This window comes from Lysinibacillus sp. VIII_CA (assembly GCF_049943995.1).
In the GTDB taxonomy this organism is placed as follows: domain Bacteria; phylum Bacillota; class Bacilli; order Bacillales_A; family Planococcaceae; genus Lysinibacillus; species Lysinibacillus pinottii.
This window is the reverse complement of sequence record NZ_JBNFXM010000027.1, coordinates 1-45,124: the sequence shown is the minus strand read 5'-3', so window position 1 is coordinate 45,124 and position 45,124 is coordinate 1. Positions and strand designations below refer to the sequence as shown.

Annotated in this window: 40 protein-coding genes, 10 tRNA genes and 3 riboswitches; of the genes, 39 read left to right on the top strand and 11 right to left on the bottom strand. The window is 37.3% G+C overall.

Annotated features, from left to right (window positions below; translation table 11 throughout):
• The first annotated feature begins 84 nt into the window (after positions 1–84).
• From ACP3VS_RS22355 to ACP3VS_RS22300, 12 genes are all read left to right on the top strand, one after another.
• Positions 85–157 (top strand) — tRNA-Lys (locus ACP3VS_RS22355).
• A gap of 18 nt (positions 158–175) precedes the next feature.
• Positions 176–252, top strand: a tRNA-Arg gene (locus ACP3VS_RS22350).
• A gap of 9 nt (positions 253–261) precedes the next feature.
• Positions 262–338 (top strand) — tRNA-Pro (locus ACP3VS_RS22345).
• A 17-nt stretch (positions 339–355) separates the two neighbouring features.
• A tRNA-Ala gene (locus ACP3VS_RS22340) sits at positions 356–431 on the top strand.
• Between the two features lie 13 nt (positions 432–444).
• A tRNA-Ser gene (locus ACP3VS_RS22335) sits at positions 445–537 on the top strand.
• A gap of 4 nt (positions 538–541) precedes the next feature.
• A tRNA-Phe gene (locus ACP3VS_RS22330) sits at positions 542–617 on the top strand.
• Between the two features lie 5 nt (positions 618–622).
• Positions 623–696 (top strand) — tRNA-Gly (locus tag ACP3VS_RS22325).
• A 4-nt stretch (positions 697–700) separates the two neighbouring features.
• A tRNA-Ile gene (locus ACP3VS_RS22320) sits at positions 701–774 on the top strand.
• A 7-nt stretch (positions 775–781) separates the two neighbouring features.
• Positions 782–858 (top strand) — tRNA-Asn (locus tag ACP3VS_RS22315).
• Position 859: 1 nt separating this feature from the next.
• A tRNA-Glu gene (locus ACP3VS_RS22310) sits at positions 860–931 on the top strand.
• A 302-nt stretch (positions 932–1,233) separates the two neighbouring features.
• Entirely contained in the window at positions 1,234–2,280 is a 1,047-nt protein-coding gene (locus ACP3VS_RS22305; protein WP_031417689.1) for a nitric oxide synthase oxygenase, read from the top strand.
• A gap of 65 nt (positions 2,281–2,345) precedes the next feature.
• Complete coding sequence (locus tag ACP3VS_RS22300; protein WP_036166605.1) at positions 2,346–2,867, top strand: hypothetical protein; 522 nt, start codon at positions 2,346–2,348, stop codon at positions 2,865–2,867.
• Between the two features lie 58 nt (positions 2,868–2,925).
• On the opposite strand, the gene ACP3VS_RS22295 is transcribed toward ACP3VS_RS22300, so the two are convergent.
• Positions 2,926–4,158: a CynX/NimT family MFS transporter gene (locus ACP3VS_RS22295; protein ID WP_012292498.1), complete on the bottom strand. Its 1,233-nt coding sequence runs from the start codon at positions 4,156–4,158 to the stop codon at positions 2,926–2,928.
• 151 nt (positions 4,159–4,309) lie between these two features.
• Positions 4,310–4,486, top strand: a riboswitch (Lysine riboswitch).
• Between the two features lie 82 nt (positions 4,487–4,568).
• On the opposite strand from ACP3VS_RS22295, the gene ACP3VS_RS22290 reads away from it, so the two are divergent.
• The 5 genes from ACP3VS_RS22290 to ACP3VS_RS22270 all read left to right on the top strand — a co-directional run bounded on the left by ACP3VS_RS22290 (position 4,569) and on the right by ACP3VS_RS22270 (position 9,570).
• Positions 4,569–6,032 (top strand): amino acid permease, encoded by a 1,464-nt coding sequence (locus ACP3VS_RS22290; RefSeq protein ID WP_031417683.1) that lies wholly within the window; start codon positions 4,569–4,571, stop codon positions 6,030–6,032.
• A gap of 161 nt (positions 6,033–6,193) precedes the next feature.
• Entirely contained in the window at positions 6,194–6,886 is a 693-nt protein-coding gene (locus ACP3VS_RS22285) for a response regulator transcription factor (protein ID WP_036218055.1), read from the top strand.
• Positions 6,887–6,891: 5 nt separating this feature from the next.
• Entirely contained in the window at positions 6,892–7,827 is a 936-nt protein-coding gene (locus tag ACP3VS_RS22280; protein WP_012292501.1) for a sensor histidine kinase, read from the top strand.
• A gap of 137 nt (positions 7,828–7,964) precedes the next feature.
• On the top strand, positions 7,965–8,888 hold the full coding sequence (locus ACP3VS_RS22275) for an ABC transporter ATP-binding protein (protein WP_031417680.1): 924 nt from the start codon (positions 7,965–7,967) through the stop codon (positions 8,886–8,888).
• The gene (locus ACP3VS_RS22270) at positions 8,881–9,570 is read left to right on the top strand and encodes an ABC transporter permease (RefSeq protein WP_031417679.1); all 690 of its coding nucleotides are present in this window, start codon (positions 8,881–8,883) and stop codon (positions 9,568–9,570) included. Before ACP3VS_RS22275 ends, ACP3VS_RS22270 begins: the two co-directional genes overlap by 8 nt.
• Before the next feature lie 628 nt (positions 9,571–10,198).
• Here ACP3VS_RS22270 and ACP3VS_RS22265 read toward each other — a convergent pair.
• Positions 10,199–11,464 (bottom strand): Nramp family divalent metal transporter, encoded by a 1,266-nt coding sequence (locus ACP3VS_RS22265; protein ID WP_012292505.1) that lies wholly within the window; start codon positions 11,462–11,464, stop codon positions 10,199–10,201.
• A gap of 212 nt (positions 11,465–11,676) precedes the next feature.
• Here ACP3VS_RS22265 and ACP3VS_RS22260 point away from each other — a divergent pair, with 212 nt between their 5' ends.
• From ACP3VS_RS22260 to ACP3VS_RS22225, 8 genes are all read left to right on the top strand, one after another.
• Positions 11,677–12,366 (top strand): response regulator transcription factor, encoded by a 690-nt coding sequence (locus ACP3VS_RS22260; protein WP_289450006.1) that lies wholly within the window; start codon positions 11,677–11,679, stop codon positions 12,364–12,366.
• A complete protein-coding gene (locus ACP3VS_RS22255) occupies positions 12,363–13,658 on the top strand; it encodes a sensor histidine kinase (RefSeq protein ID WP_426390025.1) in 1,296 nt (431 codons plus the stop codon). The genes ACP3VS_RS22260 and ACP3VS_RS22255 overlap by 4 nt, the downstream gene beginning before the upstream one ends.
• Positions 13,655–14,320, top strand: coding sequence for a PepSY domain-containing protein (locus ACP3VS_RS22250; RefSeq protein ID WP_197224076.1), 666 nt, complete (start codon positions 13,655–13,657; stop codon positions 14,318–14,320). The genes ACP3VS_RS22255 and ACP3VS_RS22250 overlap by 4 nt, the downstream gene beginning before the upstream one ends.
• 92 nt (positions 14,321–14,412) lie before the next feature.
• A complete protein-coding gene (locus tag ACP3VS_RS22245; RefSeq protein ID WP_036160619.1) occupies positions 14,413–14,931 on the top strand; it encodes a PepSY domain-containing protein in 519 nt (172 codons plus the stop codon).
• Positions 14,932–15,144: 213 nt separating this feature from the next.
• A riboswitch (cyclic di-AMP (ydaO/yuaA leader) is annotated at positions 15,145–15,294 on the top strand.
• Between the two features lie 119 nt (positions 15,295–15,413).
• Positions 15,414–17,237: an APC family permease gene (locus ACP3VS_RS22240; RefSeq protein WP_036166618.1), complete on the top strand. Its 1,824-nt coding sequence runs from the start codon at positions 15,414–15,416 to the stop codon at positions 17,235–17,237.
• Between the two features lie 164 nt (positions 17,238–17,401).
• Positions 17,402–17,503, top strand: a riboswitch (purine riboswitch).
• Positions 17,504–17,634: 131 nt separating this feature from the next.
• Positions 17,635–18,219 carry a xanthine phosphoribosyltransferase gene (locus tag ACP3VS_RS22235; RefSeq protein WP_036162548.1) on the top strand — a complete coding sequence of 195 codons (585 nt, stop codon included), beginning with the start codon at positions 17,635–17,637 and terminating at the stop codon, positions 18,217–18,219.
• Positions 18,219–19,517, top strand: coding sequence for a nucleobase:cation symporter-2 family protein (locus tag ACP3VS_RS22230; RefSeq protein WP_031417662.1), 1,299 nt, complete (start codon positions 18,219–18,221; stop codon positions 19,515–19,517). Before ACP3VS_RS22235 ends, ACP3VS_RS22230 begins: the two co-directional genes overlap by 1 nt.
• 518 nt (positions 19,518–20,035) lie before the next feature.
• Positions 20,036–20,557, top strand: a complete 522-nt coding sequence (locus ACP3VS_RS22225) for a DUF2179 domain-containing protein (protein ID WP_012292513.1) — start codon at positions 20,036–20,038, stop codon at positions 20,555–20,557.
• A 22-nt stretch (positions 20,558–20,579) separates the two neighbouring features.
• Here ACP3VS_RS22225 and ACP3VS_RS22220 read toward each other — a convergent pair whose 3' ends face one another.
• A complete protein-coding gene (locus ACP3VS_RS22220) occupies positions 20,580–21,896 on the bottom strand; it encodes a DUF2252 family protein (RefSeq protein ID WP_426390022.1) in 1,317 nt (438 codons plus the stop codon).
• 171 nt (positions 21,897–22,067) lie between these two features.
• Here ACP3VS_RS22220 and ACP3VS_RS22215 point away from each other — a divergent pair, with 171 nt between their 5' ends.
• Positions 22,068–22,640, top strand: a complete 573-nt coding sequence (locus ACP3VS_RS22215; RefSeq protein WP_012292515.1) for a YitT family protein — start codon at positions 22,068–22,070, stop codon at positions 22,638–22,640.
• A gap of 57 nt (positions 22,641–22,697) precedes the next feature.
• Here ACP3VS_RS22215 and ACP3VS_RS22210 read toward each other — a convergent pair whose 3' ends face one another.
• The 4 genes from ACP3VS_RS22210 to ACP3VS_RS22195 form a co-directional block, all read right to left on the bottom strand.
• The gene (locus ACP3VS_RS22210) at positions 22,698–23,594 is read right to left on the bottom strand and encodes a DMT family transporter (protein ID WP_031418289.1); all 897 of its coding nucleotides are present in this window, start codon (positions 23,592–23,594) and stop codon (positions 22,698–22,700) included.
• Between the two features lie 105 nt (positions 23,595–23,699).
• On the bottom strand, positions 23,700–24,860 hold the full coding sequence (locus ACP3VS_RS22205) for a PucR family transcriptional regulator (protein WP_031418291.1): 1,161 nt from the start codon (positions 24,858–24,860) through the stop codon (positions 23,700–23,702).
• Positions 24,861–25,004: 144 nt separating this feature from the next.
• Positions 25,005–26,423: an amidase gene (locus tag ACP3VS_RS22200; protein ID WP_031418293.1), complete on the bottom strand. Its 1,419-nt coding sequence runs from the start codon at positions 26,421–26,423 to the stop codon at positions 25,005–25,007.
• Positions 26,413–26,598: a hypothetical protein gene (locus ACP3VS_RS22195; RefSeq protein ID WP_031418294.1), complete on the bottom strand. Its 186-nt coding sequence runs from the start codon at positions 26,596–26,598 to the stop codon at positions 26,413–26,415. The genes ACP3VS_RS22200 and ACP3VS_RS22195 overlap by 11 nt, the downstream gene beginning before the upstream one ends.
• A gap of 327 nt (positions 26,599–26,925) precedes the next feature.
• Between ACP3VS_RS22195 and ACP3VS_RS22190 the strand changes: the two genes are divergently transcribed.
• The 3 genes from ACP3VS_RS22190 (at position 26,926) to ACP3VS_RS22180 (ending at position 30,421) form a co-directional block, all read left to right on the top strand.
• Entirely contained in the window at positions 26,926–27,807 is an 882-nt protein-coding gene (locus ACP3VS_RS22190; RefSeq protein WP_325882063.1) for an EAL domain-containing protein, read from the top strand.
• On the top strand, positions 27,785–28,735 hold the full coding sequence (locus ACP3VS_RS22185; RefSeq protein ID WP_036160631.1) for a GGDEF domain-containing protein: 951 nt from the start codon (positions 27,785–27,787) through the stop codon (positions 28,733–28,735). Before ACP3VS_RS22190 ends, ACP3VS_RS22185 begins: the two co-directional genes overlap by 23 nt.
• Positions 28,736–29,026: 291 nt before the next feature.
• Positions 29,027–30,421 (top strand): L-cystine transporter, encoded by a 1,395-nt coding sequence (locus tag ACP3VS_RS22180; RefSeq protein WP_031418298.1) that lies wholly within the window; start codon positions 29,027–29,029, stop codon positions 30,419–30,421.
• A gap of 45 nt (positions 30,422–30,466) precedes the next feature.
• Here the strand turns inward: ACP3VS_RS22180 and ACP3VS_RS22175 are convergent, their stop codons facing one another.
• The 3 genes from ACP3VS_RS22175 to ACP3VS_RS22165 form a co-directional block, all read right to left on the bottom strand.
• A complete protein-coding gene (locus ACP3VS_RS22175) occupies positions 30,467–30,781 on the bottom strand; it encodes a hypothetical protein (protein ID WP_012292521.1) in 315 nt (104 codons plus the stop codon).
• A 101-nt stretch (positions 30,782–30,882) separates the two neighbouring features.
• Positions 30,883–31,422, bottom strand: a complete 540-nt coding sequence (locus tag ACP3VS_RS22170; RefSeq protein ID WP_031418299.1) for a DUF1273 domain-containing protein — start codon at positions 31,420–31,422, stop codon at positions 30,883–30,885.
• A gap of 226 nt (positions 31,423–31,648) precedes the next feature.
• On the bottom strand, positions 31,649–32,788 hold the full coding sequence (locus ACP3VS_RS22165; protein WP_012292523.1) for a DUF418 domain-containing protein: 1,140 nt from the start codon (positions 32,786–32,788) through the stop codon (positions 31,649–31,651).
• Positions 32,789–32,891: 103 nt separating this feature from the next.
• On the opposite strand from ACP3VS_RS22165, the gene ACP3VS_RS22160 reads away from it, so the two are divergent.
• Both ACP3VS_RS22160 and ACP3VS_RS22155 read left to right on the top strand, forming a co-directional pair.
• Positions 32,892–33,593, top strand: coding sequence for a response regulator transcription factor (locus ACP3VS_RS22160; protein WP_012292524.1), 702 nt, complete (start codon positions 32,892–32,894; stop codon positions 33,591–33,593).
• Positions 33,590–35,233, top strand: coding sequence for a sensor histidine kinase (locus ACP3VS_RS22155; RefSeq protein WP_426390017.1), 1,644 nt, complete (start codon positions 33,590–33,592; stop codon positions 35,231–35,233). Before ACP3VS_RS22160 ends, ACP3VS_RS22155 begins: the two co-directional genes overlap by 4 nt.
• Positions 35,234–35,265: 32 nt before the next feature.
• Here ACP3VS_RS22155 and ACP3VS_RS22150 read toward each other — a convergent pair whose 3' ends face one another.
• Complete coding sequence (locus ACP3VS_RS22150; protein WP_012292526.1) at positions 35,266–36,183, bottom strand: TetR/AcrR family transcriptional regulator; 918 nt, start codon at positions 36,181–36,183, stop codon at positions 35,266–35,268.
• Positions 36,184–36,340: 157 nt separating this feature from the next.
• Between ACP3VS_RS22150 and ACP3VS_RS22145 the strand changes: the two genes are divergently transcribed.
• The 8 genes from ACP3VS_RS22145 to ACP3VS_RS22110 all read left to right on the top strand — a co-directional run bounded on the left by ACP3VS_RS22145 (position 36,341) and on the right by ACP3VS_RS22110 (position 45,032).
• Complete coding sequence (locus ACP3VS_RS22145; RefSeq protein ID WP_012292527.1) at positions 36,341–37,855, top strand: DHA2 family efflux MFS transporter permease subunit; 1,515 nt, start codon at positions 36,341–36,343, stop codon at positions 37,853–37,855.
• 146 nt (positions 37,856–38,001) lie between these two features.
• The gene (locus ACP3VS_RS22140; RefSeq protein ID WP_308741230.1) at positions 38,002–39,030 is read left to right on the top strand and encodes a serine hydrolase domain-containing protein; all 1,029 of its coding nucleotides are present in this window, start codon (positions 38,002–38,004) and stop codon (positions 39,028–39,030) included.
• A complete protein-coding gene (locus ACP3VS_RS22135; protein ID WP_012292529.1) occupies positions 39,027–40,340 on the top strand; it encodes an ABC transporter substrate-binding protein in 1,314 nt (437 codons plus the stop codon). The genes ACP3VS_RS22140 and ACP3VS_RS22135 overlap by 4 nt, the downstream gene beginning before the upstream one ends.
• Positions 40,341–40,396: 56 nt before the next feature.
• Complete coding sequence (locus tag ACP3VS_RS22130; RefSeq protein WP_051563172.1) at positions 40,397–41,341, top strand: carbohydrate ABC transporter permease; 945 nt, start codon at positions 40,397–40,399, stop codon at positions 41,339–41,341.
• Between the two features lie 11 nt (positions 41,342–41,352).
• A complete protein-coding gene (locus ACP3VS_RS22125; RefSeq protein ID WP_031418309.1) occupies positions 41,353–42,180 on the top strand; it encodes a carbohydrate ABC transporter permease in 828 nt (275 codons plus the stop codon).
• On the top strand, positions 42,167–43,174 hold the full coding sequence (locus ACP3VS_RS22120; protein WP_031418310.1) for an N-acetylglucosamine kinase: 1,008 nt from the start codon (positions 42,167–42,169) through the stop codon (positions 43,172–43,174). The genes ACP3VS_RS22125 and ACP3VS_RS22120 overlap by 14 nt, the downstream gene beginning before the upstream one ends.
• Positions 43,175–43,179: 5 nt before the next feature.
• Entirely contained in the window at positions 43,180–44,085 is a 906-nt protein-coding gene (gene murQ / locus ACP3VS_RS22115) for an N-acetylmuramic acid 6-phosphate etherase (RefSeq protein WP_031418311.1), read from the top strand.
• 71 nt (positions 44,086–44,156) lie between these two features.
• Positions 44,157–45,032, top strand: coding sequence for a MurR/RpiR family transcriptional regulator (locus ACP3VS_RS22110; protein ID WP_031418312.1), 876 nt, complete (start codon positions 44,157–44,159; stop codon positions 45,030–45,032).
• The last annotated feature ends 92 nt before the right edge of the window (positions 45,033–45,124 follow it).

The window sequence follows — 45,124 nt, the reverse complement described above, 5'->3', positions numbered from 1 at the left end:
GTATAGCCAAGCGGTAAGGCAACGGATTTTGATTCCGTCATGCCTAGGTTCGAATCCTAGTACCCCAGCCATTTTTTCTTTTACGAGCCATTAGCTCAGTTGGTAGAGCATCTGACTTTTAATCAGAGGGTCGAAGGTTCGAGTCCTTCATGGCTCATCAGTATTTATTATTTTTGCGCCCGTAGCTCAATTGGATAGAGCGTCTGACTACGGATCAGAAGGTTATGGGTTCGACTCCTGTCGGGCGCGCCATAAGAACAACGGGAAGTAGCTCAGCTTGGTAGAGCACTTGGTTTGGGACCAAGGGGTCGCAGGTTCGAATCCTGTCTTCCCGACCATTTCCAAAAAATATTATGGGGCCTTAGCTCAGCTGGGAGAGCGCCTGCCTTGCACGCAGGAGGTCAGCGGTTCGATCCCGCTAGGCTCCACCATTTTAATATTTTTGGAGGTATACCCAAGTCTGGCTGAAGGGATCGGTCTTGAAAACCGACAGGCGGGTAACACCGCGCGGGGGTTCGAATCCCTCTACCTCCTCCATTTCGGGTCAGTAGCTCAGTTGGTAGAGCATTAGATTGAAGCTCTAAGTGTCGGCGGTTCGATTCCGTCCTGACCCACCATTTATGCGGGTGTAGTTTAATGGTAAAACCTCAGCCTTCCAAGCTGATGTCGTGAGTTCGATTCTCATCACCCGCTCCAAAATGGGCCTATAGCTCAGCTGGTTAGAGCGCACGCCTGATAAGCGTGAGGTCGATGGTTCGAGTCCATTTAGGCCCATCATTATTCCGAAGTAGCTCAGTTGGTAGTAGCACCTGACTGTTAATCAGGTTGTCGCAGGTTCGAGTCCTGCCTTCGGAGCCACGGCCCGTTGGTCAAGTGGTTAAGACACCGCCCTTTCACGGCGGTAACACGGGTTCGAATCCCGTACGGGTCATCAAGCATGTAGCACAGTTGTGTGTTACATGCTTTTTTTATATTCTTCATAACAGACATCAAAGCTACGTTTAGTTGCTTTTTAATGTTAGGTCTAAATCCTTTCCTTCTAATAATCCCTCTCTTTCTATAGGCTTGCTATAGGAAGCGTTACAATTCCATTTCAATCACTACGGGAACATTGTTTCATGTTAAATTTGAACAAACTATTTCATATATGAAATATGTATGTTTTTTCACTAGCTATTTTCATGGTGCTTATTGCCTTGTTCCTCTAATATGGGGATAAGTGGAGGAATCAATATGAATATACAGGAGATACAATGTTTTTTAAATCAATACCAGCAAGAACAAAATGAATCCGAACTTTGGTTAGAACATAGATTACAACAGATTAAAAGAGCAGGGGAATATAAGCCTACAACAGAAGAGCTAGTTTTTGGTGCACGAGCTGCATGGCGTAATAGCAATAAATGTATTGGACGGTTGTTTTGGCAATCGTTGCATGTAGTAGATGCAAGAGAAGTTTTAGATGAACAGAGCATTTTTCAAAAGTTACTAGAGCATATAGAGTATGCCACAAATCAGGGGAAAATCCGTCCAACTATAACAGTGTTTGCAAATGATAGAGTACGGATTTGGAATCATCAGCTAATTCGTTACGCAGGCTATGAAACAGAAGAAGGCATCATTGGGGATGCACATTCTATCACTTTTACAAAAGTATGTGAATCTATGGGCTGGAAAGGCGAGCGTACACCCTTTGATGTGTTACCACTAGTCATACAGGTAGATGGACATGCTCCACAGCTATTTACAATTCCTACAGAGTATATTTTAGAGGTTCCAATACGTCATCCAGAATCGGAAGCTGTGGAGGAATTAGAGTTAAAATGGTATGCTGTTCCTATTATTTCGAGTATGCGTTTTCAAATGGCTGGCATTGATTTTCAAGCGGCTCCATTTAATGGCTGGTATATGGGAACTGAAATTGGTGCACGCAATTTAGCCGATCATGACCGCTATAATATGCTGCCAGCTATTGCGGACATATTTAATTTGGATACTACTAAACAAGCCTCTCTATGGCGTGATCGTGCATTAGTGGAGCTCAATATTGCTGTTCTTCATTCTTTTAAAGAGGACGGTGTGAGCATTGTAGATCATCATACTGCTGCTCAGCAGTTTAAATTATTTGAGGAAGCTGAGAAATCGGCAGGGCGAGAAATTACGGGTAACTGGACATGGTTAATCCCACCACTTTCCCCTGCGACCACTCATATATTCCATAAACCTTATATAAATACTTATCATACGCCCAATTATTTTTATCAAAAACCATGTTATTAACTTGAAAGGAGTTGTTTTAAAACCAACAGCTTCTAAGTACCGTTTTGGGGGAGGGGCAATTCAAGATGTTGAACCAAAATATTTCGAATATCCCTTGGCAACAATTGACGACACCTTATGGCAGAGGAACAGACATTCCTCGTTTAATTGAACAAGAACAATATCAAGAGCTGACAGAACTAATCGAACATCAAGGAACACTTTGGCAGGTGACGCCATGGGTTTTACTTATTCTTTTAAAAAAGCTCTCAAGTAAAAATGTAGAGGAAGTCTCCTTAGCAGAAATAAAGCTTTATTTAGCTGTGGCTCATGCAATAACTGAGGATTATCAAGATTCAACACATAACGTTTCAACGATGCAGGAGCTATTGGATACGAAATATTTATGGATAGAAAATGAAGATGATGATGAGCTGGAGTGGGAGGGAGATCCACCTAGAGGTTATGAGCCAGAAGCTTTTTTAGGCTATTATTATTTTAGTTTTTTACTCCTTCAAGAGGCGATCCCTGTTTTTACTACTATTAAGGCATATATCAAGAGCGCAACAGAGGAACTTTCGGAACTACTAGCCTTACTAAAACATTAGAAAAAAGGAATTGTTATAGACAAAAAGCAGATGGTTCAGCTTCCCCATCTGCTTAAATCTAATGGACATATTCATCTTTAGATGCTCGCATGGAGCATAAGAAGAGTGTCATAGCTACAACAACAAAGAGCCAACCTGCAATATTCCAACCACCAAACAGATCATGTAGGTATCCGAAAAGAATTGGACCAATGGCAGCGAATAAATAGCCTAATGATTGTGCAAATCCTGATAGATCAGCGGCTTCAAATGCTGTACGCGTACGGAGTGTGAAGAACATCATTGCTAATGCGAATGAAGCCCCACCTGCTAAACCTAGAAGAATCATCCATAATATCCCCATAGTTGTCCACTCCATCACAACGCCGACAAATCCTACTAAATAGAACGATGTAAACATGAGGACAAGTGGTCTCTGTGAAGTCATTTTACCGGCAATAATAGGGACAACCAATGCCATGGGAACTTGTGAAAATTGCATAATAGAAAACATCCAACCAGCTTTATCAGGAGCCAATCCCTGCGCAATATAAATTTCAGGAATCCAAGCTGCTGTTGTATAAAATAATAAAGATTGTAACCCCATTGCACCTGTTACTGCCCATGTAACAGGTGATTTCCAAAGAGGTTTACCTGTTTTTTTGGAGGTAGTAGCTGGTTTTGGCTTATTTAATTTCAATTGAGGTATCCAGATTAAAATGGTTAATACGACTAATATAAGCGCCACAGCCAATGCCCCTTGCCAACCTAGTGAAGAATTAGCTATTGGATAACTAATACCAGCTCCAAGCCCCGCTGTTAAGTTCATCGACATAGTGAAAAATGCCATCAATAATCCTACATGATAAGGAAATTTTAATTTTAATAATCCTGGAATCAACACATTTCCAAATGATATTGCTACGCCAATGAGCACTGTACCAAATACAAGTAACCCTGTTGTACCGAGGGAGCGTAGTACAATACCTAAGGCCAATAAAATAGTGGATAAAAATAAGGTTAGCTCAAGACCAAGTTTTCGTGCTACAACTGGTGCGAACGGTGATATGATGGCAAAAGCAAGCAATGGTATAGTTGTAAGAAACCCGGCTAGAACATTGGAAATACCAAGGTCGTCGCGTATAAAGGATACAATTGGACCCACAACAGTTAGTGGCATGCGTAATGTAGATGCTATAAATATTACGCCAAAAACTAATAATAAAGTTGTTCCCTTCCAGCTAATTTTTCTACTTGGGAAGCTGGAGGAATGATCATTTAAATTCAAAATAATTCCCCCTGTTATAACCATTCTAATTGAACTACTATAACACTTTATCACACTATTAAAAATAGTGGAAAATTCACAAAATACAGAACTTTTATAGTTATATTGAAATGTCTTAGGTCTTATGTTAATATAGTAAACATCATAAATTTAATAATTATATGCCTCATGTTTGTATTGAGGTAGAGGTCGCGATATTTATAAGTAAGCTAATTGAAATGACAAGCATTGAAGAGATTAGCTGAAAGGAAATATTGCCGAAGTGTGAGGGGACTTGAAAACCTCATGCTGGGGCTGTCTCCGAAAGGAACAGAACTGTCACGTTTGTACAACGTGTTGAGCTATCATTTAGGAAAAACTGAGGATTAACTTAGCCATCACATTGTTCATGTGATGGCATTTTTTTGCCTCATAAATAGGAAGGAAGCTATATCGTGAGTGAAATAAAAATCAATCAGCTCGGCCATAAAGCACCGAAGCTGAAAAAAGAATTAAAAAGCCGTCATATCACAATGATTTCTTTAGGCGGTACAATTGGTACGGGGCTATTTTTGGCCAGTGGTGGTGCTATTGCACAAGCCGGTCCGGGAGGCGCATTGCTTGCCTATGCCTTAATCGGTATTATGGTATATTTTTTAATGACAAGTTTAGGTGAAATGGCTGCCTATATGCCGTCCTCAGGATCTTTTAGTACGTATGCGACAAAATTTGTAGATCCCGCTTTAGGTTTTGCACTGGGCTGGAACTACTGGTATAACTGGGCAATTACGATTGCGGCAGAGATTGCGGCAGTATCATTAATTATGAAATATTGGTTCCCAAATAGCTCATCAGCACTTTGGACAGTATTATTTATTGTGATTGTACTGACATTTAATTTATTGTCTGTAAAGAGCTATGGGGAAAGTGAATATTGGTTTGCGATGATTAAAGTGGCTACGGTCATTGTATTTATTATTATTAGCTTATTAATGATTTTTGGTATTTTGGGTGGACAAGCACCTGTAGGTTTTACAAATTTCTTTATTAGTGATGGGCCATTCCATGGAGGCTTCCTTGCAACATTTGGTATTTTCCTTGCGGCAGGATTTTCATTCCAAGGAACAGAACTACTTGGGATTACTGCAGGTGAAACAGATGATCCAGGAAAAAATATACCGAAGGCAGTAAAATCTGTGTTTTGGCGAATTATTTTATTTTATATTTTAGCCATTGCTGCTATCGGGATGTTGATTCCATTTACAGATGAGCGCTTATTATCGGAAGATATCGCTGTATCCCCATTTACACTCGTTTTTGATCGCTTAGGTATTGCTTTTGCTGCTTCCTTAATGAATGCCATTATTTTAACGGCTATGCTATCAGCAGGTAATTCTGGATTGTATGCATCTTCACGTATGCTATGGCAATTAGCAGTGGATGGTCATGCTCCTAAATTCTTTGCAAAGTTAAGTCGTCGAGGCATTCCAATTTATGCACTAATCGCAACATTAGCTGTAGGCTGTGTAGCGTTTTTAGCGTCATTCTTTGGTGATGGGGTCGTTTATATTTGGCTTTTAAATGCCTCTGGGATGTCAGGTTTTATTGCTTGGCTAGGTATTGCATTTAGTCATTATCGTTTCCGTCGTGCCTTCGAAGCTCAGGGCTTAGATCCAAAGCTATTACCGTATAAAGCAAAGCTATACCCATTCGGTCCACTATTCGCCTTTACGATTTGTATGATTGTTGTAATTGGACAGAATTACACAGCGTTTATCGGTGATACAATCGATTGGTATGGTATCCTTGTTTCTTATATCGGTATTCCCCTGTTCCTATTGCTATGGCTGGGGTACAAAATTAAACATAAAACAAAAATGCTTCCTCTTAAAGATTGTGATTTAAAAGTAGAAAATTAAACGAAAAGCTGTTCTATAAACCGTTGTATGATGGTTGATGGGACAGCTTTTTTATATATAGACCTTTAAAATTATTACTAAACCAATATCATATATATGGTAATATACTATAGATATGGAAGTGTGATTTTTGACTTTCTGGTAGGGAGAGGTGCATGGAAATGCAAAAACATATTTTACTAGTGGAAGATGATGAGGCTATTCGCGATATGGTAGCGAATTTTTTATTATTGGAAGGCTTCGATGTCACCACTGCAAATAATGGAGAAGAGGCATTACAATATTGTTTAAATCAAACTTTTGATTTAGTTATACTAGATATTATGATTCCTAAGCTTAATGGATTAGAGGTTTTAAAAGTAATTCGAGAACAGGCAGCACTTCCAATCATCATTTTGTCTGCAAAGGATAGTGATGTAGATAAAGCGCTTGGGTTGGGATTAGGGGCAGATGATTATATTGCTAAGCCATTTTCTATGCTGGAATTCTCTGCTCGCGTAAAGGCCGTTATTAGACGAGCAACAAAATACGCTGGCCAAACAGATCACAAACAAGATGTAGTAGTCATAGGCCATTTAAAGATAGATATTGTTAATTTTTCTATAAATAAAAATGGACTGGAAGTAAAGCTAACATCAAAGGAATTTGCCATCTTAAAGCTATTTGTAACAAACCGAAACCGAGTTTTTACGAAGGAGCAAATTTATCAGCTAATATGGAAAGATGCATATTATGGTGATGAAAATATTATTAATGTACATATTCGAAGGCTACGCGAAAAAATTGAAGATGATCCATCCAACCCCCAGTACATTAAAACCCTGTGGGGAATTGGCTACAAATTTGAAGGATAGCAGATATGATCATCATTCTATTCATTATCATTTTGGTGCTTATAGGAATTGTTATTTTTCAATGGAAAACAAAAAAAGAACAAAATCAGACGGTCCAATATATGTATGAAAAACTTCAAATCATCGTTCAAGAACAAAGTAACGAAAAAATTTTGGTAACTACGAGCAATACACAAGTTCAACAGCTACTTATTTCAATAAATGCTTGGCTGGACTATCACCAAAAAGTTCAGGCGACCCATCGGAAAATGGAAGATTCCATGAAAAAAATGTTGGCCAACATTTCACATGATTTAAAAACGCCCTTAACGGTTGTGCTAGGCTATATTGAAATGCTTCAGCTCCAAGGCTCAGCTAGTGAGGAAGAACGCCAAAGACTATTAGCAGGCGTGCATGCTAAAACATTAGAAGTATTAAAAATCATTCATACATTTTTTGATCTTGCCAAATTAGAGGCTGGAGATACAGATTATCCAATCACTAAAATCAATGTTTGTGAAATTAGCCGAAAAAATATATTATCATTTTACGATATGGTGACGTCGATGGGATTAGATATCAATATTACAATTCCTGAAACGCCTATGTATGCCCTTGGCAATGAAGAAGCATTAAATAGGGTTCTCAACAATCTTTTATCCAATGCTCTTGCCTATGGAGCGGATGGCAATGTAATGGGCTTAACTATAAGAAATGATGACACGAGTATTTATATAGATGTATGGGATTGTGGTAAAGGAATTGATGAATACCATATTGATAATGTATTTGAGAGAATGTACACGCTAGAGGACTCTCGCAATAAATCCTTTCAGGGGAGTGGCCTCGGTTTAACGATTACAAAGCGATTAGTGGAAATGATGGATGGTTCCATCCAGTTATCAAGTATTCCCTATAAAAAGACCATTTTTACCATTGCTTTAAAACGAATGACGTATTGAAATCACATGCTTGTAGAGCTTTTATGGTGCTTTACAGGCTTTTATTATGCGCTTAAGAAATTTGTAAGAATCAAGTAATAAATTAGAGAGCTTCATTTTTTATAATGACAATAGCCACATTTGAGGGAGAGATTGACATGACATACATTGTGAAAACAAACCAGCTTACGAAAGTGTACGAAGGAAAAGAAGTGGTTTCTGCTGTCAATATGAACGTGAAGAAGGGGGAGATTTATGGTTTTTTAGGCCCTAATGGAGCGGGTAAAACGACAGTGATGAAGATGCTAACAAATTTGACGAAGCCAACAAGCGGAGATGTTGAAATATTTGGTGAGAGGTTGACCGATCAATCGTATGAGATATTAAAAAGAATGGGAACGATTATTGAATATCCTATTTTCTATGAAAAATTAACGGCTAGAGAAACTTTAGAACTGCATTGCGAATATATGGGGTATTACAATAAGCAGGAAATAGCTCATGTACTTAACCTTGTAAAATTAACAAATACAGAGGAAAAAAGGGTAAAAGATTTTTCACTAGGGATGAAACAAAGACTAGGTATTGCCCGTGCTATTATTACAAAGCCAGAGCTCCTAATTTTAGATGAGCCAATTAATGGACTAGACCCTATTGGGATTAAAGAGTTGAGGGAGCTTTTCAAAATGCTCTGTATGGAGTATGGCATTACAATTATTATCTCTAGTCATATATTAGGGGAAATTGAACAGTTGGCCGATACAATTGGTGTCATCAAGGAAGGTAGACTCATTACTGAAGTAACGATGGATACGATAAATCGTAATCAAGCCGACTATATTGAAGTGATTGTAAACGATGGCAAGAAGGCTGCCTTTATTTTAGAAAGTAAATTAAAAATGGCTAATTTCAAGCTGATGGATGACAATTCTATACGAATTTATGATTTGACAGTATCCCAAAAAGTTCTAACAAAAACATTGATTGAACATGACATTGAGATAGAGGAGATTAGCAAGAAAACAAGCACATTAGAGGATTACTTCCTTAAGCTAATAAATGGAGGGATTGTTCATGCTTAATTTAATGCGTTTAGAAATGAAAAAATATCATTTAAGCTCCTATTTTAAAAGTGCTATGTTTGCTAACATTATTATTTTAGGTTTTATGTTTATGATTTTATTTATTTCTAAAATAGAAGAGGAAGTTGGTATTGAAAATTATGAAATGGCTTTAAGTGTCATTGATTCATTTGTCAGAGCGGTATTTATTATTTTTGCAGCTACTTTAATAGCTAAGCTGATCATTGGAGAATATAAGTTTAAAACAATCACATTGGCCTTCATGTATCCTGTAAGCCGAAAGAAATTAATCGCTGCTAAGCTTGCAATTGTCATGATTTTTACCTTTAGTGTAATCATCATTTCCAATGTCTTGATTACAACCATCTTTTGCATCGTAAGCGATAAATTTGATTTAATTCCTGATGTATTATCTAATACTTTAATCATGCAACATATACCATCTGTATTCATGAATGCAATTGCTGCCTCAGGGATAGCATTAATTCCGTTGTATTTCGGTATGAGAAAATACTCTATTCCAGCAACAATTATTTCAGCTATTCTAATTGTATCAGTGACTTCATCCAATACAGGTAACTTCACATTAAATGACATCATTATTATTCCAATCTCACTAGCAATCTTAGGTGTTAGTATTGCCTACCTAGCTATCCGTAATATTGAGAAGGTCGATGTTTAATGAAAGAGCCAGTATAAGTTTTGTTGATATCGAACGATGATGATAGCAATTTGATCGTTTGTAACACTCACATAGTTGGTCTTGTAAAATAGGTAACTAAACTTATTAAATATAAAAAGAAATTAACGTATAGCAATAAAAATAAGTAATTAGAATCCCATAATAGAAATTTAATTAAAATAGAAAAGGAAGTGGCCAATAAAATAGTTAATAACAGATTTCCTTTTTTGGCATAGTGGCATTGTATAACTATTAATACAATAATAATAAGTATAGGAATATAAAATTTCATGAAAAAAACCTCCTATTTATAATTAAAAAATTACTAAAATGTAAATGTGTGTCATAAAAATCTTATATTTATTTGGAGGTGATTACAATGAAATTAAGAATTCTACACTTGTTGCTGTATTATCAACTGTAGTTTCTGCAACTGCTTCAGCTGCCCCACAAGATGTGTCTACTTAAGGTTTCCCTTTTGCATGCACCGGTCCTTGTAGGGATAGATAATATCCGAGAGTATTAAAATCAGCTATAATTGTCTCCTATAGATGGTTATAGATTATCAACAAAAAGGCATCGAGATTTTTCTTCTCGATGCCTTTTGTTAGTCTATTAATTCACTATTTTATCCAAATATTGTTTCGCTTAGTAAGTAAATATTTAATGCCACTACGATCACAACTACAAACCAGCCTAAAATAGTAGTAATACGGTGGTTCACTAAACCGCCCATAATGTCCCGTTTGCTTGTAAACATAACGAGAGGGACGAGGGCAAATGCAATACCAAAAGATAACACAACCTGACTAAGAACAAGCGCATAGGTTGCGTTTACACCAGATGCAATAATCGCTAGCGGCGGGACCATTGTAATGGCTCTCCGTAAATAAAGTGGTATTTTTCGTTGAATAAAGCCTTGCATCACTACGTCACCTGCTAATGTCCCTACAGAGGAGCTAGCTAGCCCAGCAATAAGTAAACCAAGACCAAAGGAAACGGCAGCCATTGGACCGAGAGCATCCTTTAATCCGTTATAGGCAACGTCTAAATCCTCTACTACGATTCCTTGTGTGTGAAATACTGCTGCCGCGATAATGAGCATACTCATATTGATGGCTCCAGCAATAATCATAGCGATGATAATATCAATAAATTCAAAACGGAAGATTCTTCTTTTTTCTTCTTCATTACGACCGATAATACGACTTTGTGTTAAAGAAGAATGTAAGTAAATAGCATGGGGCATGACGGTCGCACCTAAAATACCAGTTGCTAATAGTAATGAGTCCACCCCCTCAAACTGAGGTGTGAACATACCAATTGCTACTTCGCCCCATTCTGGCTGAGCTAAAAACGTTTGGAAGGCAAATGCTAAAACCACAATTAAAACCATACCAGAAATGCCTGCCTCAAATGCTCTGAATCCTCTTCTTTGAAGCTCTAGAATAGCAAATGATCCAATCGCTGTAATGATAGCTGCTGGAAGCATAGGGATATTAAATAACAAGTAAAGCCCTAATGCTGCTCCGATAAACTCAGCAAGGTCGGTAGCAATAATGACTAATTCAGCCTGAATCCAAAGAAATATAGATGTTTTTTTAGAAAAATGTTCACGTGCCACCTCAGGTAAATTTTTCCCTGTCGCAATCCCAAGCTTTGCAGATAAGGATTGGATGAGCACCGCCATTAAATTAGAAAAGGCTATTACCCAAAGGAGTAAGTAACCATACTGAGAGCCAGCTGTAATATTTGTGGCAAAATTGCCAGGATCAATATAGGCGACCGCTGCAATGAATGCAGGCCCAAGAAAAGGCAAAAAACGTCGCCAACCTTTTATATCTCCATCTAAAACTGCCTCGGCAGACGATTTTGTGACTTGTTTATATACCATATTGTTCCCTCATTTCAAAAAGTATCGTTCGAGAAATAAAGTTTCCTAGAGGAAAATGAGATAATAGTATTCTAACGCTAGGATTAGAAAAAGGGAAGCGCTTTGCTTAAAACTTTAAAAAAATAAGTATGCACACTTCTCATCAATTTCTAATTAGACTTTCCTTACCTCTATCGTTTACGATGAAAGAAAAGGTGAAGGACTGATTCGACGTGAGCAATCGAATTTTAATTATAGAAGATGAAGAAAATATTGCGAGAGTGCTGCAGTTAGAGCTTCAATTTGAAGGCTATGAAGCGGTGATAGCCCATACAGGAGCAGATGGTTTATTGCAATATCGTGAGGAGCAATGGGATTTAATCTTACTGGATATTATGTTACCCGAAATGAGTGGTATAGATGTGCTAAAGCGGATTCGCGCAACAGAATCAAAGACCCCAGTTATCATGCTAACTGCTAAAAGTGAGGTAGAGGATAAGGTAAAGGGCTTGGATTTAGGAGCTAATGATTATGTGACAAAGCCCTTTGAAATTGAAGAATTACTGGCCCGTATCCGTAATGCACTACGGTTTTCTCAAAATGCTAGTCCAACAAAGGTCGGTGTATCGTTTGGACAGTTATCGATCAATGAGCAGACAAGAGAAGTGATTTATTATGGTAAGGAAATCCAGCTGACTCCTAGAGAATACGATTTATTGCTGTATCTTATGAAGCATGCTAAGCAGGTGCTCACAAGGGAACAAATATTAGAGACGGTATGGGGCTTTGATTACTACGGAGATACAAATGTTGTGGATGTTTATATTCGTTATGTACGCCAAAAGCTTGAAATCGCAAATGCAACGCCCATTATTCAAACAGTTCGTGGTGTAGGTTATGTGCTAAAGGAAAATAAATCATGAAGCTTAAAACAAAAATTCATCTACTGACCACTTTGTTAATGCTAGTAATTTTAGTGGCAACTAATAGTGGAATTTATTTTTTGTACGAGAAATTTGCCTATAATACGGAATATAGTCAACTTCATACACGAGCGAATGATTTAAGCTCAACATTAAGTCAGTTAAATGCACAAACCAACCTACAGCAAGTATTAAGAGCGTATATGCCAGCTGGTGGTGCAATCTATGTTTATGATGGAGACAATTTGAAGACGAAGGTTCAGGCTACTCTAGATATGCCCGATGTTACTTCCATTACCTATACAATGCCTACTATTTGGATAGATGGGACAATTGTGGACATCACCTTACAACAATCCATGGAGGAAGTAGAAAGTACATTGGATTTATTAAAGGCTATTTTGATAGTCGTGTCCATTATTGCCACCATTCCAATCTTTTTAGCGAGCCTGGCACTTGGTCGCCTAATTTTGTTACCACTAGAACGCTTAAATGCGACAATGCGCAAAAGTGCATCGACGGGGAAATATGAAAAAATGGACATCCCGGCTAAAGGTGGGGATGAATTAGCAAAAATTAATCGAACTTTCAATATGATGATGGAGAAGCTTGAACAGCACTATCAAAAGCAACAGGAATTCGTTTCAAATGCTTCTCACGAATTAAAGACGCCTATTACTGTCATCGAAAGCTATGCAAAGTTACTCTTACGAAGAGGCTTTGACAATCGTGAAGTAGCGCAAGAATCGCTTCAGGCTATTGCAAATGAGTCTTCTCGTATGCATGAAATGGTATTGCAATTGTTAGAGCTAGCAAAAAATAATGAGCATATAGAAATTCATATTGAACAGCTAGAGCTAGCTCCCTTTTTAAATAAAGTAGCTGCACAAATGCAGCAGGCGTATCATAGAGCTTTTATAGTCGATGCAAAAGCACCACAATTTATCTATAGTGATGAAAAAATTTTGAAGCAATTACTCTTTATTTTGCTTGATAATGCTAGGAAGTATAGTGAGGGGGATGTTTATATTTCCACAGCAGAAACTACTTCACACGTGCGAATGACTATTCAGGACTTTGGCGTCGGTATTCCTAAGGAGCATATTCCGCATTTGTTTGAGCGTTTTTACCGTGTCACAGAGGATCGCAATCGTAAAACAGGTGGTTCTGGTTTAGGGCTTGCGATTGCACATAATCTTGCAGGACAATTGGGCATCACCATAGATGTGGAAAGTACAGTTGGGGAAGGATCAAGTTTTACCTTATGTATACCGAAGGAGGGGCAGCAATGAAAAAGTGGGTTGTACTAATTATTGTAATTGTCCTTCTTTGTAGCGGAGTGCTTTGGTTTATTCAAAATCGCTATTTTCAAAAGGAGTCTCTCAGTGAAGAAGAGGCGATTCGCCATATCGAAGCTATTTATAAAGGTCAAGTTTCAGAAGTAAAGAAACATGGAAATACATTTGAAATACAATTTACACGTGAGAATTTGAAATATACAGCCATGCTTGATGTTACAACACAGCAGGTTTCTGATCTAACGTTGCAAAAAGGGCAAAGTAAATTATTGTTAACAGAAAATCAAATAAGAAAAATGGTGAAAGAAAAATATGGTGAGGTAGAAAGCGTCATGCTCACGGAAACCATTTATACCGCACGTGTTGAAAAGGAACATAAGCAAAAAGATATCACAGTAGATGGCTATTCGGGTGAAGTGTTATCTGAAAAAGATGTAGAACCATTAAATCAGCCTGAAAACCCCCACATTATTACCGAACAGCAAGCCATTGATATAGCGCTGCAACAATTAACCGGGAAGGTGGATTCTGTAGATTTTGAAGATACGGCGGAGGGCGGTTATTATTTAGTTGAAATTGAAACAGAGCATGAAGAAGCCACGTTCCAAATTCATGCTGTATCTGGAAAGGTCCTTTCTGTTTCATGGGACGATTAAAGAGTTTTCTCATGAAATTCTAATGTTCCTCTTATAGTTCTATCATCTTTGCTTGGTAAGCTAAAAGCAGATAAAACAAAGGAGAGATGAACATGAAAAAAATAATTATGATTCCTGCATTAGTGGTGACTCTTGGTGTTGGAGCGGCGATTGGCTCTACAACTTTATTATCAGGAAGTGCACAAGAAAAAAAGGTCCTATCCATGCAAAAAATCGAAAAGAAGGCATTGGCAGTAGTAGAGGGGACAGTAGTAGATATTGAACTTGATCAAAATAACTACCGCTCTGTTTATGAGGTAGAGGTGCATACTGATACAGATGAGTATGATTTAAAATTCGATGCCTATACCGGAAAATTACTTAAGCAGAAGAAAGAGCGTCAAGATGACGACGATAATGAATGGGTTAACACTAATACTGCTACCAACCTTATAAGTAAAGAAAAGGCTATTGAAGCGGCTCTAACAAAAGCAAAGGGTACAGTAACAAAAATTAAATTAGATGATGGGATTTATGAAATCGAGTTAAAAGATGGCCAATATGAATATGAGGTTGATGTTGATCCGATTACAGGAGAAATTGTTAATTTTGAAAAAGATATGGAAGACTAATATTGGTTGTTGCCTTAAAAGTAGAGCATACTTTTAAGGTTTTTTTTGTTGTAAAATCCCTTTAAATTAGGTGTTTGCGAGGAAATTAATTTCTACCACGGATATTTACCATGAGTTCAAAATGTCTATGTATTTCACTTGTGAAAAAGAAAAATTTTCTTCTTTACTTTTTTAATTGACAGGCGTAATATGGCATCATTATTAAAGTTTCAAATTTCTAAATCGCTGAAGCAAACTAGACGCGGGGGACCCATTTTTGACGGAGTGCATAAGCAATTCTAGGGGTGAATCTCTTCTTTTGAAGGGTAGGGCTACTCAGGCCCGAATCCGACAGCTAACCTCGTAAGCGTTAAGAGCAGAAAAGTTGGAGCTTGGCAGACAGATGAGCGTCTACAAGTCTTATTTGGTGATGACTTGTAGGCGTTTTTTGATCTCATTTAGGAAGGCGAAACACAATCTAAGAAACTAGAAGGTGTTTATTGATGAAATCCTCATTTAAACGTTATGTAATCGGCAAACCATTAAGATCCGATGCGTTAGGGGAACAAAAGCTTAGTAAAACAAAGGCATTGGCCATATTATCGTCCGATGCTTTGTCTTCCGTAGCCTATGGACCAGAACAAATTTTAATTGTCCTGATGACTGTGGGAACATTAGCATTTTGGTATTCTTTACCGATTGCTGCAGGGGTTGTTGTCCTTTTGGTGGCACTGACTTTATCATATCGTCAGGTTATTTTCGCCTATCCACATGGAGGTGGCGCTTATATAGTATCTAGGGAAAATTTAGGTGTGAATGCGGGTCTTGTAGCAGGAGGCTCATTGCTCGTTGATTATATTTTAACGGTAGCGGTAAGTGTATCTGCAGGTACAGACGCAATTACATCGGCATTTCCAAGTCTGCATCCATACAATGTGCTAATCGCTATTATATTTGTGATTTTTTTAACGATCTTGAATTTACGTGGTGTAACAGAGTCCGCCTCTGTTTTGGCATATCCAGTCTATCTGTTTGTAGTCGTTATGTTAGTGTTAATTGGGTTGGGGCTCTATAATGTTGCAACAGGTCAGGTGCCAGCAGAGCTGCATCCAAAGATTGGTACTCCAGTAGCAGGGATTAGTTTATTTATTTTATTAAAGGCATTTGCGTCAGGAAGCTCAGCCTTAACAGGTGTAGAGGCTATCTCGAATGCCATTCCTAATTTTAGAAATCCTGCCCCTAATAACGCTGCTAAAACATTGTTAGCGATGGGGGGAATCTTAGCGGTTTTATTTATCGGTATTGTTAGTTTAGCGTATTTTTACGGAATTGCGCCAACTTCGGAAGCGACAGTCGTTTCCCAACTGGCAGAAGCAAGTGTTGGTCGAAATATCTTTTATTATATAGTACAGGGTGCAACAGCGATGATTTTGGTACTTGCAGCAAATACGGGCTATTCTGCATTTCCTCTACTTGCTGTCAATTTATCAAAAGACGGTTTTATCCCGAGAATATTTCAAATGCGTGGGGATCGCCTTGGTTATTCGAACGGCATTATGATGCTAGGGCTAGCAGCCATTATCTTAATCATCTTATTTGATGGGACAACGGAACATTTGATTCCACTCTATGCTGTTGGGGTATTTATTCCGTTTACATTAGCGCAAACCGGTATGATGAGAAAATGGTGGCGTGAAAAACCTACTGGCTGGATGGCAAAATTTACGATCAATACAATGGGTGCAGCCATTTCATTCATCGTAGCGATGATGTTTTTTGTGACAAAAATGCCTCAAGTATGGCCAGTGTTTGTCTTTTTACCAATTATCATTTTCGTATTTCATCGAATCAAGCTTCATTATCAAGCCGTTGGAGAGCAGCTGAGATTGAGTAAAGAGGAACTGGCAACCATTGAGGGCAATGTTTTCATTGTACCAGTAGCTGGTATAACGAAGGTGGTTGAAAATTCTCTTCATTATGTGAAATCACTAAGGGTTGATAAAGTTATTGCCTTTTATGTGGCTTTCGATCCAGCAGATGCAAAAGCCTTCGAAGAAAAATGGCAGGCTTGGCAACCAGATATTCGATTAGTAACCTATTATTCAGCATATCGTAGCATCACACAGCCATTGATAAAATTTATTGATAAAGTGGACCATCAATGTGCGAAAACAGGTCATAAAGTAACGGTTGTTATCCCTCAATTTTTACCGAAAAAAGGCTGGCATCATATGCTTCACAACCAATCAAGCTTATTAATACGTACGACATTGTTATTTCACAGAAATGTCGTGATTATGACAGTACCTTTTCATTTATCAAAATAATGCTAGCATGCTAGAAAATTGTCTGTTATAATCAGTACGTTGATTGAAAACACGAACGTTTACAATTGAAAAGTCGCAGAATACCATTAAATTCCGAAAAATCAAACTTTTTTTAGTAGAAGTTATAGGCTTCTACCGAATATAGTGATGAATTGGGTATTCTGATAGATTCATACAATTTTACTCATATAATAGCGAGGATATGGCTTGCAAGTTTCTACCGATTTACCGTAAATAAATCGACTATGGGTAGCAATGCTTTTAGAGAACTTCTTACATGATGTTTTCTATTCCTTTCGACGTTTTAACGCTGAATGCTTTGCTCCACTCGTAGCTGAATGGGACCAAGGTGTTCAGCTTTTTTTATTAATATTTAAGAAAGAAGGATATGACAGAAATGAAGTTATTACACGACAAAATTATGCAAGAGGGTAAAGTTCTATCTTCTTCAGTATTAAAAGTAGATTCATTTTTAAACCATCAAATTGATCCATTGTTAATGAAAGAAATTGGCCACGAATTCGCAAACCGCTTTGCTGACCAAGTAATTACAAAGATTTTAACAATAGAATCTTCAGGTATTGCTCCTTCTGTCATGTTAGGACTAGAAATCGGTGCACCAGTAGTGTTCGCTCGTAAACGTAAATCATTAACACTTTCAGATAACCTTTATACGTCAAAAGTACATTCATTCACAAAAAATGAAACAAATGATATCTCAGTATCACGTAATTTTTTAAGTGAGGACGACAATATTTTAATTGTTGACGATTTCTTAGCAAATGGTGAAGCAGTAAAGGGCTTACTTGATATTGCGGCTCAAGCGGGTGCCCATGTTGTAGGAGTGGGCATTGTTATTGAAAAAGGCTTCCAAGATGGGGGCAAATTATTACGTGAGCAAGGTGTCCGCGTAGAATCATTAGCGATTGTAGATTCTCTTGAAGATGGCAAAGTGACATTTGCTACGGAGGCTCGCGCGTAATGAATACCTTTAAATCAACGACGCTAGCAATTCAACATTTACTTGCGATGTATGCTGGAGCCATCCTAGTGCCACTTATAATTGGAGGGGCAATTGGCTTTAATTCAACACAAATGACGTATTTAGTGGCGATTGATATTATGATGTGCGGGGTTGCAACACTTTTACAAGTTTACTCGGGTAAATTTATTGGTATTGGTTTGCCTGTAGTACTTGGTTGTACATTTACAGCGGTAAGTCCAATTATTGCTATAGGTACAAACCCAGAGCAAGGTATCACAGATATTTATGGTTCCATTATTGCATCTGGTTTGATTGTCGTGATTATTGCCGGCTTCTTCGGGAAGCTAGTGAAATTTTTCCCACCAGTAGTAACAGGATCTGTCGTTTCTATTATCGGTATTTCTTTATTGCCAGTAGCTTTAAATAATATGGCAGGTGGACAAGGAGCAGAGGATTTTGCATCCGGCTCAAATATTGCATTAGCATTTATTACGCTAGTAATCATATTAATCGTCTATCGTTTTTCTACAGGCTTTATCCGTGCTATTTCCATTCTAGTTGGGCTAGTAGCGGGTACCATCTTAGGGGCATTCATGGGCAAGGTTAATTTTCACCCAGTAGCAGAAGCGGATGTATTCCATATGGTACAACCATTCTACTTTGGAATGCCAACATTTGATGTAACAGCTATTATTACAATGACTCTTGTAGCTATGGTATCTCTAGTTGAATCATCTGGTGTTTATTTTGCACTAAGTGATATTTGTAATAAAAAACTAGATTCAAAAGATTTGGCTCGTGGCTATCGCTCAGAAGGTCTTGCATCTGTAATCGGTGGAATTTTCAATGCCTTTCCGTACACAACATTCTCACAAAATGTAGGACTTACACGTATGTCAGGCGTAAAAGACCGCAAAGTCATTTACATCACGGGTGGTCTACTGGTAGCACTTGGCTTCCTACCCAAAATCGCAGCATTAACAACGATTATTCCAACGTCTGTATTAGGTGCGGCCATGCTTGCGATGTTCGGTATGGTCATTACACAAGGTATGGGTATGCTAGTACCTGTGATGAACGAATCTGCTGAAAATGCGATGATTGCTGCGATTGCAGTAAGTTTAGGTGTCGGTGTATCCGTCGTTCCTGGTATTTTTGATGCTCTACCAGATAAAGTGTCTATTTTAACTTCTAACGGTATCGTCTGTGGTTCAGTCACAGCGATTATCTTGAATATTTTATTCAATATGATTGGACCAAAGCATAAAAAAGACCCGATGCATGGGGAAGCATAAAGAGATAATGCAATGATATTTATCAGAATATCCCACATATTTTGATGAAAAAAATGTTGTAAAGTCGCCTGTTTTTTAACTATTAATTTAGTTGAAGGTAGGGGGCTTTTTTCTATGCGTAAAAGTGTGCATGTTAGAAAAGATGTTGAAGATATTATGCTACTAAAAAAGTGAAGAGAGTAGAATAATATAATGAACATTACCGATTTTTTATTCAATGGTTAGAGCACCCTGGATACTAAATAGGGTTCTTCCTTTTCAAAGAAATTTGTCATCTTTTTCTATTTTAAATAGAAGAGGTAACATGGCTTTTACTAAACTATATTTTGAACTTGAAAGTGACCAAAGCTAATGTCGTTTGAGTAATACAACAGCTTTTTTACTATATATTTATTTTAGCCGTTGATGTTTAGAATTGAATGGCGAGGGAATTTATAAATAAGGTATTTTTAATAGAATGTAACACTCTATTTCAACATACACTTATATATAACTACTCTTAGAAAGGTCTAGTATAAATGCAAAGTATCGTTTTGATTTTAATACTTCAATTAGTATATGTACCCTTTTTAACGTTACGTACAATATTTTTGGTGAAAAACATTACTTTCCTTGCTGCCATATTCGGTATGCTAGAGATGCTCGTGTATGTATTTGGCCTTTCGCTTGTTTTTAGTGGGAAACAAAGTATGTTAGCTATGGTCGTTTATGCAGTTGGTTTTGGTTTAGGTATTTTTTTAGGAGCCAAAATTGAACGAAAGCTGGCGATTGGTTATGTTTATACAACAATCAATACTCAAAATAAGAATGAAGAGCTTGTAAGGTTTCTCCGTAATGAGGGATTTGCTGTGACGATTTATGTTGGAGAGGGGCGAGATAGTAATCGCTATAAATATGAAATTTTAACAAAGAGAAATCGAGAGACGGAACTCTTTCAAATAGTAGAGCAATTTGAACCTAATGCATTTATAATTTCGTATGAGCCGAAGTCATTTAAAGGTGGTTTTTTACTAGCTCGTATGAAGGCTAAGCAAAAATAATTTTTAAAAGTAAAGACCTTAGCTATTGGCTAAGGTCCTTTTGATATTGCTGTTTAAATTGAGTATCAACCCAGTTTTTAAATAGGTCAAAATCGGAGGAGACTGTGTCTTTGTAGTTCATAGCCTGTAAAATTACTTGATCAACAAATACATGACGATCTTTCCCAATCGTTTTTAAAATCTCATCCTCACTATGATAGGTAAAAACATGGGAATAATCGATATCCGCTCGTGCATGTATTTTAGCGGCTATTTGTCCCATGATTGAAGTTGTTGCATAGTAATCCTCAACATTTTTATAGTTTTTAGGCTTTACTTTCTTTTTATAGGGAGAACGTTCTCGAATGTAAAATTCCTGCTCATTCATAGTGATATAGTCTAAATGAGGGTCCTCTAAATGGTGCATGGCTTTTTGTGTCCCCACTACTCGAGCTCCTTGATGCTCATAATGCTTCCAAAATTCTTGGTTGTAAGGAAGGAAATAGGCAGGGATCGCTGTACGTACCTCTTTCATTTCTAATACTAATTCGCCTACTCCCGATGCACCTTTTTTATTTTCTACTAAAATATAGTATCGTTTTAAGCCGATGGAAGCAGTACCTGAGCCATACTTGCAAGCAATATCTTTAATCTTGTAAGCAGGTAGTGCGCTCGTAATGGCATTATATTCATCGGCAGTAACGGGCTGAATTTCATCATTGCTAATAAATAGTCGTTGCCCGTCTTCATTGACATAGGATATATCCTGTAAAAATTGGGAGCTTTGACGTTTCTCTAGCTTTTTCAACAATTTCTTGGCGGGTCCCTTTGTGTTTTCTTTCGTAAATACGAGCGTTAGAGGATCATCCTGTTTACGCTGAAAACGTTTTAACTGATCCATATAGCTGTTGAGCAGGTGTTGAATAGCCGTTTCCTGAGCAGTCCTATGTACGCCTTGTTCCTCTAAATAGAGTGCGATACTAACACTCATCCGAATAATGTCATACAAATAAGAGCCAACATAACCTTCATCAAAATCATTGACATCAAAGACAATCGTACCATCTTCATTTTGAAAGGCACCGAAGTTATCCATGTGCATGTCTCCTTGAATCCAAGTTGGTTTGAGAGTAGGTGTATGGAAAATGGAAGAAATTTTTGTCATGTCAAAATAAAAGAGATAAGCACTTCCTCGGAAAAAGCGAAATGGACTTTCAAGCATTTTCTGATACTTCTCCAAACGCTGTGCTTCAGTTAACTTCATTCGTTGAGCATCAAACTCCTCAAAGATAGTATTTAATAGCTCCTTTCTTAAAAAAGCTCTTGTATGTTTCACCTGTTCCAATAATGCATGCTCCATCTAAAAACCCCCTTTAGGTTACATGTATATACGAAAAATAAATGAATAGGTTTCGAAGAAATTTATCAAAAGTACTCGATAAAAATGGCTAAGGATCTAGGGTTATTTCGTAACATGTTCAATCACCTATTTTCATACTATAAGACATGCTCAGTTACGGAGGGGGGTCATATGTATTTTTTGATAAAAAGCCTTGTCATTATAGTAGGGAGTATTTCTTTGTCGTTAGGAATTAACTTATTCTTAACACCCTATGAAATATTAGATGGGGGAGTAGTAGGTTTAGCGCTGATTTTACATTATTTATATAAGCTAAAGATTGGTTTAATGATTATTATCATTAGTATCCCTATTTTTATTATTGCATGGTTTAAATATAGAGCTTACTTTTACAATAGTATTCATGGCTTAATTACCTCTTCATTGACTATAGACTTGTTAAAGCCAGTCAGAAATCTCATTCATATAGATGCTCTTTACAGTGCTATACTTGGGGGGATTCTGGTAGGCTTCGGAATCGGCTTAATGCTTCGTTTTCAGACAAGCACTGGAGGGACAGACCTCATTGCACAATTTATTAGTGATAAAACAAGTATTAATGTAGGGATATTAATATTTTTTATTGATTCTATCGTTATTGTTGTGGGCGGCTTCCTGTTATCCTCCACTACTTTTTTATTGTCTATTATTACGGTTCTAGTAGTAGGCATAACGACGAGCATCATTACGAGTCGTGCTTCATAACATTCGTTTACTCCTGAGCGTGTTGCATAAAAAAATAGCTCCAGTAAGAGACTGAAACTATTTGGGTGTCTGATTATCGAGTGTTTTCATCAGCTTCTTTTTAGGGTGTGCTGGTTTGATTTCTGCAATGAGTATGGCGAGTAAAATAAGAACAGCTCCTACAACCATACGGCTCGTTAAAATTTCGTGCAGGAAGATAACCGATAAGATCATGCCGAAAAAAGATTCCGTTGATAGTATAATAGCAGCCTTTGTAGCAGTAGTATATTGATTGGCCACATTTTGAAAGAGGTAAGCTATCGTTGTTGAAAAAATACCTAAGTAAATAATCGAATAGATGGCTTCTTTTTCTAGTGATGTAGGGATTTCTCCTTGGCTAATGACCACAAGAATACCTATAAAGGAAGCGGTAAGAAATTGAATGATAGTGAGTGCAATGGCATCTTCCTTTTGAACAAAAAGATTTGTATAAAATATATCAAAGGCAAAAGCAACGGCACAAGCTAACGAAAGGGCATCCCCCATATTCATCGTCAATGAACCTTGTAACGATAAAAAGCCAATTCCAACAATGGCCATAAAGGACCCAATGATTTCATACCCATCAATTCGACGCTTATAAACCGCATAGGCGATTAATGGGACAATAACGACATTAACAGCGGTTAAAAAGGCATTTTTTGATGGTGTGGTATATTGAAGTCCAACCGTTTGAAGAGCAAATGCTATATACAATATCGTACCTAATAAAGCACCTTTCCATATGACAGATCTAGACGCTTTTTTTAATCGGGAACCGAATAAAACAGTTAATATAATTGAAGCTAATAAAAATCTACCAGCCATAACTTGATAAGCGGTTAAATATTCTAAGGCAATGGCTGTTATAACAAACCCACTGCCCCAAACAATGGCTGTAACGAGTAGCATACCATCAGCTATGTAAGTTTTCATGAAATTCTTCCTCCTAACTTCCATTAGGATAGCATAAGAGAGAAGATATTAATTTGATTTTATTTCTAAATATTCAGGCGTTTTTTTGTACTTATTCCAAAGCGATTATTCATCACTCAATTTGCTATGTAATAAGTACAATTTAACGGCTGCAGCTAAACGCTCATAAAATACATAGTCATTCTCTACAGGTACTACTAGCTGACGGATTTTAGCCATACGATAGCGGATAGTATTGGGATGACAATAATGGGCAACAGCTACCTCTTTAATGTTTCCTTTTTTTGTAATGTAGGTTTTGGCTGTTTCTAATAAATCAGGATCTGCCTTATCATCGAGTAAAGGCGCTAAAAAGGAAGATACATAGTCCATCGCAAATGTAGGATCTTTACGATACAGCTCTATTAATAAACGATCTGATGCAAGGGACTTATAGTGGCAGCTTGATACCTTTTCAATTTCGGCAAAAACACTAGCAAAATAGGCTTCTTGTAAAGCAATTGAGATTCCTGTTTGTGTGTCGTACCAATTGCTATAACCAAAGGTGAATGCTTCAGCAGGGATAGTATTTAATGTTAGCCATTCATGTATAAACCTCTCAACCTGAAACTGCTGAGATGGGTGGGTAATAATCATAAAAAGACTTTGCTTATAGGAGCAAATTAAACCCGTTTTTAGTAAAGGCTCCATTGATAAAAAGTTTTGCCTCCAATCACTTCGAGATAAACCCTCTCCTCGAAGATTAGCTACAAATACATACTTGTCAAAGGGTCTCTCGATTTGCTGAAAAATCGACTTCAGCTCCTCCGGTGCAAGATCCTCCTCCATTAATCTTCGTACAATTGTTTCTAAAAAAAACGAGTAATCCTGTGTTTTAGCATAAGCCATCGTTTCTAAAATGATTTTTTCAAAAAACTCATCTCCACCAAATCTAAGGATTGGGAAATTTTGTTCTTCCGCATAAGTTATAACCTCTTCAGGCAAATCTTTATAAATAACAGGCTTATAGGCTAAGGCACTTGCTCCTAGCTCAATTAAGCTTTTGACGGCATTTAATAAATACTCCGGCTTTTGCTTGGCAAATAATAGACTGCTTAACACAACACTGTTAGGGGTGAATATGGTATCTCGCACATGATGTATATCTGGGGAGAATTCAAAGTCTAGTATTTCTACGTTGTGAACTGCTTTATGCAAACCGCTGTGACCAGCTACAACGATAAAATCTTTAGTAATGGGTAATTGTAAAAAATTCTCTACATTCATGAATGGATCATTGCCTTTCTTGTAGTAAGCTACTATCTTCTATTATAAAAGTACGCCACAATAAAAAACCATTAGTTTGATAAGATTATACATACAATAAAAAAATCTGCTCATCGTGAGCAGATTTTAAACATTATTGATAGATTAAATAGTAGCGAAAATATTAGGCTTTCTATTTTTTAATGGGTTCGTCTGTTCAATAGCATACCCAACATTTAAAATTCGTCCTTCTTTAAAGGCAGGACCAATAATTTGTAGACCTATTGGTAAATTTCCTTTAAAGCCGCAAGGAACTGAAAGGGCAGGTAAGCCTGTTAAGTTACTTGGTCCTGTAAAACGAATGATATTATCAATCAAATCTACTTTTTTGCCATTTAGCTCAGCGAAATCATCACCAATGGTATTTGCCACTACAGGTAGAGTAGGGGTAATAAGCACATCTACTTGATTAAAAATTTCGTTAAACTCCTGCTTAATTTGACGACGTACCTGCTGTGCCTGTAAATAATCAACGGCAGAAGGTAGTTCCCCTAGCTCAAATAATAACCGGATATCGTCTCCGAAATCTTGAGGTCTCTTTTGTAAATCAGAATGGTGTATAGCTGCTGCCTCAGAAAGGGATGTTACAAGTTCTGCCCATTCTGCATATTGTAAGGATGGAATTCGCACTACTTCCACTTTAGCACCTTGATCTACTAAACTTTGAATGCTCGCTCGAACAGCCTTTTCTATGTCAGCATCTACGTCTTTAAAGAAGTATTCTTCATTAATCCCGATGACTAAATCCTTACTATTACCTGAAAGTTGCTGCACGTAATTGTCAGTAGGTACATCTATGCAAGTAGGGTCTCGATGATCAAAACCAGAGATGACTTCCAGCAAGCCGGCTGCATCCTTTACCGTCTTTGTCATGGGGCCGATATGGTCTAAGCTCCAAGCGAGTGGGTAACAGCCATATTTACTTACACGACCATGCGTAGGCTTTAAGCCAACGATACCACAGGCAGAAGAAGGGATTCGAATCGAGCCTGCTGTATCTGTTCCTAGTGAGGCGACACTTGCACCTGCTGCAACAGCGGCACCGGAGCCACCACTAGAGCCACCAGGAATTTTATCCAAATCCCAGGGGTTGCGAACGGGCCCGTAATGAGGGTTATTATTAGTAATTCCCCAAGCATATTCATGCATGCTTAATTTTCCAGTGAAAATAACACCAGCATCACGAAGTTTCTCTACTACTGTTGCATCATAATTAGAAACGAAGTCCTTATGAATTTTGGAGGACATCGTTGTAATTTTATCTTTAAAATATAAGTTATCCTTTAAGGCCATCGGAATTCCGTGATACATTCCTTTATATTGCCCTTGGAGAATCTCTTGTTCTATTTTATTTGCTTGAGACAATGCTTCCTCTCGATAAAAGGCCATATAGGCATTAATCTTAGGCTGACTTTCCTCAGCAAAATCTAGAATAGCTTTCGTAAGTTCCACAGGAGATAAGGCCTTCGATTGTAGTAAAGGTGCCAGTTCTTCAACAGATTTTAAATGTAAATCAGTTGTCAATGTGATCACCTCCAGGAATATTGCGTACAGCGATATCCGCGTCATCAATCGCAATACCTTCTAGGTGGCTACGAAGGGACTGCATACCTTCCCAGCGTGTTTTTAATAGTTCAAGGTGTTCAGGTTTCGGTGTAATTCCTTTGTTCTCCAATAATTGTTGAATAGACAAGCTCATTAACAAGATCCTCCCTTGAATAGTTTTATTATCTAAATAGGTTTCCCCATAAAGACCAATATCGTCAATCACAAATAATTATAATAGGTAATATAAACCTATTATTACAATCATACACTAACGATAGTTTATATCAAATAAACAATTTGTAATAGAGTGAATATTGTGAAATAAGAACCATTTAATAGATGTGAACAAAATCTTACTACTCGGAAAAAGGTATCCTGAATTCTAGTGCTAGAGCCTGCTCTTTTTACATGCGATTAACAGTCTATTTACAATGGAAGCGTACAATGAACCATAATAACCAATTGAAGAGGTGCAAGCATGGAGTCAGCTGTGGAACAAACTAGAAAAACGAATAATGTTTTTTCTTTATTAAAATATTTATATGGGCAACATCAACAAAATACGTTATATATCAAACGTTTAAAAGCATTGAAGCAAATTATTCAACAAGGTTCTTTACATACATACTTTCAGCCTATTGTAGATTTACAGACAGCGCAAACAATTGGATTTGAAGCTTTAAATCGTCCAATACCCTCTGAATTGTTTACGAGTGTAGACCAGTTTTATGAATTTGTAGGACAAACAGATTGTGTATTTTTATTTGAGTGTTTTTGTAGAAATCTTTCTTTACAACGTTTCAAGGAACGTATGCACCATGATTTGGTAGATAAAAACCTTTTAGTATTTCTGAATATACACCCGAATGTATTATTAGATAAAAAATATCATAGTGGGGAAACGCTACAATTATTAAAGGAACTCGGCATTAAGCCACAACAAGTAGTTTTTGAGTTAACGGAGCGTAGTGCTGTTATAGATTTTGTTGAGTTTGAACGTGTATTATCACATTATAGATCGCAGGGCTATCGTATTGCGGTAGATGATGTTGGCTCGGGTTACAATAGCTTAAAAACACTTATTTATTTAAAGCCAGAATTTATTAAACTAGATCGTTCATTAATTCAATGTATTGATCAGATTAGTGAGCAGCAGCAGCTTGTTACATTGCTAATGAAGTATGCCGAGCAGGCTAAAACTAAAATTATTGCTGAGGGAATAGAAAGACAGGAAGAGCTTGAGTATCTACATCGTATCGGTATTCACTATGCGCAAGGGTATGCGATAGGAAAGCCCGCAAAGGAAATGCATTTGGGGAAAATAAGGGTGGGTGACCATGAAGATTGGGGAAGTCATTGAAAAGGTTCCATGTATTGATGAATTTGTGAAAAATAAAGAAGTAGATGTGCTTTTTACGAGTAACCCATCATTACGGAGTGTGGTTGTAGTTCGTGATAAAAAACCTATTGGGCAGATTACACGTACGCATTTCTATCAAAAAATAGGCACTCAATATGGCTATCATTTATTTATGGGACGGCAAAATCAATTAATTATTAAAAAGAATCCTTTAATTGTAGATCGGAATATACCGATTACTGAGGTTAGTACTCAAGCGATGTCTAGACCCCCAGAGGATTTATATGATGATGTAATTGTCACTAAAAATGACCTATATGATGGAATGGTTAGTATAAGGGAGCTTCTGTTAAAGCTCGTTGACACTCAGGTGGCCATTGCTAGCTTTTTGAATCCACTAAGTAGTTTACCGGGTAATAAATTAATCAATGAAAAGCTTGAGGAAGCCTTAAAACTTTCACAATATAGTTTAATATATTTCGATTTAGATCATTTTAAATCCTATAATGACACCTATGGCTTTAATAGAGGCGATAAAATCCTACTATATTTAACAGATATTCTTAAGAGACATATATGTGAGGTAGACGATTTTTTAGGGCATATTGGTGGCGATGACTTTGTAGCGATTTTGCCCCATTATGAGGCAGCCTCGATTTGCCAGAAAATTATTGATGAGTTTGATGCAAATATTTCGAGTTTTTATGAATTAGAGGATCTCGAATATGTGCAGGTAGCCAATAGAATTGGAAAACTGGAGCCATTAACATGTACTACCTTATCCGTTGCGGTTATTACGAATGAATTTCAATATTTTGACTCCGTAGAACAATTATCTAATACAGTGACGCGCGTGAAAAAACAGTGTAAAAAAATTACTGGAAGCTGTTATTTGATTAATAAACAAGAAACCTACTTCGTTCATTAAACGATGTAGGTTTTTGTTAATGTTTAGAGGGGTATTTAGTATTAATTTTGTAATCACAGGGATTGAACCCATTAAAGTGATAATGTTGTCACCAATTGAAGCATGGGAGACTAAAATATTTTAAAGAAGTTTCACTAAAATAATGGTTTTACGTTTCGAGGGCATAATAAATCATGACAAATCGTTTTTATTGTATGAAATTATTAATCTTAATAAAACATACTTGAATTATAGGGATTATAGGTATATAATTCGATTACATTATTATAAAACACCTTAGGAGGCATTCCATTGTCGAATTTACAAATCATTCTTAACGTCGCAGTTTTGCTTGTGTTCGTTGGAATTTTATATGTCATGAATAAAAAACACGTGAAGTTTTCGAATCGTGTTTTTGCAGGTCTAGGTTTAGGGATTTTACTTGGTCTTGGACTTCATTTTATTTACGGTATTGATTCTGAAGTTTTAGCCAAAACAACATCTTGGTACAATATTATAGGTACTGGGTATGTTAAATTGTTACAAATGGTAGCCATGCCATTAGTATTTATATCAATTCTCATTGCCTTTACAAAAATGAAAATTGGCAAAAATTTTGGGAAAATGGCTGCTCTTATTTTAGCTATTTTAATTGGTACGACAGCTGTCTCGGCAGCAGTAGGTATTCTTTCTGCAACAGTATTTGATTTAGATGCAACACACATTTTACAAGGTGAAGCGGAGACAGCACGTGGCCAATACCTAGAGGAAAAAACGACTGGTTTAGCAGCACCAGATTTACCAACACAAATTGTTGAGTTATTCCCAGCCAATCCATTCCTTGATTTAACAGGAGCTCGTTCAACTTCAACAATTGCTGTCGTAATTTTCTCAGCATTCCTTGGCTTTGCTTATTTACGTGTAGCACGTAAAGATGAAGGGACAGCAGCAACAATTAAAAAAGGGCTAGATGCTATTTATGCCCTTGTTATGGGTGTTGTAACAATTATTTTACGTTTAACACCGTACGGAATTTTAGCTATTATGGCTCGTACTGTGGCAACATCTGATTTCGGTGCCATCTATAATTTAGGTAAGTTTGTAATTGCCTCTTATGCAGCTTTAATAATTGTATTCTTAGTACACTTATTAATCTTGACATTAAGCGGATTAAATCCAATTACGTATATGAAAAAGTCTGCGGAAACATTACTATTCGCCTTTACCTCACGTTCAAGTGCTGGTACTTTACCGATGAATATTAAAACGCAAACAGGTCGTCTAGGGGTATCTGAGGGTATCGCCAACTTCTCAGGTTCATTTGGTTTATCAATTGGTCAAAATGGCTGTGCTGGTGTATATCCTGCCATGCTAGCGATTATGATCGCACCTACAGTAGGCATTAATCCTCTTGATCCTGTGTTCATTATTACAGTTATTGCAGTAGTAGCAGTTAGCTCATTTGGTGTAGCAGGTGTTGGTGGTGGTGCAACCTTTGCAGCAATCCTTGTATTATCAGCCCTTGATTTACCGGTTGCCCTTGCAGGTGTATTAATCTCAGTTGAGCCTTTAATTGATATGGGACGTACAGCTTTAAATGTAAGTGGTTCAATGACAGCTGGTGTTACAACAGCACGTATTACGAAAGAATTGGATACAGAAATGTATAATAATAAAGAGTTAGGCGCGCAAGTATCCGACCTATAACATCGAATAACCCCCTTTAAAGGTGAAACTTTAAAGGGGGTTATTTTATATGATTTTTACATAAAAATCTTTACCATTAATTATATCAATAATCTCAATATTAAAGTGTTTTTTATAATACTCAAAAATATTGTAGGCTAAACCGGAGTGTCCATTTAAATATGTTCCTTTTTTAATCTCTTTACGTGGGTTATGAAAATCAAAATATAAGCGGGAATCCCTACTCATGGTACTTAAAATGGCTAGAAATTCTTGTTCTTCAATATGAATGCCACGTGTATAGCTACACTCTCTGCGATACGTATCATGAGCAATATTTATAGGAGAAGCTTCAAAAATTACTTCGATTTGTTTCTTCAAATGATGACAGCTCCTTTCGAATGGTGGTAAAAAAGCTGGCTACAGACAACCTATTTCATAATACTAGTATATAATTGTCGGAAAATTATATCAATTATTTTCTACCAATCTTGTTGCTGTATTTCCTCCGCTATCATCTGTAAATCATAGGCATTGATTGTTAAAAGTGAATAGTCATGTGACTCCATAAATTTTTCTGCCAGACGTTTGATATATTTTGGAGAGCCTTCATTCTCTTCATCATAAATTAATAATAGTCCATCTGTATTTTGAATTATAAATTTATCCTTCTCAATAAATTGCCAAGGAGCTTCGTACGGTTTTTTTGTAATGCTTGTAACGAAATCTGCTCGGGCAATTATGGTTTGGTATTTTTCCTTTTTAGGGTCCTGCCAATTTTTCTCTTGTTCTAAAAAGGGTGTGATAACTGCATATTTTAAATGAGGAAATTCTTTTTTTAGCGTCCATACAACTTCAGCACTCCAAGATTCTACACCTTGTTGGCCGCTTATAATAACCCATTCGAGCCCTTCATCAAGTAGAAGACGTAGACGGTTTTCCAATGCCTTTTTAATGATGCCAATCCCAGGATGTTTATCATTAAAAATACCAAGTTCATGTGGTTTATAGCCTGTAATCATGATACGCGTTAACAAGAAAATGCCCCCTAGCTGTATAGTTGTAGTAATAGTATACAGTAGGGGGCAAGGAAAACGAATGTGATATTATCGATTAAAATGCAATAGTGTTAAAATTACTGCTACAGCCGCACAAATACCTAAAAACCACCACGAGTCTGTAAAGTCTTCTTTAGAGTCACTATTCATATGAAATAATTCCTTTCTTCTATAGTAGTTTGTAGGTGTCTTACTTCACCTGACCAGTCCATGACCAATTCGTCCATACACGTAAGACTGTTTCAAATGGGCCGCGTTTAAATTTCTTTAAATAGGCAAGGCTGAAGACACATTGTAGACTGTAAACAACGATACCGAATAAGATACCACCAAAGATACCTAGCTTGCCGTATAATCCGAGACCATAACCGTAAAAAACAGTTGTACAAATAATAGTTTGTAGTAAATAATTGGTTAAAGATAATTTGCCTACGCTCTCAAATGCAGGGGCGAGAAGCTGCACAGGGCGTGTTTTATAGAGTAAAGCTGCAAGGCTGACATAGCCGAGTGCTAATAGCTGAGATCCACCCATTAGTAAGATAGAAGAAAAATTACTTTCTATAAAACTTATACTTTTACATGCGAGACCTATAGGAACTAGGAGTGCACCTAGCTTATACCACTTTACTTCCTCGTCCATTTTCACAAAGGCTTGCTTTTTAGCGAGTGCCATACCGAAGAGGAATAAGGGAGCATAAAACATGGGTGCAAAAATTAATATAATAAAGATGAAGGAAGGGTCCTCCATTCCAGGTACTTCTGCATTTGCTCGGAAATCAAAAATTTCTAAGTAGCTTCCATTAGCATAGACATCATTTGCTTGTTCAATGTAAGTATCTAATTCCTTTTGTTCCTTCTTAGTTGCCTCCATAGAACCGTATGTTAAAGCCGTCGTCAGGACAAACAGAATACCTGCCCATATAAATAAAGTTTTAGGTTTACGATTAATAAAGGGAATTAAAAATAAAGTCATACAGCCATAGGAAAAAAGAATATCGCCTTCCCATAATAAAATGGAATGTAGTAAACCGAGGGCAATTAAACCAGTAGCCCGACGTAAAACTGACCAGCGGCTTTTATTTTTTTTTCTTCGAATGGATTCAATTAATTTAATGAGCGAGAAGCCGAATAAAATAGTGAAGATGGGCATAAAGGAGCCTTCAATTACAATCTTTACAAAATATAAAGCTCCGTTATCTAAGGTAGAAAGATTTTTTAATTCATCTTTGCCATACATTCCAAACTGGAATATCAGCAAATTCGCCATTAAGATGCCAAATAAACTAAACCCACGCATTGTATCAATGAAAGTAACACGATTAGTTGTCATTGCGTTTTATCTCCTTAATTGGTTATCTTATACATAGAATAGTTGAGGAAGCTTATGGTGAAATAATGACTACCTTAAAGTAATCTTAAAAGTAGGTGAGGATATGCAGAAAGCATCCATATTAGTATTAGAGGATGAACGAGCGATTGCTGAAATGATTGATATCATTTTAAGAAAAGAAGGCATGACAAGCATTACATTATGTAACACGATAGAAGCAGCAAAATCCGAGATTTATGCTAAAACATTTGATTTTTACCTTTTAGATATTATGTTGCCGGATGGTAGTGGGTTAGAAGTGGCGAATCTTATTCGGGAAAAAAGCGATGCTCCTATTTTTTATTTAACAGCTAAAAGCAGTGACGCCGATAAACTTCGTGGTTTTATGAATGGTGCAGATGATTATATTACAAAACCATTTAATCCACTCGAGCTTGTTGCAAGGGTAAAGGTACAGTTAGCGCGTTATATGAAAAAAAAGCAAGTCACAGAAAATCATCTTTTTACATGTAGCCGTTTTACATTCGATATTGATGCAGCAGAAATCACTGTAGATGGGGTAAGGGAAATCATTAGTGGCCGTTTGTTTCATTTATTGAAATATTTATGTGATAATGCGGGGCAAGTATTATCTAAGGAACAAATTTACGAGCGTGTATGGGGAGATTGTTTGTTTGATGATAATACAGTAATGGTACATATACGAAAACTGCGAGAAAAAATTGAAAAGAATCCTGGTAAACCTACCTGCATTATAACGGTCAGAGGTATTGGCTATAAGCTTGTTGGGGATGTTTCCTCATGAAGCCAGCAGGGAAACTAACGCTTCGTTTTGTATCGTATTTCATTATATTTTATTTATTAATTATTTCGGGCTTTATTATGAGCTTGGTGTTTTTTGCGATCTTTATTAATGATCGTGTAGGAGACAATATTCATGTCATGAGCTCCTTTGAAATTGAGGACGATGCCGTCATAGAAAAGGGAGATTCCGTTAAAATTGCCGATTATTTAGTAGAGCGTGCTGAGGAAAATGCAGGTCAACTTTACTTATTTGATCAGTCGATGACCATTGTAGATTATACAGGGGAAAGCTGTGAACTATGTGGAAGGCCTGATAGTGAAATTTTTGCATTAAAGCAGCCAGGTATGCACACATGGGAACTTCCAAAATATTATTTGTTATTTCTACCTATTTCTCCTGTTCGGCCATTATTTGACGAGGCTCTTGATAATTGGTTAGCTACAGGGACGATTTCAGATGTCACAATTCAGCGTTTAAAAGAACATAAAGCTAGTGTTGAAATTTATGATACGGAATGGAACCGGACGGACATTGTAGGAAAACGTTATGAAGAGCTAAAGAAGCCCCAACTGGTTGAGGAGAAATATGACATATTCGAGCATGAGGAACTTAAGCAAAGTACAACCTTAGCGGATGAGTCCACATTTGTTGTCCGTATGCCTAACCCATCCTATAAACCATTTGAAGAGCCCTTCAATAAGGCGATGATATTGTTTGTTTCCGTTTTCTTTGGTGGGCATATTATTTTATTGCTGGGCGTTATTTTTTTATCTATTAGTATTTCACGACAATTTGTACGTCCACTTGTTTATGTCATATCGCGAATTGAGCGACTTACCCAATTCGATTACAGTGATATTAGTGATAAGAACATCCATCATAAGAAAAGTGGGAAATTGAAACGGAAATTTAAATTATTTCAGCCTGTAGAGGAGTCCTTAAACCATTTATCTGAGCGACTTGATTCAAATGAAAGGCAAATTAAGCAATCAGAGCAGTTACGTGAGGAGTGGATTACAGGTTTATCGCATGATTTAAAGACGCCTTTAAGCTCTATTTATGGCTATTCCACAATGCTTGCCTCGGAGGATTATGAGTGGACAAAGGATGAGATGCGTATTTTTGCACAAACTATGCAGGAAAAGGCAACATATATGGATGCCCTCATACAAGATTTAACGTATACGTATCAGTTAAAAAATAAGGCCATACAGCTTGATAAGGTATTACTGCCATTGACAACATGGTTAACACAATTTGCTGATGAACAGGTAAGTGTAAGGGTTTATGGTGATGTGATGCTGCAGGCAGATGAACTTTTGCTCAAGCGGATTATGGATAATTTAATAACCAATGCGAAAAAATATACACCTGTAGGCACGAAGGTAATGGTGGAGGCGCAACATACTGGTAAAGAAGTGATGCTAACAATTGCTGATCAAGGTCCTGGCATTCCTCAGGAAGAGCTCGATAACCTATTCGAACGTTATTACCGTGGAACTAACACGACAGATGATACAACAGGAACAGGTTTAGGACTAGCCATTACAAAACAGCTTATTGACCTCCACAATGGCACCATAAGTGTACGTTCAGATCGTGACGGTACAGTATTTATTTTAAGATTTCAATGTCATTAAAAAAGAGGTATCAAATTTTGATACCTCTTTTATTATTGTCTATTTTTGTTGCAGCGCTCAGCCGGACGCTCAATTTTTACATAGCGCCATAGACTATTGGCGATATCGCGGGCTTCTGCGACATGTTCTGTTCCAACGAATGCTTTACGGAAAGGTGTAAGAAGTGACTCGATGATAAAAAGCTTTGGATTTTCGCGTTGAAGCTCCTCTAATAAAAATTCTGCATACTCCAAGCCTTCCACTGTTTCATTATTCGTTAATCCTTTGGCAAAACCACGTAATTGTTCGATGACCATATCTTTTGTAACGGTTTTATAATTGACTACATTTTGAATAGTATTGATCATTTCAACGCTAACGATAATTTCCTTCGATTCAAGCATAGTAGGTATAATAACGCTAATATTGCGCAATGCTACACGTACAATGGCTTCTCGATTGATATATTTATCATAATCAGCTATAAAAACTGCGCGCAATGTGAGGTTAATCATTCCAAGCGTTTGCACAGCACATTCATAGCTTATTGGGCTAATTTCTTCACCGAAGACTTGAACAAGACGATTAGCTAACCATTCTAATTCCTGTAGATGGTAGTTAATAATAATTTTTTTTAGTTCTTTATCTCTCGAATGAAAGATTGATTCAAAAATTTGAATTAAGTTATGTTCGCGATTGACGTACATGAGAACAGCAACTTGCTGTGTTAACACTTCTAAATCTGTAGGATCCTTTCCGTAAATAAGTTCATGTCTACGATTACTTGCTTCCTCACGTCCTTCATCTAAAATGGCGATTAAGCATTCGTTCTTCGAAGAGAAATGATTGTAAAATGTCCCTTTTGAAATTTTAGCATCATGGATGATGTCGTTAATCGATGTATCTAGAAATCCTTTTTCAATAAAAAGTGCACGCGCAGCTGTGATAATTTGTCTTTTTCTTTTGTTCATGACCTCACCTTTTTAAAAATATTATACTCTTATTCTACACCAAAAACGCTGATATATCAACGTTTATAAAAAATATAAACTTATTTGTTGAAAAAAGTAGACTACGAGTATAAAATAAGTTTTATCGAAAAACACACGAAAGAATTGAGGGATATAAATGAATAGTGAGCAGACAATGAAGAAGCCCCCTTATGGCATGATTGCTATATTATTTGTGGGTGCTTTTGTTGCTTTTCTTAATAACACATTGTTGAATGTGGCATTACCAACAATTATGAAAGATTTTGGGATCACATATTCAAAAGTACAATGGCTCGCAACAGGCTATATGCTAGTAAGTGGTATTTTAGTTCCTGCTTCAGCATTTTTTGTGACACGCTTTAAAAATAGACATTTATTTATTACAGCGATGTCTATCTTTACTATTGGTACAATTATGGCAGGCTTCGCTCCCAGCTTTGGCATGCTGTTAGCAGGTCGTATGGTGCAAGCAGCTGGAGCATCCAGTATGTCACCACTGTTAATGAATGTTATGCTAACTAGCTTCCCTAAAGAGAAGCGTGGGGCAGCAATGGGGATCTTCGGTTTAGTCATGATTATGGCACCAGCAATTGGACCGACATTATCAGGTTATATTGTGGAGCATCATGATTGGCGTATGCTTTTCCAAATGATTATTCCATTTGCGATTATTAGTTTATTATTTGGTGTTTGGAAATTAAGAAACGTGATGGAGACACGTGAAGTTCACTTAGATTTCCTATCAGTACTTTTATCAACAGTTGCATTCGGGGGTATTTTATACGGCTTCAGTACAGCAGGGGATAAAGGCTGGTCAAGCCCTTGGGTATATGGCACAATTTCAATTGGCTTTATCGCCTTAATTATTTTCATCATTAAACAATTAAAAATGGATCAACCATTATTGGAATTACGTATTTATAAATATCCAATGTTTGCATTAGGGTCTGTTATCTCTGTTATTGTTTCCATGGCAATGTTCTCAGGGATGATTTTAACACCGGCTTACGTACAATCTATTCGCGGTATTGAACCTTTTGAAGCTGGCTTAATGATGCTTCCAGGAGCGCTTGTAATGGGGATTATGTCACCAATTACTGGTAAGCTTTTCGATAAGTTTGGTCCACGTATATTGGCCATTATCGGATTAACGATTACTACAATCGCAACATTCGGTTTAACAAAATTAGAAATTGATTCAAGCTATACATTTATTGTATCGATGTATACAATTCGTATGTTCGGTATGTCGATGGTAATGATGCCTATTATGACAAACGGCTTAAACCAATTACCACAAATTATGAATCCACATGGTACAGCTATTAACAACACATTACAGCAAGTATCAGGAGCCATTGGTAGTGCGATTTTAGTTACATTCATGAATAATCGTACAAAAGCTAAAGCCGAAGAATTAATTGTCGAGGCGAAAGCAAATGCAGCACAAGCAGGTGCAGCACCTACACCAGAGCAAATGCAACAAATGCAAGATCAAATTATGCAAACTGCTTTATTAGATGGTATTACACACTCATTCTTAATTGCGGCTGGTATAACAGTGATTGCAGTCGTGCTTGCATTCTTCTTAAAACGCGTAAAGGTTGAAAGTGCAGCAGCTTCGATGGATTTGAAAAAAACAACTAAATAATGAAGAAACTCTCTATCAAGTATGCAATGACTTGGCGGGGAGTTTTTTTATATGAAAAAAAATTTTAAGATTGGTGTAATTTTTTATCATTTTATTTTATATGATAATAATAATTTACAGAAAATTTAGATAGTTAAAGCTGCGGGGTGTTCTATTTGGTAGATGCCTATATAAATGATTTAGTGCGAAAAAAGGAAATTCCAGGTGCAGTATTGATTGTTCAACAGCATCATAAAAGAATTTTGTCACGTAGTTATGGGGCTTTTACAGCTGAAGATGGCAGTAAACAATCCATTTTGAGCCATACAATTTTCGACTTAGCGTCATTAACAAAAGTAGTGGCAACGCTACCAGCTACTTTATTGCTCTTGAGTCGACAACAAATGACTGTGGACGATAAGGTTCAAACATATTTACCCAATTTTAAGTATGCCAATATGACAATTCAACATTTATTACAGCATAATTCAGGGCTACCAGCAGACTTAATGCCAGTGGTGCAAAGGCATCATCAACGCGACATAATGACAGAGATATTTTCCAGTAAAGTGGTGTTTCAGCCAGGTGAGCAAGTACTCTACAGTGATCTAGGTATGATTTTATTAGGGAAAGTGATTGAAAAAATATCGGGGGGGTCACTTAGTCAATTCGTTGAACAGGAGATATTGAAGCCTTGGGGGATGAATCGTACTCACTTTCAATTACAGAAGCATCAACGGGGACTAACGGCATCCACAGAGATGGTGGATGGAAAATTTGTTCAAGGAATTGTTCATGATGAAAAATCTCTGCTGTTGGAAGGTGTAGCTGGTAGTGCCGGTTTATTTTCATGTGCGGAAGATTTAGCGAAGTATGCAGAGATTTGGTTAGGACTTACACAACAACAAGTTCTTCCTTATGAGTGGCTAGAACTTGCCTATACGAAGACATTCAGAAATAGGGGACTTGGTTTTGAAGTATGGGATGGAGATTGCTTATCATCTTGTTTTGCTAGGAGGTGGAATAAGGGGTCGTTTGGTCATACAGGCTTTACAGGCACAAGTATTTGGATGGACCCTGTTGAAAAGGCCTTTGTTATTTTCCTGACGAATGCAGTTCATTATGGAAGGAATACAAATATGAGAAGTATTCGGGAAAAGCTTCATACGTTGATTTATGAAAAATTTTTTATATGAAGGGTGGATTAGTTGATATGAAACAAAAGAGTAAATGGTTATGGCTGTTTCTATTATTATTCGTTGTAGCTTTAGTGGGGTGTACCTCAAAAGAGAAAACAACGGTTTCAACAACACCTGATAAGGAAGAAGGGGAGGAAATAGAAGAGATTTCTCTCACGATAGGAAGTTGGCGTACTGAAGATGTGGCGAAATATGAAAAAGTTATCGAATTATTTAATGAACAACATCCCGAAATACAGATTTCCTTTAATCCGACTAAAAATACAGAGTATAACACTGTTCTCAATACAGCACTACAGGCTGGAGAAGGCCCAGACATTTTCCACTTACGACCTTATGCAGCTGGATTAAAGCTTGCTGAAGCCGGATATGTCGAGAAAATAAATGGCTTAAATGGTTTACCTTCTTTTCCTGAAGAGGCACTACTAGCATCCCGTGATGAAGATGGAAATCAATATGGGGTACCAATTAATTTGAGCTCAACGCAATTTTTCTATAATAAAAAAATCTTCAAGGATCATAACCTCGAAATACCTACTACTTGGGAGGGGTTCATAGCATTAAATGATCAATTACTTGAAAAGGGTATTACACCAATAGCAATGGGCACGAAGGAAGGCTGGTTATTGTCATTACTGCATGGGATTGTAGGGCCGGCGATTTACGAAGGCAATGATTTCTACCAAGCAGTGCTTGCGGGAGAAAAAGATTTTACTGATGCTCAGTTTATAGAATCAATTCAAGTAATGAATGACTTAAAGAAGTATTTTCCTGCTAATTCAGAGGGGTTAGGAATGGATGATATTCGTACTTTGTTTGCATTAGAGGAGGCGGCTATGTTCCCGTTAGGTAGCTGGGAAATTCCTGTTGTATTAGAAATGAATCCTGATTTAGATTTAGGGTATTTTCCTATTCCCTCTAAAGGGGGTCAGAAAACAGTGACGACTTGGGTAGATGGCTCATTTGCTATTAATGCAAATTCGAAAAATAAAGAGGCTGCAAAGGTATTTTTAGAGTTTTTAACTACAAAGGAATTCGGTGAATTGTTTGTGAAGGAATTTTCCATGATCAGTGCCATACCTGGTATTACCTCTGACAATGCCCTATTAAATGAGATTAGTAAATCCACTGCAAATGAATCGACACCATACATGTGGGTGACTAATTTTACAGGAGGGGACCCAACAACAAAAAGTTTACTTGAAAGTGAACTACAAGGTATGTATTTAGGTCAAGTAACACCTAAAGAGGTCGCTGCCAAAGTACAAGAAAACGCTAAAACTTGGTACACGCCATTTCAAAAATAAATAATGTTCCTACAAGGAATCTTCCTTTCTCAGAATTTTAAAGGGGGCTGCTCATCATGAGGGAGTCTACAGCTTCACCGTTATCAAAAAGAAAATCATGGGCAAGGTGGTCTATCCACCTTTTCCCTATTCCTGCAATTATAATTTATGGAATGTTTGTGCTTTATCCAATTCTAGCAGCTTTATCCTATAGTTTTTTTGAATGGAAAGGAATGTCACGTGGGGATTTTGTTGGATTACGAAACTTCGTGAAGCTTTTCACGACAGAACCTTATGGCTCCATGTTTTGGAATGCATTCAAACATAATGGTATCTATTTTGTTGTGCAAATGGTTGTTATGAATGGGTTAGCTTTCTTTTTAGCGTTTATTATCTACCAAAAAATTAAAGGAGCTGAGTTTTTCAAGGCAGCCTTTTTTCTCCCGCGAGTGTTATCGGTAATTGTTGTAGGTTTTTTATGGAAGCTTATTTTAAACCCTAATTTTGGAACTTTAAATGTCCTTTTAGATAAATTAGGTTTAGAGACGTTGCAAAAGGCTTGGCTCGGTGATCCTGGAACAGCTTTAATTGCCATTATTTTAGTCAATTGTTGGTTTGGGCTAGGCTTTGGCGTTTTAATTTTTTTAGCTGGATTCCAAGGCATTCCCAATGAGTTGATTGAGGCTGCGAGACTAGACGGTGCAAAGGGCTTTACTTTATTACGTATGATTTATTTGCCCTTAATGGTGCCATCGATAATGATCATGGGCATTTTAACATTTATTCAATCCTTTGAGGCATTTGAACTTGTTTATGCCATGCAAGGCTCTATGGGGGAGCCCTATTATTCTACGGATACATTGGCCGTGTTTTTCTATCGCTTAGCCTTTGGTAGTTCATCTGCTTCCGGTGCTACAGCAATTGGTATAGGGTCTGCCCTAGCGACAGTGCTTTTTCTATTTATATTAATTTGTACAACGCTATTTTTACGCTTGGCCAATAAAAAAGACGTCCAAATGTAAGGGGGAGGTATATGAAGCAAGGAGCCATTTGGGTTCGACCATTCTATTATCTTGTTTTGTTTACAGTAGCGACAATTAGCTTATATCCTATTTTGTTAATGATTTTGTCCTCCTTTAAGAAAAGTGTGGACATTTACAAGGATCCATTGGGATTTCCATCTAGCTTTAGCCTTGATACTTACCGCACATTATTGTCTAAAATTCCCTTTACCACATATTTTATGAATAGCCTATTTGTCAGTATTGTATCTGTTGTACTGATTGTTGTTGTGTGTTCATTGGCATCCTTTTATATAGCTCGCTTTAAATTTTCGTGGAACCATGCCTTATTCTTTATATTCTTATTAGGCATGATGATCCCAATAAAATTGGGAATCGTCCCTCTTTTTATTTTAATGCGTGATTTAGGACTAATTAATTCTTTATGGTCTTTGATTTTAATGAATACAGCGACAGGTATACCTTTATCCATGCTCATACTAACAGGCTTTTTTAAAACGATACCTTCTGAATTGGAGGAGGCTGCCCGTATGGATGGTGCTGGGAACCTAAGGGTCCTTTGGTATGTTGTATTGCCATTAATGCGACCTGCACTAGGAACAGTCGTTATTATCAATTTTATTGCAGCATGGAATGACTTTTTCTTTCCGCTTATTTTTATTACAGAAAAGATGAAACGGACAATCCCTGTCGGAATGATGTCGTTATTTGGAGAGCATTCAGCTGACTGGGGCTCACTTTTTGCTGGACTGACATTAGCATCATTACCAATGATTCTATTATTCTTTATTGCTTCAAAGCAATTTATGGAGGGGCTGACGGCAGGTGCCATTAAATAAGTCATATATTATTGGTGTCGATGGCGGTGGAACGAAAACTCGTGCTGTAATTGGGACAAAAGATGGAAGTGTTCTCGCCGTTATGGATGGAGACGGCACGAATATAAAGTCTACTCCATCCTATGAGGTAAGACAACATATTCAACAGTTACTAGAATGTTTAGTGCAAAGGGTAGGTGCTACAAAAAGTGATATTTCAACGGTTTTCTTATGCGTAGCAGGAGGGGATCGTCAAGAGGATTTAATACGCTGGAAGGAGTGGATAGCTCATATTTTCCCCTTCCCGTTCTGTAAGGTTACTGTTACAAATGATGCAGTAGCGGCACTTACTAGTGGGACGTTTACGCAGGAGGGATTAGTAGTTATAGCCGGAACAGGCTCAATTGTTTATGTTGTTCAAGAAAATTTCATTAGTCGCATTGGAGGATGGGGGTATCTATTGGGTGATGAGGGGAGTGGCTACTATATTGGACAAGAAGCATTACGTACCATTACTCGTCAATATGACGCTTGTGGTTTGTATGAGGATGCCTTTTCTAAAGCTGTTTTAGAGCGTCTAGCACTAACAGATCCTACTGAAATTATTACGCTAATTTATGAGCATTCGCAGCCACGCATATGTATATCCTCTATTGCTAGGACGGTATTACTTTTAGCTACCCAAAATAATGAGACAGCGAAGAGGATTGCTGACCATGCAGTTACCCATTTAGTTCAACTTCTCCAAATGATGTTTAGAAAAGAACCACACGTAAAAAAATTTCCAATTGTTACATGTGGAGGCTTATTTGAAAACCATTACTTTGTTCAATGCTTTCAAGCAAAATTGCAACAAGCTACCATTTATAATCAAATCATTCAGCCTGAAGTACCACCTGCTATTGGTGCTTTTATAAACGGGCTCTTTAGTGAAGGAATTCCAATGACAGGGGCTCTACAACAAACAGTAAAGGGAACTTGGATGAGCGTTAAAAATTCGAATGGAGGGATTTGATTTCGATGGAGCGAATGACAAAACTGACGACTGAGGATTATCATCCAGACACAGCTAATTTAGATTTAATGTCCATTGCTGAAATTATAAGGCTCATGCATGAAGAGGATAAAAAAATTCCGCAGGCTATAGACAAGGTATTACCTGAAATAGAACAAGCTATTATGGCTGTTGTACATGCTTTAAAAAATGAGGGTAGATTGTTTTATGTAGGGGCAGGGACGAGTGGGAGAATCGGGCTGCTAGATGCCGTTGAATGTCCACCAACATTTAGTACTTCTCCTAAGCTAGTGCAAGCCATTTTAGCAGGTGGCTCAGAGGCCGTAATGATTGCCATAGAAGGGGCAGAAGATGATTTATCTTTAGGACGACAAGAGTTAGAGAAACAACGGCTAACTAATTTAGATATAGTTATTGGTATTGCGGCAAGTGGTAGAACACCTTTTGTCAAAGGAGCTTTAAATTATGCCCAGCATATAGGGGCAAAAACGATTAGCTTGGTCAGTAACGCTCGTTCCACCATTAGCGAAAATGTAGATATAGCCATTGAGGTTATTACTGGTCCAGAAATTCTGACTGGCTCCACTAGACTAAAGGCTGCAACAGCCCATAAACAAATTCTGAATATGATTACAACCTCCACCATGGTCAAACTAGGTAAAGTCTATAAAAATTTAATGGTGGATGTTCATGCTAGTAATTTTAAATTGCGTGAACGTGCCAAACAAATTGTTTGTGAAGTGACAGGAGTATCCTATATTCAAGCTGAGCAAGTTTTAGAGCAAACCAACTATCAAGTAAAACTGGCTATTGTCATGTTACTAACAAATACAGGGTTAGAAGAAGCAACCGCATTACTCGCCCAATCCGAAGGGCATGTGCGTAGAGCAGTAGAATTACGGAAGTTTTGAAGTAAGAGGTGAATGGAACTGCTCCATTCACTTTTTCATGAAGGCTACATACTAGAGGTGGGGATGGATGTATGGAAAAAATTAATGCCGGTTTAATTATGCTTTCAGAAATGCGAGAGAAGCTACCTCCTTCTGAAAAAAAGGTGGCAAGCTTTATTTTAGAACATCCCACACAGGCGATTAAAATGACCGCTGTAGAGTTGGGAGAGGCAAGCCAGACAAGCAGTGCTGCCGTTGTAAGATTATGTAAATCTTTGCATGTCAGCGGTGTTCAAGAATTAAAATTACGTATTGCTGGTGATTTACAGCGTAAGAACACCGTCGACAGAGATATTGAAGCAAATGAGCCGTTACAATCAATTGTAGAGAAGGTGACCTTGCAGAATAGTGAGATTCTGACACAAACGGCTAATTTAATTGATGAAGCTGAATTAGAGCGAGCTGTATCAGCTTTAGCAAAAGCAAGAAGAATTATTTTTTTTGGCGTAGGTGCTTCTGGAATTACGGCAATGGATGCAGATCAAAAATTTTTAAGAATTAATAGGCATAGTAAAGCATTCATGGATTTACATCTAGGAGCTACATCGGTTGTTAATGCACAGGAGGGGGATGTGGTAGTCGGGATATCCTTCTCTGGAGAAACACATGAAGTGGCCAAAATTCTTGAAATAGCAGGCGAAACTCCTGCTACTACAATAAGCCTAACACGTTACGGTAATTCATTAGTATCTAGTTTAGCTGACATTTGTTTATATGTATCACCGAATGTAGAAGCGACCTTTAGAAGCGGTGCCACTTCCTCTCGTCTTGCCCAGCTTCTCGTCATTGATATTTTATTTATGGGAGTAGTGACCAGTGCGTATAATCAGACAATTGATTATTTAGATGAGACACGAACAGTTATTCAAGGTTTGCATAAAAAGGTAACTAAAAGAAAAATAAAGTAAAACGAAGACGACTCCTGAAGTGACCCCTAAAAGTTAGACACGGTTATTTTGATTTAGGCAGCTTGGATAAAATGAGTTCGGTATTGCACCGG

What these genes read in the sequence shown, in the direction of transcription:
- ACP3VS_RS22170 (WP_031418299.1), bottom strand. Translation starts at nt 31,422, where the DNA reads ATGATTACAGGCTATAAACCACATGAACTTGGTATTTTTAATGATAAA.
- ACP3VS_RS22135 (WP_012292529.1), top strand. Translation starts at nt 39,027, where the DNA reads ATGAAGGGTGGATTAGTTGATATGAAACAAAAGAGTAAATGGTTATGG.
- ACP3VS_RS22165 (WP_012292523.1), bottom strand. Translation starts at nt 32,788, where the DNA reads ATGACAACTAATCGTGTTACTTTCATTGATACAATGCGTGGGTTTAGT.
- ACP3VS_RS22150 (WP_012292526.1), bottom strand. Translation starts at nt 36,183, where the DNA reads ATGAACAAAAGAAAAAGACAAATTATCACAGCTGCGCGTGCACTTTTT.
- ACP3VS_RS22270 (WP_031417679.1), top strand. Translation starts at nt 8,881, where the DNA reads ATGCTTAATTTAATGCGTTTAGAAATGAAAAAATATCATTTAAGCTCC.
- ACP3VS_RS22235 (WP_036162548.1), top strand. Translation starts at nt 17,635, where the DNA reads ATGAAGTTATTACACGACAAAATTATGCAAGAGGGTAAAGTTCTATCT.
- ACP3VS_RS22190 (WP_325882063.1), top strand. Translation starts at nt 26,926, where the DNA reads ATGGAGTCAGCTGTGGAACAAACTAGAAAAACGAATAATGTTTTTTCT.
- ACP3VS_RS22280 (WP_012292501.1), top strand. Translation starts at nt 6,892, where the DNA reads ATGATCATCATTCTATTCATTATCATTTTGGTGCTTATAGGAATTGTT.
- ACP3VS_RS22255 (WP_426390025.1), top strand. Translation starts at nt 12,363, where the DNA reads ATGAAGCTTAAAACAAAAATTCATCTACTGACCACTTTGTTAATGCTA.
- ACP3VS_RS22305 (WP_031417689.1), top strand. Translation starts at nt 1,234, where the DNA reads ATGAATATACAGGAGATACAATGTTTTTTAAATCAATACCAGCAAGAA.
- ACP3VS_RS22295 (WP_012292498.1), bottom strand. Translation starts at nt 4,158, where the DNA reads ATGGTTATAACAGGGGGAATTATTTTGAATTTAAATGATCATTCCTCC.
- ACP3VS_RS22220 (WP_426390022.1), bottom strand. Translation starts at nt 21,896, where the DNA reads ATGGAGCATGCATTATTGGAACAGGTGAAACATACAAGAGCTTTTTTA.
- ACP3VS_RS22285 (WP_036218055.1), top strand. Translation starts at nt 6,194, where the DNA reads ATGCAAAAACATATTTTACTAGTGGAAGATGATGAGGCTATTCGCGAT.
- ACP3VS_RS22210 (WP_031418289.1), bottom strand. Translation starts at nt 23,594, where the DNA reads ATGAAAACTTACATAGCTGATGGTATGCTACTCGTTACAGCCATTGTT.
- ACP3VS_RS22245 (WP_036160619.1), top strand. Translation starts at nt 14,413, where the DNA reads ATGAAAAAAATAATTATGATTCCTGCATTAGTGGTGACTCTTGGTGTT.
- ACP3VS_RS22110 (WP_031418312.1), top strand. Translation starts at nt 44,157, where the DNA reads ATGGAAAAAATTAATGCCGGTTTAATTATGCTTTCAGAAATGCGAGAG.
- ACP3VS_RS22265 (WP_012292505.1), bottom strand. Translation starts at nt 11,464, where the DNA reads ATGGTATATAAACAAGTCACAAAATCGTCTGCCGAGGCAGTTTTAGAT.
- ACP3VS_RS22145 (WP_012292527.1), top strand. Translation starts at nt 36,341, where the DNA reads ATGAATAGTGAGCAGACAATGAAGAAGCCCCCTTATGGCATGATTGCT.
- ACP3VS_RS22125 (WP_031418309.1), top strand. Translation starts at nt 41,353, where the DNA reads ATGAAGCAAGGAGCCATTTGGGTTCGACCATTCTATTATCTTGTTTTG.
- ACP3VS_RS22155 (WP_426390017.1), top strand. Translation starts at nt 33,590, where the DNA reads ATGAAGCCAGCAGGGAAACTAACGCTTCGTTTTGTATCGTATTTCATT.
- ACP3VS_RS22230 (WP_031417662.1), top strand. Translation starts at nt 18,219, where the DNA reads ATGAATACCTTTAAATCAACGACGCTAGCAATTCAACATTTACTTGCG.
- ACP3VS_RS22250 (WP_197224076.1), top strand. Translation starts at nt 13,655, where the DNA reads ATGAAAAAGTGGGTTGTACTAATTATTGTAATTGTCCTTCTTTGTAGC.
- ACP3VS_RS22215 (WP_012292515.1), top strand. Translation starts at nt 22,068, where the DNA reads ATGTATTTTTTGATAAAAAGCCTTGTCATTATAGTAGGGAGTATTTCT.
- murQ (WP_031418311.1), top strand. Translation starts at nt 43,180, where the DNA reads ATGGAGCGAATGACAAAACTGACGACTGAGGATTATCATCCAGACACA.
- ACP3VS_RS22160 (WP_012292524.1), top strand. Translation starts at nt 32,892, where the DNA reads ATGCAGAAAGCATCCATATTAGTATTAGAGGATGAACGAGCGATTGCT.
- ACP3VS_RS22185 (WP_036160631.1), top strand. Translation starts at nt 27,785, where the DNA reads ATGAAGATTGGGGAAGTCATTGAAAAGGTTCCATGTATTGATGAATTT.
- ACP3VS_RS22225 (WP_012292513.1), top strand. Translation starts at nt 20,036, where the DNA reads ATGCAAAGTATCGTTTTGATTTTAATACTTCAATTAGTATATGTACCC.
- ACP3VS_RS22205 (WP_031418291.1), bottom strand. Translation starts at nt 24,860, where the DNA reads ATGAATGTAGAGAATTTTTTACAATTACCCATTACTAAAGATTTTATC.
- ACP3VS_RS22240 (WP_036166618.1), top strand. Translation starts at nt 15,414, where the DNA reads ATGAAATCCTCATTTAAACGTTATGTAATCGGCAAACCATTAAGATCC.
- ACP3VS_RS22195 (WP_031418294.1), bottom strand. Translation starts at nt 26,598, where the DNA reads ATGAGCTTGTCTATTCAACAATTATTGGAGAACAAAGGAATTACACCG.
- ACP3VS_RS22300 (WP_036166605.1), top strand. Translation starts at nt 2,346, where the DNA reads ATGTTGAACCAAAATATTTCGAATATCCCTTGGCAACAATTGACGACA.
- ACP3VS_RS22275 (WP_031417680.1), top strand. Translation starts at nt 7,965, where the DNA reads ATGACATACATTGTGAAAACAAACCAGCTTACGAAAGTGTACGAAGGA.
- ACP3VS_RS22130 (WP_051563172.1), top strand. Translation starts at nt 40,397, where the DNA reads ATGAGGGAGTCTACAGCTTCACCGTTATCAAAAAGAAAATCATGGGCA.